The sequence below is a fragment of the Burkholderia sp. M6-3 genome (assembly GCF_050858985.1).
Taxonomy (GTDB): domain Bacteria; phylum Pseudomonadota; class Gammaproteobacteria; order Burkholderiales; family Burkholderiaceae; genus Paraburkholderia; species Paraburkholderia caledonica.
This window is the reverse complement of the sequence record NZ_CP110090.1, coordinates 2,704,694-2,762,364: the sequence shown is the minus strand read 5'-3', so window position 1 is coordinate 2,762,364 and position 57,671 is coordinate 2,704,694. Positions and strand designations below refer to the sequence as shown.

Annotated in this window: 48 protein-coding genes (2 of these 48 running past the window's edge); 26 read left to right on the top strand and 22 right to left on the bottom strand. The window is 63.0% G+C overall.

Features of this window, described 5'->3' with window-relative positions:
- The 5 genes from iolD to OH764_RS11790 all read right to left on the bottom strand — a co-directional run.
- Nucleotides 1-1,521, bottom strand: the 5' portion of a protein-coding gene (iolD, locus tag OH764_RS11810) for a 3D-(3,5/4)-trihydroxycyclohexane-1,2-dione acylhydrolase (decyclizing) (RefSeq protein ID WP_498846926.1). Its footprint begins 468 nt before the window's first position; 1,521 of the gene's 1,989 nt are visible here — the first part of the coding sequence; its start codon is at nucleotides 1,519-1,521; its stop codon lies off the left edge, out of view.
- Nucleotides 1,518-3,566, bottom strand: coding sequence for a 5-dehydro-2-deoxygluconokinase (locus OH764_RS11805; RefSeq protein ID WP_498846925.1), 2,049 nt, complete (start codon nucleotides 3,564-3,566; stop codon nucleotides 1,518-1,520). The genes iolD and OH764_RS11805 overlap by 4 nt, the downstream gene beginning before the upstream one ends.
- 63 nt (nucleotides 3,567-3,629) lie before the next feature.
- Nucleotides 3,630-4,469 carry a sugar ABC transporter ATP-binding protein gene (locus OH764_RS11800; RefSeq protein ID WP_498846924.1) on the bottom strand — a complete coding sequence of 280 codons (840 nt, stop codon included), beginning with the start codon at nucleotides 4,467-4,469 and terminating at the stop codon, nucleotides 3,630-3,632.
- Nucleotides 4,470-4,482: 13 nt separating this feature from the next.
- Complete coding sequence (locus OH764_RS11795; RefSeq protein WP_498846923.1) at nucleotides 4,483-5,655, bottom strand: ABC transporter permease; 1,173 nt, start codon at nucleotides 5,653-5,655, stop codon at nucleotides 4,483-4,485.
- Between the two features lie 142 nt (nucleotides 5,656-5,797).
- On the bottom strand, nucleotides 5,798-6,844 hold the full coding sequence (locus OH764_RS11790; RefSeq protein WP_498846922.1) for a sugar ABC transporter substrate-binding protein: 1,047 nt from the start codon (nucleotides 6,842-6,844) through the stop codon (nucleotides 5,798-5,800).
- A 277-nt stretch (nucleotides 6,845-7,121) separates the two neighbouring features.
- Here OH764_RS11790 and OH764_RS11785 point away from each other — a divergent pair, with 277 nt between their 5' ends.
- The 4 genes from OH764_RS11785 (at nucleotide 7,122) to OH764_RS11770 (ending at nucleotide 10,418) form a co-directional block, all read left to right on the top strand.
- Complete coding sequence (locus tag OH764_RS11785) at nucleotides 7,122-8,003, top strand: MurR/RpiR family transcriptional regulator (RefSeq protein ID WP_020069488.1); 882 nt, start codon at nucleotides 7,122-7,124, stop codon at nucleotides 8,001-8,003.
- A complete protein-coding gene (gene iolG / locus OH764_RS11780) occupies nucleotides 7,996-9,015 on the top strand; it encodes an inositol 2-dehydrogenase (protein WP_498846921.1) in 1,020 nt (339 codons plus the stop codon). The genes OH764_RS11785 and iolG overlap by 8 nt, the downstream gene beginning before the upstream one ends.
- Nucleotides 9,012-10,058, top strand: a complete 1,047-nt coding sequence (locus OH764_RS11775; protein WP_498846920.1) for a Gfo/Idh/MocA family oxidoreductase — start codon at nucleotides 9,012-9,014, stop codon at nucleotides 10,056-10,058. The genes iolG and OH764_RS11775 overlap by 4 nt, the downstream gene beginning before the upstream one ends.
- Before the next feature lie 132 nt (nucleotides 10,059-10,190).
- Nucleotides 10,191-10,418, top strand: a complete 228-nt coding sequence (locus OH764_RS11770; RefSeq protein ID WP_027776570.1) for a sulfurtransferase TusA family protein — start codon at nucleotides 10,191-10,193, stop codon at nucleotides 10,416-10,418.
- Between the two features lie 118 nt (nucleotides 10,419-10,536).
- Here OH764_RS11770 and galU read toward each other — a convergent pair whose 3' ends face one another.
- Entirely contained in the window at nucleotides 10,537-11,418 is an 882-nt protein-coding gene (gene galU / locus OH764_RS11765) for a UTP--glucose-1-phosphate uridylyltransferase (protein WP_498846919.1), read from the bottom strand.
- A 70-nt stretch (nucleotides 11,419-11,488) separates the two neighbouring features.
- Nucleotides 11,489-14,368 (bottom strand): valine--tRNA ligase, encoded by a 2,880-nt coding sequence (locus OH764_RS11760; RefSeq protein WP_498846918.1) that lies wholly within the window; start codon nucleotides 14,366-14,368, stop codon nucleotides 11,489-11,491.
- 27 nt (nucleotides 14,369-14,395) lie between these two features.
- On the opposite strand from OH764_RS11760, the gene OH764_RS11755 reads away from it, so the two are divergent.
- From OH764_RS11755 to OH764_RS11715, 9 genes are all read left to right on the top strand, one after another.
- A complete protein-coding gene (locus OH764_RS11755; RefSeq protein ID WP_498846917.1) occupies nucleotides 14,396-14,611 on the top strand; it encodes a hypothetical protein in 216 nt (71 codons plus the stop codon).
- Nucleotides 14,612-14,961: 350 nt separating this feature from the next.
- Nucleotides 14,962-16,902: a type VI secretion system baseplate subunit TssF gene (gene tssF, locus OH764_RS11750; protein ID WP_498846916.1), complete on the top strand. Its 1,941-nt coding sequence runs from the start codon at nucleotides 14,962-14,964 to the stop codon at nucleotides 16,900-16,902.
- A gap of 11 nt (nucleotides 16,903-16,913) precedes the next feature.
- Nucleotides 16,914-19,589: a type VI secretion system Vgr family protein gene (locus OH764_RS11745; RefSeq protein WP_498846915.1), complete on the top strand. Its 2,676-nt coding sequence runs from the start codon at nucleotides 16,914-16,916 to the stop codon at nucleotides 19,587-19,589.
- A 30-nt stretch (nucleotides 19,590-19,619) separates the two neighbouring features.
- A complete protein-coding gene (locus OH764_RS11740) occupies nucleotides 19,620-20,795 on the top strand; it encodes a DUF2515 family protein (protein WP_498846914.1) in 1,176 nt (391 codons plus the stop codon).
- Entirely contained in the window at nucleotides 20,792-21,706 is a 915-nt protein-coding gene (locus OH764_RS11735) for a hypothetical protein (protein ID WP_498846913.1), read from the top strand. Before OH764_RS11740 ends, OH764_RS11735 begins: the two co-directional genes overlap by 4 nt.
- 31 nt (nucleotides 21,707-21,737) lie before the next feature.
- Nucleotides 21,738-21,998 carry a PAAR domain-containing protein gene (locus OH764_RS11730; RefSeq protein WP_498846912.1) on the top strand — a complete coding sequence of 87 codons (261 nt, stop codon included), beginning with the start codon at nucleotides 21,738-21,740 and terminating at the stop codon, nucleotides 21,996-21,998.
- Nucleotides 21,999-22,335: 337 nt separating this feature from the next.
- Nucleotides 22,336-23,418: a type VI secretion system baseplate subunit TssG gene (gene tssG / locus OH764_RS11725; RefSeq protein ID WP_498846911.1), complete on the top strand. Its 1,083-nt coding sequence runs from the start codon at nucleotides 22,336-22,338 to the stop codon at nucleotides 23,416-23,418.
- Between the two features lie 329 nt (nucleotides 23,419-23,747).
- On the top strand, nucleotides 23,748-26,111 hold the full coding sequence (locus OH764_RS11720) for a UvrD-helicase domain-containing protein (protein ID WP_020069494.1): 2,364 nt from the start codon (nucleotides 23,748-23,750) through the stop codon (nucleotides 26,109-26,111).
- Entirely contained in the window at nucleotides 26,108-26,917 is an 810-nt protein-coding gene (locus tag OH764_RS11715) for a 5'-methylthioadenosine/S-adenosylhomocysteine nucleosidase (RefSeq protein WP_498846910.1), read from the top strand. Before OH764_RS11720 ends, OH764_RS11715 begins: the two co-directional genes overlap by 4 nt.
- Nucleotides 26,918-26,945: 28 nt before the next feature.
- On the opposite strand, the gene OH764_RS11710 is transcribed toward OH764_RS11715, so the two are convergent.
- The gene (locus OH764_RS11710; RefSeq protein ID WP_498846909.1) at nucleotides 26,946-28,853 is read right to left on the bottom strand and encodes a propionate--CoA ligase; all 1,908 of its coding nucleotides are present in this window, start codon (nucleotides 28,851-28,853) and stop codon (nucleotides 26,946-26,948) included.
- A 200-nt stretch (nucleotides 28,854-29,053) separates the two neighbouring features.
- A complete protein-coding gene (locus OH764_RS11705; RefSeq protein ID WP_498846908.1) occupies nucleotides 29,054-30,331 on the bottom strand; it encodes an MFS transporter in 1,278 nt (425 codons plus the stop codon).
- A gap of 511 nt (nucleotides 30,332-30,842) precedes the next feature.
- On the opposite strand from OH764_RS11705, the gene OH764_RS11700 reads away from it, so the two are divergent.
- Nucleotides 30,843-32,525, top strand: a complete 1,683-nt coding sequence (locus OH764_RS11700) for a methyl-accepting chemotaxis protein (protein ID WP_498846907.1) — start codon at nucleotides 30,843-30,845, stop codon at nucleotides 32,523-32,525.
- Between the two features lie 65 nt (nucleotides 32,526-32,590).
- Here the strand turns inward: OH764_RS11700 and OH764_RS11695 are convergent, their stop codons facing one another.
- The 4 genes from OH764_RS11695 to OH764_RS11680 are packed head-to-tail and all read right to left on the bottom strand — an operon-like array spanning nucleotide 32,591 to nucleotide 37,541.
- Nucleotides 32,591-33,451, bottom strand: a complete 861-nt coding sequence (locus tag OH764_RS11695) for an efflux RND transporter periplasmic adaptor subunit (RefSeq protein ID WP_288828315.1) — start codon at nucleotides 33,449-33,451, stop codon at nucleotides 32,591-32,593.
- Nucleotides 33,452-33,464: 13 nt separating this feature from the next.
- The gene (locus OH764_RS11690) at nucleotides 33,465-33,665 is read right to left on the bottom strand and encodes a DUF1656 domain-containing protein (protein WP_020069500.1); all 201 of its coding nucleotides are present in this window, start codon (nucleotides 33,663-33,665) and stop codon (nucleotides 33,465-33,467) included.
- Complete coding sequence (locus OH764_RS11685; RefSeq protein ID WP_498846906.1) at nucleotides 33,655-35,865, bottom strand: FUSC family protein; 2,211 nt, start codon at nucleotides 35,863-35,865, stop codon at nucleotides 33,655-33,657. Before OH764_RS11685 ends, OH764_RS11690 begins: the two co-directional genes overlap by 11 nt.
- 11 nt (nucleotides 35,866-35,876) lie before the next feature.
- Nucleotides 35,877-37,541, bottom strand: coding sequence for an outer membrane factor lipoprotein domain-containing protein (locus tag OH764_RS11680; RefSeq protein ID WP_498846905.1), 1,665 nt, complete (start codon nucleotides 37,539-37,541; stop codon nucleotides 35,877-35,879).
- 155 nt (nucleotides 37,542-37,696) lie between these two features.
- On the opposite strand from OH764_RS11680, the gene OH764_RS11675 reads away from it, so the two are divergent.
- Together OH764_RS11675 and OH764_RS11670 are read left to right on the top strand one after the other, a co-directional pair.
- Nucleotides 37,697-38,635 carry a LysR family transcriptional regulator gene (locus OH764_RS11675; protein ID WP_498846904.1) on the top strand — a complete coding sequence of 313 codons (939 nt, stop codon included), beginning with the start codon at nucleotides 37,697-37,699 and terminating at the stop codon, nucleotides 38,633-38,635.
- A 217-nt stretch (nucleotides 38,636-38,852) separates the two neighbouring features.
- Nucleotides 38,853-39,011, top strand: a complete 159-nt coding sequence (locus tag OH764_RS11670; protein WP_020069504.1) for a hypothetical protein — start codon at nucleotides 38,853-38,855, stop codon at nucleotides 39,009-39,011.
- A 68-nt stretch (nucleotides 39,012-39,079) separates the two neighbouring features.
- Here the strand turns inward: OH764_RS11670 and OH764_RS11665 are convergent, their stop codons facing one another.
- From OH764_RS11665 to wrbA, 4 genes are all read right to left on the bottom strand, one after another.
- Entirely contained in the window at nucleotides 39,080-39,898 is an 819-nt protein-coding gene (locus OH764_RS11665) for a metallophosphoesterase family protein (protein WP_498846903.1), read from the bottom strand.
- Between the two features lie 67 nt (nucleotides 39,899-39,965).
- The gene (locus tag OH764_RS11660) at nucleotides 39,966-41,390 is read right to left on the bottom strand and encodes an FAD-binding oxidoreductase (RefSeq protein ID WP_498846902.1); all 1,425 of its coding nucleotides are present in this window, start codon (nucleotides 41,388-41,390) and stop codon (nucleotides 39,966-39,968) included.
- Nucleotides 41,391-41,463: 73 nt separating this feature from the next.
- A complete protein-coding gene (locus OH764_RS11655) occupies nucleotides 41,464-41,871 on the bottom strand; it encodes a DUF2069 domain-containing protein (RefSeq protein WP_498846901.1) in 408 nt (135 codons plus the stop codon).
- Nucleotides 41,868-42,470, bottom strand: coding sequence for an NADPH-dependent FMN reductase family protein (wrbA, locus tag OH764_RS11650; RefSeq protein ID WP_498846900.1), 603 nt, complete (start codon nucleotides 42,468-42,470; stop codon nucleotides 41,868-41,870). The genes OH764_RS11655 and wrbA overlap by 4 nt, the downstream gene beginning before the upstream one ends.
- A 164-nt stretch (nucleotides 42,471-42,634) precedes the next feature.
- On the opposite strand from wrbA, the gene OH764_RS11645 reads away from it, so the two are divergent.
- A complete protein-coding gene (locus OH764_RS11645; RefSeq protein ID WP_498846899.1) occupies nucleotides 42,635-43,948 on the top strand; it encodes a YihY family inner membrane protein in 1,314 nt (437 codons plus the stop codon).
- A gap of 37 nt (nucleotides 43,949-43,985) precedes the next feature.
- On the opposite strand, the gene OH764_RS11640 is transcribed toward OH764_RS11645, so the two are convergent.
- The 3 genes from OH764_RS11640 to OH764_RS11630 all read right to left on the bottom strand — a co-directional run bounded on the left by OH764_RS11640 (nucleotide 43,986) and on the right by OH764_RS11630 (nucleotide 46,754).
- Nucleotides 43,986-44,306, bottom strand: a complete 321-nt coding sequence (locus OH764_RS11640) for an Mpo1-like protein (RefSeq protein WP_027776586.1) — start codon at nucleotides 44,304-44,306, stop codon at nucleotides 43,986-43,988.
- Between the two features lie 238 nt (nucleotides 44,307-44,544).
- Complete coding sequence (locus tag OH764_RS11635; RefSeq protein WP_498846898.1) at nucleotides 44,545-45,378, bottom strand: alpha/beta fold hydrolase; 834 nt, start codon at nucleotides 45,376-45,378, stop codon at nucleotides 44,545-44,547.
- The gene (locus tag OH764_RS11630; RefSeq protein WP_498846897.1) at nucleotides 45,375-46,754 is read right to left on the bottom strand and encodes an O-acetylhomoserine aminocarboxypropyltransferase; all 1,380 of its coding nucleotides are present in this window, start codon (nucleotides 46,752-46,754) and stop codon (nucleotides 45,375-45,377) included. The genes OH764_RS11635 and OH764_RS11630 overlap by 4 nt, the downstream gene beginning before the upstream one ends.
- On the opposite strand from OH764_RS11630, the gene OH764_RS11625 reads away from it, so the two are divergent.
- From OH764_RS11625 to OH764_RS11605, 5 genes are all read left to right on the top strand, one after another.
- Nucleotides 46,753-46,902 carry a hypothetical protein gene (locus OH764_RS11625; protein WP_498846896.1) on the top strand — a complete coding sequence of 50 codons (150 nt, stop codon included), beginning with the start codon at nucleotides 46,753-46,755 and terminating at the stop codon, nucleotides 46,900-46,902. The genes OH764_RS11630 and OH764_RS11625 overlap by 2 nt on opposite strands.
- A 93-nt stretch (nucleotides 46,903-46,995) precedes the next feature.
- Nucleotides 46,996-47,454, top strand: a complete 459-nt coding sequence (locus tag OH764_RS11620; protein ID WP_020069514.1) for a CBS domain-containing protein — start codon at nucleotides 46,996-46,998, stop codon at nucleotides 47,452-47,454.
- Between the two features lie 227 nt (nucleotides 47,455-47,681).
- Nucleotides 47,682-49,661: an acyl-[ACP]--phospholipid O-acyltransferase gene (locus OH764_RS11615; protein WP_498846895.1), complete on the top strand. Its 1,980-nt coding sequence runs from the start codon at nucleotides 47,682-47,684 to the stop codon at nucleotides 49,659-49,661.
- A gap of 102 nt (nucleotides 49,662-49,763) precedes the next feature.
- Nucleotides 49,764-50,864, top strand: coding sequence for a chorismate synthase (aroC, locus tag OH764_RS11610; protein WP_498846894.1), 1,101 nt, complete (start codon nucleotides 49,764-49,766; stop codon nucleotides 50,862-50,864).
- A 50-nt stretch (nucleotides 50,865-50,914) separates the two neighbouring features.
- The gene (locus OH764_RS11605) at nucleotides 50,915-52,390 is read left to right on the top strand and encodes a tetratricopeptide repeat protein (RefSeq protein WP_498846893.1); all 1,476 of its coding nucleotides are present in this window, start codon (nucleotides 50,915-50,917) and stop codon (nucleotides 52,388-52,390) included.
- Between the two features lie 94 nt (nucleotides 52,391-52,484).
- On the opposite strand, the gene OH764_RS11600 is transcribed toward OH764_RS11605, so the two are convergent.
- The gene (locus OH764_RS11600) at nucleotides 52,485-54,158 is read right to left on the bottom strand and encodes an electron transfer flavoprotein-ubiquinone oxidoreductase (RefSeq protein WP_498846892.1); all 1,674 of its coding nucleotides are present in this window, start codon (nucleotides 54,156-54,158) and stop codon (nucleotides 52,485-52,487) included.
- A gap of 187 nt (nucleotides 54,159-54,345) precedes the next feature.
- On the opposite strand from OH764_RS11600, the gene OH764_RS11595 reads away from it, so the two are divergent.
- Together OH764_RS11595 and OH764_RS11590 are read left to right on the top strand one after the other, a co-directional pair.
- Nucleotides 54,346-55,122 carry an SDR family oxidoreductase gene (locus OH764_RS11595; RefSeq protein ID WP_006052429.1) on the top strand — a complete coding sequence of 259 codons (777 nt, stop codon included), beginning with the start codon at nucleotides 54,346-54,348 and terminating at the stop codon, nucleotides 55,120-55,122.
- A gap of 229 nt (nucleotides 55,123-55,351) precedes the next feature.
- Nucleotides 55,352-55,795: an acyl-CoA thioesterase gene (locus OH764_RS11590; protein WP_020069519.1), complete on the top strand. Its 444-nt coding sequence runs from the start codon at nucleotides 55,352-55,354 to the stop codon at nucleotides 55,793-55,795.
- Between the two features lie 122 nt (nucleotides 55,796-55,917).
- Here the strand turns inward: OH764_RS11590 and OH764_RS11585 are convergent, their stop codons facing one another.
- Entirely contained in the window at nucleotides 55,918-56,463 is a 546-nt protein-coding gene (locus tag OH764_RS11585; RefSeq protein ID WP_020069520.1) for a LuxR C-terminal-related transcriptional regulator, read from the bottom strand.
- A gap of 239 nt (nucleotides 56,464-56,702) precedes the next feature.
- Between OH764_RS11585 and OH764_RS11580 the strand changes: the two genes are divergently transcribed.
- Both OH764_RS11580 and OH764_RS11575 read left to right on the top strand, forming a co-directional pair.
- Nucleotides 56,703-57,407, top strand: a complete 705-nt coding sequence (locus OH764_RS11580; RefSeq protein WP_498846891.1) for a CoA transferase subunit A — start codon at nucleotides 56,703-56,705, stop codon at nucleotides 57,405-57,407.
- Between the two features lie 2 nt (nucleotides 57,408-57,409).
- Nucleotides 57,410-57,671, top strand: partial view of a CoA transferase subunit B gene (locus OH764_RS11575; RefSeq protein ID WP_020069522.1) — the 5' end (the start) only. The gene runs 380 nt beyond the window's last position; only the first 262 of its 642 coding nucleotides appear in the window; its start codon is at nucleotides 57,410-57,412; its stop codon lies off the right edge, out of view.

Sequence of the window (57,671 nt, the reverse complement as noted above, 5' to 3'; positions counted from 1 at the left end):
CGTGGCGATCTCGCTGTTCATCATCAGATAGCTGCCGTCGCCTACCATCACGATCACTTCACGCTCGGGCCGCGCAAGCTTCACGCCGAGTCCGCCGGCGATTTCGTAGCCCATGCACGAGTAGCCGTATTCGACGTGATAGGCGCCTGGCGTTCCGGCGCGCCACAGCTTGTGCAATTCGCCGGGCAAGGTGCCGGCCGCGCACACGACGATGTCGTTCACCGGTGAATTCGTGCTTGAACGTTGCACGGCGCCGATCACATCGCCTTCATAAGGGAGCACGGACTCTCGTTGCGGCGCGTGCGTGAGCGTATGCACCGTATCGCGCCAACTCGCGGCCAGTTCGTGCGCGCGCGAGGTCCACGCGCGCTCAGCCTGCCAGTCCTGCAGACGTTCGGCGAGTGCGCCGAGTGCGAGACGCGCGTCCGCCTCGACGACTTGCGCGCGATGCTTGAGGGCGTCGAACGCATTTGCATTGATGCCGATCACGTCGGCTTGCGTGAACAGCGTATTCGAGCCGGTTGTGAAGTCCTGCAAGCGCGTGCCGAGTGCGAGCACGCAGTCTGCATCTCGGGCGAGCACGTTGGCCGCGGGCGAGCCGGTCACGCCCAGCGAGCCGACGTTCAATGGATCGTCCCACGCTAGCGAGCTTTTGCCGGCTTGCGTCTCCGCGACGGGAATGCCGTGCGCGGCGGCAAAACGTTGCAACGCATCGGTCGCACGGCCGTAGAGCACGCCGCCGCCCGCAACGATCAGCGGACGCTTCGCGCGCTGCAAACGCGCGATAGCAGCGTCGATTTCGTCGACACGCGGTGCGGGTGCATAGAACGTGACGATGCGCGGCGCAAAGAAGTCGGCAGGGAAGTCCCACGCCTGCGCCTGCACGTCTTGCGGCAACGCAAGCGTGACCGGCCCGCACGACGCGGCGTCGGTGAGCACGCGCAGTGCGCGGGGCAGTGCACTCAGCAGTTGCGCGGGATGCATGATGCGATCGAAGTAGCGCGACACGGGTTTGAACGCGTCGTTCGCGGAGACGCCGCCATCGTGGGAATCTTCAACTTGTTGCAGGACCGGATCGGGCGCTCGCGACAAGAAGATGTCGCCCGGCAACAGCAGCACCGGCAAACGGTTCACGTGCGCGAGGGCGGCGGCCGTCAGCAGATTCGTAGCGCCTGGTCCGATCGACGTGGTGACCGCCATCATGCGTCGGCGAAAGTGCGCCTTTGCATAAGCGATCGCGCTGTGCGCCATCGCCTGTTCGTTGTGGGCGCGCAGCGTCGGCAGCTCGTTGCGATGCTGATAAAGCGCTTCGCCCATGCCGGCGACGTTACCGTGTCCGAAGATCGCGAACACGCCGCCGAAAAGCGGCTCTGTTCCCAAGCCGTCTTCAGTGGCGACGCGTTGTGCGGCGAGATAGCGCACGAGCGCTTGTGCGGTGGTCAGGCGGATGGTCGTATCTGAGACTATGGCGCCCGCCGATGCCGCTTCGTCGTGTCCATGATGTAACTCGCGCTGATTCATGCCGCCTGCTCCTGATGAACACGATTGCTAGCGCCTCGTTCGGCGGCGGCGGTGTCGCGCGCCGCGCGCCACGATGCGATTAGCGTTTCGAACGTACGGCGCACGCGTGCGATCAATTCGTCGTCGCCGATGTCGCCTGCCAGCCACGCATGACTCGGCTCGTGGAAGATCGTGCGGCCCACTGTGAAACCGCGACACGTCGACGAGCGCGCAGCCGCTCGAAAGCCCTCGTTCAACTGCTCGACGCCCGCCGACAAACCGAGCAGCACGACGCCCCGGCAATAGGGATCGCGTTCGGCGATCAGCGCGTCGATGTTGCGCCATTGCGCGGCGTCCATCGGTTCGAGCTTCCACCACTCGGGATAGATGCCGATGTTATAGAGCCGCTTCAACGCGCGATACACGATATCCGGACCCTGCGGCAGGTTCGCGTGCTTCGGCGGAATCACTTCGAGCAGTAACTCGTGGCCGCTTGCCTGCGTCGCGTCGTATAGCGCGCGCAATTGTGCTTCCTGTTCGAGGCGCTGTTCGACGGGTTCATCGGGGTGGAACTGCACGAGGCACTTCGCGACGTGTTCCTGCGGCCACGACACAAGCGTCGTGCCGACCGAGCGGCCATGGTCGAACACGAGCGGCACCGAGCCGGGCAGCTCGACCGGGCGGCCGATCCACCAGCCGCGGCCCGTTGCCGCGTTCAGCGCGTCCTGGCCATAGCGGCCGTCGATCAGCACACCGATGCGGCCTTGCAGGCCCAATGCGCTTTCGGTCTGCGCGACCGCGTCGACGAACAGGCCCTTGAGCTGGGCGATGCGCGCTTCGCTTGCGCCGCTCTGCTGCGCGAGTTCAAAGAACTGATTCCGATGATCGAACGCGAAGCCGAGCACTTCGTCCCACTGCTTGCGCGCAGGTGTCACGCGATGCAGGCGCGCCAATGTCGCGTCGCGGTCGGGGCGGCGCATACGTTCAGGGTCGGCCTTCGCCTCGCGCAGAAAGTAGTCGAGTTCAGCGGGCGTCGGCATGGCCGGCGCGCACGCGTGGCGCGAGACGACGAGTGCGCCGCTTGCATTGGCGGCACGCGCGCAGGCGTCGAGCGGTTGATCGCGCAACCATCCGGAGAGAAAACCGGACGCGAATGCGTCGCCGGCACCGAGCACGTTCAGCACTTCGACTTCCACGCCGCCGTGCACTGGCGCGTCGTCGAGCGAGGCGGGCACTTCGCCGTCGATGATCTGGCAGCCCATCGGCCCGCGCTTGAGCACGAGCGTGGCCGGGGTGACCGCGCGTACCATTGCCAGTGCGTCGACGAGATCGCTTTTGCCGCCTGCAATGCGAAATTCCTCCTCGGTGCCGATCACGAGATCGAACAACGGCAGGATGCGCTGCAAATGCGCAGTGACGCCTTCGCTTGCAACAAAGCGCGTTTCGCCGTCCGCCTTACCCGTGAGGCCCCACAACACGGGACGATAGTCGATGTCGAGAACGGTGCGAACCTGGTTGCGCCGCGCATAATCGAGCGCGCGGCGGCTCGTGCGGTTCACCTGTTCGGTCGAGAAGTGCGTGCCGGTGATCAGCAGCGCTTTCGACGACGCGATAAATGCCTCGTCGAAATCCGCTTCGTCAACGGCCATGTCCGCGCAATTCTCGCGATAGAAGATCAGTGGAAACGTATCGCGATCTTTGAGGCCAAGCAGCACGAGCGCGGTCAGGCGTTCGGGATCCACGCGCACGTGGCTTACATCGCAGCCTTCCTTCGTCAACGTCTCGGTGAGAAAGCGGCCCATGTGATCGTTGCCCACGCGTGCGAGCATTGCCGACGCAAGTCCGAGCCTCGCGCAGCCGAATGCAATGTTCGCCGACGACCCGCCGAGATACTTTGCGAAGCTCGACACGTCTTCGAGCCGTGCGCCGACCTGCTGCGCGTACAGATCGACAGCGAGCCGGCCAAGACACACGATGTCGCGGCTGCGGCCCGCCGCGAAGCGGCTGCCGGCGGTTCCGCCCGGCTGCTGCGCCGGCGTGCCGCTGAATGTACTGGATTGAGCCATGAATATCCCTGAATGACGGAGCGCGGCGAGCGGTGCCACGGCAGCAGCCGCCGCGCGAATGAATCAGATCGTTGCGCCTTCGAGTTCGCCTATCATCTTTTGCATCTCGGCACCGCCCGCCATCATGTCGAGCACTTCGTCCTTGCTGATCGTCTCTTTTGTGAACGTGCCGAGTGATTTGCCGCGATTGAGCAACGTGAACGAATCGCCGATCGGATACGCGTGATGCACGTTGTGCGTGATGAAGATCACCGAGATGCCCTTCGCGCGCGCCTTGTGGATCAGCTTCAGCACATTGAAGCTCTGCTTGACGCCGAGCGCGGCGGTCGGCTCGTCGAGGATCAGCACACGTGCGCCGAAATGGATGGCGCGCGCAATCGCAAGGCACTGTTTTTCACCGCCTGACATCGTGCCGATCGGCTGATGCGGATCGCGCACGTTGATGCCCATTTCTGCGAGTTTGTCGCGGGCTGTCGTCGCGCTCGTTTCGAGGTCCATCACGTTCAGGAACCCGAACAGTTTCTTTTGCGGCTCTCGTCCCATGAAGAAATTACGTGCGACGGAGAGCAGCGGCACCAGCGCAAGATCCTGGTAGACGGTCGCAATGCCGAGATCCAGCGCGTCTTTCGGCGACTCGAACAACACCGGCTTGCCGTCGACGAGATACTGGCCCGACGACGGTTGATGTACGCCCGCCAGAGTCTTGATCAGCGTCGACTTGCCCGCGCCGTTGTCGCCGAGCAGGCAGTGAACTTCTCCACGTTTCAGGCGTAGAGTCACACCGCTTAGCGCGATTACTTTTCCAAAGTACTTGTTGACGTTCTCAAGAGCGAGGATCACGTCGTCGTGCGGCGCGGCGCTCGGAAGATCCATTTCGCTCGTCACATGGTTCGTGTCGGACATGTGCGTCTCCTCGTTACGATTGCGCGACGCGACGGCGCACATAGTGATTGAACAGCACGGCGATGAGCAGCATCACGCCGAGGAACACGCGGAACCAGTCGGAACTCACATTCGTATAGGTGATGCCGATTTGCACCACGCCGAAAATCAGCGCGCCGAAACACGCGCCGATCACCGAGCCATAGCCGCCCGTCAACAATGTCCCGCCGATCACGGCCGCGATGATCGCCTCGAACTCCTTCTGCAAACCGCGGTCGGCCGCAGCCGAGCCGATGTCGCACACTTGCAGCACGGCGAACAGGCACGAGCAGAACGCGGTCAGCACGAAGAGCAGGATTTTCACGCGACGCACCGGAATGCCGACGTTTTTTGCCGCGTTGGCGTCGCCGCCCACTGCGAGAATCCAGTTGCCCGCTCGCGTTTTCGCGAGGACGAATGCGCAAATCGCGGCGAGACCGAACCACCACAGAATGACTTTCGGAATGCCCGGCACGAGCGCGTGACCGTTGTCGAGCAGGGTGCCGATGCCGTGATGCGCAAGCATCGTGAAGAGACCCTGGAGCGCAACGCCGTGAAAGAGCGTGTTGGCGAGCCAGTCTTGTTGTGCAAGATCGCCTACGCCGGAGACGATGGTGCGGTCGGCGAACATGATCGACAGCGCAAGGGTGAGGCCGCGCAGAATAAAAAGAAACGCGAGTGTGACGATGAACGACGGCAGGCGCGTGCGCATCACGAGATAGCCGTTGAGCGCCCCCAGCAGCATCGAGCCGACGAATGCAAAGAGAATCGCAAGCGATATCGGCCAGTGAAAATACACGGTGGGGATCGCGACCATCATGCCGGCAAAGCCGATCATCGAGCCGATCGACAGATCGAACTCACCGGCGATCATCAACAGACACGCGCCGACGGAAAGAATCCCGAGATAAGCGGACACCTGTGACCAGTTCATCACGCCGTCGAGATTGAACATGCCCGAGCCGCCGGCAGTCAACGCGAAGACTAGAAACACCAGCACCGCGCCGGAGATCGCGGCGAACTCGGGGCGGTTCAGCAAATGACCGAACCATGATTCCTTGCGCACGCGCTCGTCGCGTCCCTCCGTTTCGGGGCGCGACGCAGCGTTATGCGAAGCGGCGCTATTCGAGTCGACGTGCGGTGGAAAGTGCTTGCCGGCTACACCCATGATGTCTCCTTGGAGCCGGCTGTGTGTCCGGGCAAGCGGGAATGCGTTGCGGGAACGACAGCCGGTGAAATGCGCGCTGGCAGCGAAGCTGCCCGGCGGGAGCGTTGCCCGCCGCGCGCGCGTGACTAGCTAGAGAAAAGAATCAGCGGTACTGCCCTGCGTATTTGATGACCTTGTCGAGGTTTTCTTTCGTGATGAAGCCAGGTCCGGAGCGAATGTTCTTCGGACCATACGAAGGCGCCAGACCGTAAGTGGCAAGTCGTGCCTTGAACTTGGGATTCGCTTCGAGAATCTGGCGAATCTTCGCGGGGTCGGTGGTGTGCTCTTTCTTCACGATGGCCAGCACGGCGACCGGAATGTAGCCCTGCAGATACGGCTGCTGATCGATCGCGAACTGGATCGTGCCGTTCTGGATTGCCTTCGCGATGTCGTCGGAAAAGTCAAACGTGCAGAAGTAGATCTTGCCGTTCAGACCCATTTGCTGCACTGCTTTGAGCGTGGCCGAAGCCGGCGTCGGTCCGAGCGTGAGAATGGCGCCGGTGTTCGGATGGTTGCGCAAATAGGCGCTGACTTTCGATTGAATCTCGGTCGGGTCCTGGCCGGAATCGATCGTGGACGACTTGTAGTCGACGCCAAGCGCCTCGGCAAAGCCACGGCAACGGTCGAACGAAACGGTGTTGGTCGCGAGGTGATTCACGCACAGGAACGACTTCACGCCGGCTGTTTTCGCCTTTTCGCCTGCCGCCTTGCCGGCGACGTATTCCGGCTGGCCGATATGCATGATCGCGCCGAGTTGCGCGCTTTGTTCCTCGGTGCCCGAGTTGATCGTGACGAGCGGGATCTTCTTGGCGGTGACTTTGTTGATGGAGCTTTTCAGCACGTCGTAATCGGCGATGGTGACGATCACACCGTCGTAGTTGCGCGCTGCGGCCTGTTCGACGAGACGCGCCATATCGGCGATGTCACCGTTCGGCGGATTGCGATAGTCGGTCTCGACGTTGAAGTCCTCGTCGGCCTGCTTGATGGCGTTTTTGATCGTGTTCCACCACGAATCGGAGTCCGGCGCGTGGCTGATCAGCACGAAATGAGCGTCAGCCGCGCGGGCGGCCGAGGCCGCTCCGAATCCCGTCGCCAACGTCAAAGCCGTCACCAGAATCCTGAGCGTAGCCTTGCCCTTGCAAAGTCTCATGTCTCCACCTTTCTCGGTCTGTCGTTATTGAAGGAGCGTGTGGCGCACGGTACGCAACGCGGCACCGGAGGTGTCGCACGATCGCCGAAGCACCATCGCTCACGACCAAGATTAGGTCATCTTCGAATGGCTTGCAATGGAAATTTCACCGTAGATAAAAATGGAAAATACGTTCCATTTATGCGGTGTGCTGCCTATAATCGGCAACGTCAGCAGCCTCTGCGGCGCCGGTCCGAAAGCGCCTGCCGCAGTGCAGTAAAGCCCCGAAGAGAGAACCATGGCGGAAGAGAGCACCGAAGAATTGCCGAGCGTCGAAGAATTGATGCAGCGCATCGCCGATAACTACGAGGCGCTGCCGCGTCAGTTGAAGAATGTCGCGACGTATATCGAGCAACATCGTTCGAGCGTGATGGTGGATCGTACGAGCGACATCGCCGCGAGTTGCGGCGTGCATCCGTCGGCGGTCGTGCGATTTGCACAGCGCTTCGGTTTCTCCGGCTTCTCCGATTTGCAGGCGGTGTTTCGTCAGGCGTATACCGGCCAGGGTGCGTCGTCGCCGAGTTATCAGCAACGCATTCGCAAGCTCATTGACGAGAAGCCCGGTGCGTTGTCCGGCGGCGCGGTCGCGCGCGAGTTCATCGCGGCTTCGCGCGGCGGTCTCGAAGAACTCGAAGCGGGGCTCGACGACAAGCAGTTCGACGCCGCCGTGAAGATGCTGCAACAGGCGGACAACATCTATGTGATCGGCGTGCGGCGCTCGTTTCCGGTGGCGAGCTACATCGTCTATGCGTTGCAGCACACGCCCAAGCGCGTGCACCTCGTATCGGGTTTCGGCGGCATGTACCGCGAGCAGATTCGCAGCGTGAAAAAGGGCGACGTGGTGATCGCGATCAGCTTCGCGCCTTATGCGAAAGAAACGCAGTATTGCCTGCGGGTCGCGCATCATCATCAGGCGAAGACGCTGGTTATTACGGACAGCCAACTATCTCCGCTCGCACGTTACGCGAGTACTCAACTGTATGTGAAAGAGGGCAGCGCGTTCGCGTTCCGCTCGCTGACCAGCACGATCTGCCTGTGCCAGGCGCTTTTCATCGCGCTTGCGTACAAGCTCGAATTGAACGTAGAAGAATCGAAAGACACTGGAGGATACGATGACTGACGCAGCAAAACCGATCGACGTCGCAGTGTTCGGCGCGGGCCGTATCGGCAAGATTCACGCGGCCAATCTCGCGCGGCAACCGGGCGTGCGGCTGAAATATGTGGTCGATGTGAATAGCGAAGCGGCCGCGGCGCTGGCTGCCGCGCACGGCGCCAAAGTGGCCGATATCGACGGTGCAATGGGCGACGCCTCCGTTGGCGCCACGGTGATCTGTTCGAGCACCGACACGCATGCCGATCTGATCCTGAAGTCGGCCGCTCAGAAAAAACACGTGTTCTGCGAGAAGCCGGTCGACCTGACGCTGGAGCGTGCGCGCGCTTGTGCTGAGGCCGTTGAGCGCGCGGGCGTGGTGTGCATGATCGGCTTTCAGCGCCGCTTCGATCCGACGTTCTCCGCGTTGAAGGCGCGCCTCGATGCGGGCGAGATCGGCACGCCGGAAATGCTGGTGGTGACGAGCCGCGATCCAGGCGCGCCGCCGGTGGACTACATCCGCCATTCGGGCGGCATCTTCAAGGACATGCTGATTCACGACTTCGACATTTTCCGCTGGATTCTCGGCGACGAAGCGGACACCTTGCACGCCACCGGCAGTTGTCTGAGCGACCCGGCAATCGCGGAGGCGGGCGACATTGATTCGACCGCGGTGACGATCCGCACGAAGCGCGGACGCCTGTGCCAGATCAACACCGCGCGCCGCGCCGCCTACGGCTACGACCAGCGCTTTGAAGTGCTCGGCAGCGCGGGCATGCTGCAGGCGGGCAACGTGCGGCCCACGGAAGTCACGGCTTACTCCAAAACGCAGGTGTCGAGCGACGTGCCCGAAGCGTTTTTCCTCGAACGTTATCGGGCCGCTTATGCGCTCGAAATTGCGCATTTCTTCGAGGCGGTCACGCAAGGCAAGCCGGTGCGCACCACGGTGGCCGACGGTTTGAAAGCGCTGGAACTCGCCGAGGCCGCCACGCGCTCCTGGCGCGAGGGGCGTGCGGTGAAGCTCGGCGAGGCCGCGCAATGAGTGCGGCGGCATCAACGCGTCGGCTGCGTCTCGGCGTGGTCGGCCTCGGGCGGCTCGGCAAACGTCACGCTGAGAACCTTGCGTATCGCGTGCCGGGCGCAGAGCTGGTTGCTGCTTGCAGCCCGCTCGAAGAAGAGCGGGCGTGGGCGCGCGACGCTTTGCCGGCGCCGCGCCTGTACGATGACTACGCGCGGCTGCTGGACGACAAAGACGTGGACGCCGTGTGGCTCGTCACGCCGTCGTCGCTGCACGCGCAGCAGATCGTCGACGCTTTGCGCGCCGGCAAGCACGTGTTCTGCGAAAAGCCTTTGTCGCTGGATCTGGCGGAGTGCGAGCGCGTGTTGCAAGAGGCTGCGAAGTACCCGCATCTGCAGGCGACGATTGGCTTCATGCGGCGTTTCGATCCGAGCTACAAGGACGCCTTCGACAAAATCGAGGCGGGCGCGATCGGGCGGCCGTTTCTCGTGCGTTCGCAAACCACCGACAAGAACGACACCGACGGCTTCTTCGTGCGCTTCGCGGCAACTTCGGGCGGCATTTTTCTCGACTGCACCGTGCACGACATCGACGTCGCGCGCTGGCTGCTTGGAAAGCCGCGCGCGAAGCGCGTGTTCGCGGCGGGCGCCGTCGCGCTGCACGAAGGCCTGCGTGAATTCGGCGATGTGGATAACGGCGTCGCGATCTGCGAATTCGAGGACGGCAAGCTCGCCATGTTCTATGCGTCGCGGACCCAGGCACACGGCAACGACACGCACAGCGAGGTGATCGGCACGGCAGGCGGGCTGACCATTGGCCAGAATCCGCGCGCTAATCGCGTCGAGATATACGACGCGACGGGCATTCGTAACGAGTGCACGCCGAGCTTCTTCGATCGCTTCGAAGAAGCGTTTTTGCATGAGGCGCGCGCGTTTGTCGCGTCGGTGCAGGGCGGGGCGGGATCGACCGTGCAAGCGGGCGCAACGCTCGCCGACGCGCTGGAAGCGACCCGCATCGGCAATGCGTTGCGGCAGTCGCTGCAAAGCGGGCAGGCTGTGACGCTGTAGCGTCGATATGGCTGGTTGGGCGGCGAGGTGCGCGGTGCCTGCGCCGGCAAGGCGGCGAAGGCTGCGGTAGAATTTGACCCTCTGTCCGGCGTCGCGAACGACGCCTTGTCCCGAAGGTCATCGTCGATGCAAATTCAGATTCATAAGGAAGTCGATGCGCGCGGGCTGATGTGCCCGCTGCCCATTTTGCGTGCCAAGAAGGCGCTCGCCGATATGGAAAGCGGTCAGATTCTCAAGGTGCTCGCCACCGACCCCGGTTCGCAGCGCGATTTCGCCGCGTTCGCGAAGCAGACCGGCAATGAGATCGTCGAGAGTTCGGCGCACGACAAAGTCTTTACGTTTCTGATGAAGCGCCGCTGAAGCGCACACATTCAGACGCACGCTCCAAAACAAAAGGCGCTGTGCCCGCGAAAGCGGGGCACAGCGCCTTTTTGACTTTCGGGAGATGCCTCGCGATTCAAGGCATCTCGCGGAGGCTTTAGCCTTCCAGAACCGGCGAACGGGTACGCAGATATTCTTCGAAATCCGCGGCCACTTCGGGGTGGCGCAGCGCGAACTCGACCGTTGCCTTCAGATAACCAAGCTTGCTGCCGCAGTCGAAACGCGTGCCGTGGTACTTGTACGCGAGAACCTGTTCGTCGGCGAGCAACGACTGGATTGCGTCCGTAAGCTGCAATTCGCCGCCGGCGCCCGGCTTGATCGAGCGGATGTGATCGAAAATACGCGGCTTGAGCACGTAGCGGCCCACCACGCCGAGATTCGACGGTGCGACGCTCGGTTCCGGCTTTTCGACGATGCCGGACATCTTGATGATCGAGTCTTCCCATTCCTTGCCGTCGACGATACCGTACGACTTGGTTTCCTGCGCCGGGATCTCTTCGACGCCGATCACCGAGCTGTGATAGTGGTCGAACACCTCGATCATTTGCGTCATGACGGGCGGCGTGCCGTACAGCAAGTCGTCAGCCAGAATCACGGCAAACGGGTTGTCGCCCACCAGCTTCTCCGCGCACAGCACGGCGTGGCCGAGTCCGAGCGCTTCGGGCTGACGCACGTAGAAGCAGTCCACATGGCTCGGCTTGATGCTGCGCACGAGTTCGAGGAGCTTGTCCTTGCCGCGCGCTTCCAGTTCGGCTTCGATTTCATACGATTTATCGAAGTGATCTTCAATCGCCCGTTTGCTGCGGCCCGTGACGAAGATCATTTCGGTGATGCCGGCCGCCATGGCTTCTTCCACCGCGTACTGAATCAGCGGCTTGTCGACGATCGGCAGCATTTCCTTCGGGCTTGCCTTCGTGGCAGGGAGGAACCGGGTGCCAAGACCTGCTACCGGAAATACTGCCTTTGTAACTTTTAGCATGTGATTACCCTGAGTCCTCTGGTTTAGCTATCTGTCCGTGCCCGCCGCGCGGGCGGGCGTGGAGCGTCGATCAGGCCGGCAAGCGCGCGAGCTGCGCTTTCAGCTTGCCGACAGTCGCTTCGAATTCCGCCAGCCTTTTCTGCTCCTGCTCGACGACTGCGGGCGGCGCCTTGGCGACAAAACTTTCGTTCTGCAGTTTAGCGTTGCACTTGACGACTTCTGTGCTCAACCGCGCAATCTCTTTCGACAAACGCTCGCGCTCGACCGCGACGTCGATTTCCACCTTCAGCACGAGCTTGTCACTGCCTACAATAGCAATTGGCGCGCCATCTGCTTGCGCGTCGAGCGCGGCTTCGTCGGCAATGATCTGCACTTCCGACAAACGGGCCAATGCCTGGGCGTACGGAGCGAAGGTGCGCAGACGCTCCGCGTTGCCGGTAGCAAGCAACGGCACCTTGACCGCCGGCGAGAGATTCATTTCGCCGCGCAGATTCCGGCACGCATCGATCACTGCTTTCAGGTCGGCCGCCCATTGCTCCGCGTCTTCGTCGAGCTTCGACATCTCGGCAACGGGGTATGGCTGCACCATGATGGACGCTTCGCCCTCGGCCTTGCCCGCGGGATAACGTCCGGCCAACGGCGCAACTTTTTGCCACAACGCCTCGGTGATGAACGGAATCGCCGGGTGCGCGAGGCGCAACACCGTCTCGAGCACGCGCAGCAGGGTGCGCCGTGTGGCGCGCTGCTGGTTCGGCTGACCCGTCTGGATCTGAACCTTGGCGAGTTCGAGATACCAGTCACAGTATTCGTCCCAAACGAACTTGTATAGGGCGTTGGCCACATTGTCGAAGCGATAGTCGGCGAAACCCCTGGCGATCTCGGTTTCCACGCGTTGCAGGCGGGACACGATCCAGCGATCCGCCGACGAGAAGTTCAGGTGGCCGTCCGGGCCGCACTCGCCGCACTGTTCCGGCTTGCCGAAACCGCAATCGTGGCCTTCGCAGTTCATCAGCACGAAGCGGGTGGCGTTCCACAGCTTGTTGCAGAAATTGCGGTAGCCCTCGCAGCGTGCGAGATCGAAGTTGACGTTGCGCCCCAGCGTGGCCATCGACGCCATCGTGAAGCGCAGCGCGTCGGTGCCGAACGCGGGAATGCCGTCGGGAAATTCCTTGCGGGTTTTCTTTTCGATCGACGCGGCCTGCTTCGGGTTCATGAGGCCGGTGGTCCGTTTGGCGACGAGGGCGTCAAGGCCGATGCCGTCGACGATATCGATCGGATCGAGCGTATTGCCCTTGCTCTTCGACATTTTCTGACCTTCGGCGTCGCGCACGAGACCGTGCACGTAGACCGTGTCGAACGGCACCTTGCCCGTGAAGTGCGTGGTCATCATGACCATGCGCGCGACCCAGAAGAAGATGATGTCGAAGCCCGTAACCAGCACCGAGGATGGCAGGAAGTGCTTCAGTTCCTGCGTTTCGTTCGGCCAACCGAGCGACGAGAACGGCACGAGCGCGGACGAAAACCACGTGTCGAGCACGTCTTCGTCGCGTTTGAGCGGGCCCGTGTAGCCGGCTTCTGCCGCTTTTGCGTGCGCTCCTTCCTCGGTCTTCGCGACGAAAATCTCGCCATTTTCGCCGTACCACGCAGGAATCTGATGACCCCACCAGAGCTGGCGCGAGATACACCAGTCCTGGATGTTCTCGAGCCACTGGTAGTAGGTGGTGGTCCAGTTTTCCGGCACGAAGCGGATTTCGCCGTTGCGAACCACGTCGAGCGCGGTTTCGGCGATCGATTTGCCCGGATTGAACGTGCCTTCAGGCGCCGGTTTGCTCATCGCGACGAACCACTGGTCGGTCAGCATCGGCTCGATCACGACGCCGGTGCGGTCGCCGCGCGGCACCATCAGCTTGTGCGGCTTGACCGATTCGAGCGCGCCGAGCGCTTCGAGGTCGGCGACGACCTGCTTGCGGGCTTCGAAACGGTCGAGGCCACGGTATTTTTCCGGCGCGTTGCCGTTGATCTTCGCGTCGAGCGTGAGGATCTCGATTTGCGGCAGCTTGTGGCGCAGGCCGACCTGATAGTCGTTGAAGTCGTGCGCGGGCGTGACCTTGACGACGCCCGTGCCGAACTCGCGGTCGACGTAGTCGTCGGCGATGATCGGCACTTCGCGGCCCGACAGCGGCAGCGTGACGGTCTTGCCGATCAGATGCGCGTAGCGCTCGTCTTCCGGATGGACCATCACGGCGGTGTCGCCGAGCATGGTTTCGGGCCGCGTGGTCGCGACCGTCAGATGGCCGGAGCCGTCGGTGAGCGGATACTGAATGTGCCACAGGTGGCCGTTTTCTTCTTCGCTGACTACTTCGAGATCGGAAACGGCGGTGAGCAGCACCGGGTCCCAGTTGACGAGGCGTTTGCCGCGATAAATCAGGCCCTGTTCATAAAGGCGCACGAACACGTCGCGCACGGCGGCCGACATTTTGTCGTCCATCGTGAAGTATTCGCGCGACCAGTCGATCGACGCGCCGAGGCGGCGCACCTGGTTCGTGATGGTCGAGCCGGATTCCTGCTTCCATTCCCAGACGCGTTCGACGAATTTCTCGCGGCCGAGGTCGTGGCGCGACACGCCTTGCGCGTCCAGTTGCCGTTCGACGACGATCTGCGTGGCGATACCCGCGTGGTCGGTGCCCGGCACCCACAGCGTGTTGTCACCGAGCATGCGGTGATAGCGGGCGAGGCCGTCCATGATGGTCTGGTTGAACGCGTGGCCCATGTGAAGGGTGCCGGTGACGTTCGGCGGCGGCAACTGGATCGAGAAGTCTTTCCTGTTCCCGTCGAAAGAGGGCGTCGCGTAGGCGCGCTTTTCCCATTCGGGGCCCCAGTGGGCTTCGATGGTGTGCGGCTCGAAGCTTTTGGCAAGGGTAGAGGAGGTGTCGCTCGGGGTGTCGCTCATGGGTCGATCGGCTGGTAAATGCGGAGAATGTTCGATTATAAAGGGCGCCGGGGCGCGGCTCTGGTTTTGGTGTTTCTCTGCTGCCGGAGGCTCGAAGGCGAGCGCCTGGCGACGGTGGCCCGAGGTGAGGTGCCGACGCTGCGCAACGTGTACGACAACACGCTGACTGGCTTCGGGCCGCGCTTGCGGCCTAACGGCTCCGTGTCGTTCGTGTACCGCTGGAGCGCACCTGGAGGCCAGTAGAAAAGAAGCATCGGACGCCGGCCGGGGATAACCGTCGAGGAAGCATGGGCGGCCGCAAAGGCGTTCATGGGCGTGCCGATCACCGCTTGCTCCGCGGGCAGATTGAAGAGGCCGATTCCCACCGCAACAATCAACTGCGGCGCAATCAGACGAATCCAATTTTCTAAATTTCATTGCGCGCGCGCAAACCGTGACAGTTCTTGACGATCCTAGGGGCCGGATCGTGGGACCATCGCGCGGCTGTATTCCGCAGACAAAATGGTCTCTCGCACCGGGCTGGAGTTTGGTCACGCGGATGTGACCCCGCATCGACGGGATTGAGGACCGGACTGCCAGACGAAACGAATGCCATGACGAAGCCGCATCAACCGCTCGCAGACCCCGAACTGCTCGACTACTACACCGGTGAACTGCTCTATGCAGGCAGCCGTGCGCAGGAATTCGCCGCAGGGCACCTGAAGATCGCGGCGCGGCTGGGCATGCAGGCGGGCGGGATCGACGACCCCTCTGTCGAGCGCCTGGTCCAGGCCTCCGCGCTCGTGAACGCCCGCGCGCAGATGCGCATCGACCGTGCGCCGGATCCGTTCACGCTGCGCCTGCTCGAGAGCGTGCATCCCAACTACGTCACGCCGTTGCCGTCGATGGCGCTCGTGCAGTTCTACCCTGGCGAAGGTGCCGGACAGGGCGGCGAGGCACAGACGCTGCCGCGTGGCACGCCCCTTTTCTCGCGTGCGCAGGAAGGTCAGTCGGCGGTGGAATTGCGCACCGCCTTCGATGTGACCGTCCAGCCACTGACGATTGCCGCCGTCACTGCGGGCGGTATTCCGCCCGATATTCCCAACCTTTACCGCCATGTGTCCGGAGGTGCCCAGGTGCGCGGCTCGCTGCGCCTGCGCATCCGGACAACCCACGGCGGCCCCATCCGCGCGCTGTCCGGTCTGGACCGCCTGCCTGTTTATCTATGTGGCGCGGAGCGGATTGCCTCGCAGCTCTTTGATCTGATCCACACGGCGACTGTGGCGAGCATTACGGGCGTGCCGGGGAAGTTTGCGACGGGCGAGCTGCACAGCGTGTTCCAGGACGGCATGCGCAATGGCCGTATCGAGCATGCGGTTGAGTATGAGGGGCTGGAGCCGCAGCGGAGTCTCCTGCCGCCCGTCCATGAGGGCATGCACGGCCATAACCTGCTGTACGAGTACATGGCTTTTCCGCAACGGTTCTGGTTCTTCACACTCGCGGGCCTGGCCGGTGGGCTGTCGCGCATCGACGAACCCGAAGCCGAGCTCGTGCTGCTGCTCTCCCGCGAGCCGGGAGAACTGGCGCAGCATGTCGATGCCTCGCAGTTTGCGCTGCACTGTGTGCCTGTCGTCAACCTGTATCCGGCCGCGTCCGAGCGGCTGAAGGTGGCCCCCCAGGACAGCGAGCACCGGCTCGTGCCCGAGGTGACCGCGCCCGACGATCATCTGCTTCACTCGGTCAATCACATCATCGGCCAGGTGGACGATGACGCGACATCGCAGGCAATTCCCTTTGTGCCTCAGGACGTGGCACTCCCAAGCGACGAGCGTCGCGATGTGCGCCGCTTTACCGTGCGGCGTGAGCTGGAACTGCCGGCGGACAACGTGCGCCGCTACGCCACCCACCAGCCGTTTGTGCGCACCCATACGTGGCTATCGCTGCTGCGGCACGACCATCAGCCGGACGATTCGGGGGTGCGCTACCTGTCACTCGATGCATGGCTGACCAATGGCGACCTTCCTTGCACACTGCCGCGCAATGGCCGCGATGACCTGATCGTGCACGGTGCGAAATCAGTCGCCAGTGTGGGCTTCGTGCGGCCACCCACCATGCCCGGGCCACCGCTGGCGCGTGGCGAGGCGGCATGGAAGTTTCTGCGGCAGTTGAACCTCGAATACGGCGTGTTCGATGACGAATACGACGAGCCGTGGCCCGGCGAGGGGCTGCGCATGATGCTGGAGCCGTACCTCGCTGCAGGGGCACCGCAAATGCGCCACCAGCTCGACGGCCTCATCGCTGCGCAGGCTGTTCCGGTGAACGACTGGCACCGGATCGCGGGTGACATGCAGTTCATGCGCGGCATCGGTATCACGCTGGAGTTTGACGAGGCGGCGTTCGAAGGCTGGTCGGCCTTCACGTTCGCCCTTGTGCTGGAGCGCTACGTGGCCCGCCACGTTTCCAGACATTCCTTCACGCGCACTACGTTCAGGACGAAGCAGCGTGGCGCGGTTTTCACCTGGCCCGCGCGTGACGGTACACGCGAGGTTTTCTAGGAGGTGCATTTATGTTATGGAATACCCAGGCCCGCACGCTTGAGGTGAGCTGCGAGGCGTTTCCGACCTACCGGGGCGAGCCGGTGTTCGTGGCCATGCGCCTGGCGGGCACGGAAAAACTCGGCCGTCTCTACGACTATGAGGTCGATGTCTCGACCATCGAGGCGGACGGCCTGTACATCAGCGAATTACACAAGCTGGTTGATGTCAACAAGCTGGTGGGCAAGCGCATGACGGTGCGCATCGCCATCGGAGGCAACGGCACCTGGCAGAACGGCCTGACACTGGACAGCGGCGTGAACTTCGGGGCCGACATCCGCGAGATCACGGGCGTGATCACCGAGGCAAGCTGCCTTGGAGCGGAAGCGCCGCGCCGCATGTTCTATCGCTTTCGCCTGCGGCCCGCGCTCTGGCTCACCAGCCTGAACCGCGAAAACCGCGCGTTCATGGACAAGGATGTCGTCGAGATCACGCGTGAGGTCCTGAAGAAGTATCCCATCGAGGTGCGCTACCGTCTCAGCGGCCCCGGTGGTCGAAATAGCTATTACCCGAAAAGGGACTACACCCGACAGTGGTTTGAATCTGACTGGAATTTTCTGGACAGACTATGGCAAGAATTCGGGGTGACATTTTTCCAGCAAGGCGACACCCTGGTGCTGTTCGACAACGCGAGCTGGAAGAAGCATGGCCCCGCGTACCGAACCATCCGGTATCTCGACCGGGGCGGCCAGCGCATTGACGAGGAGCATGTTCATACCCGGAAGCTCTCGCGGGCGCTGACCACCGGCCAGACGACGGTCACCGACTACGACTATATGCAGGGCGAGTCGCACCGCACGTACACGGTCAAGATGCATCGGGACGCCTCGCACGACAACGCCGAGGAGTACATCCAGGCCGACTATGCGCAGCCGCTGCAGGGGGCGACGGGTGTCAATGGCCAGCGCAACGACGAGCAGTATGAGGCTCGATTCCTGGCGCGGGTGCGCGTCGATGCGCACCGCTGCAAATCGATGCGCATCAAGGGGGAAGGCAACCTGCGCGGCCTGATGACGGGTTACTCGTTCTTCCTTGAAGGCTATCCGTACCAGTCGGCGAACGCCGAGTACGTGGTGACCGGCACGACAATCGAGATCGTGAACAACGATACGGTCACCCAGGGTGGCGGCCTGAAACGCCAGTACACGTGCAAGACGAAGTTCACGGCGCAGGACGCCAACGAGGTGTACCGCACGCCGCTGAAGGCGAAGAAGCCACGCGCGTTTGCGGAGACCGCCATCGTGTGCGGCTACGACAACTCGGTTGTGACCACGGACCCGCTCGCGCGGCTGCGCCTGTGGTTCACCTGGGTCCGCAAGGGCCAGCGCGACGGGCAGGCCACGTGCTGGGTGCCGCTCGCGCAGCCGTGGCAGGGCACGCGCCGTGGTGCGATCTGGATTCCGCGTGTGGACGACCACGTCCATGTGGGCTATTACAACTCGGACCCGGACCGCCCATTCATCCTGGCAAGCCATACGACGAACGATAACAAGACGCCGTGGGACCTGCCCGCGAACGAGGCGCTGTCGGGCTGGCGCAGCCAGGACATTGGCAGGAAAACCGGGTCTGCCTCGAACAGCGTTGTGACCGACGACACGCCCGGCAGGCTTCAGGTGCAGGTGACGAGTGACCATGCCAACTCGCGCTTCGTGGCGGGCTTCAACACACGCATTGATGGCAACAAGGGGCGCACGGAGGCGCGTGGGGAAGGCATCGAGGTGGCCACCGATGCACACGCGGTGATGCGGGCGAACAAGGGCACGCTGATCACGACAGAGTCGCGCTCAGGTGCAACCGGGCCCGCGCTGGATCGGGGGGAAACAGTCCAGCGCCTGGCCCAGGCAGCGGAGCAGCACGACGTGCTGGCCGCCGCAGCAGTTCAGGCGGGAGCGCAACAGTCGCAGGACCGGCACGAACTTGGCCAGCCGCTGAAGCAGCAGGCAACGGAAATTGGTCACACGGGAGACAACGGTCTCGGCGGGCCATCGAAGCCGCATCTCGTTCTGGCCTCCGCTGCCGATGTTGCAGCAACCGCGACCGCCAATACCCATCTGCATAGCGGCAAACATACCGCCCTGACGAGCGGCGAGCATACGAGCGTCAGCACGGGCGGCAACCTGTTCGCTTCGGCACGCAAGGCGATAAGGCTGTTTGCCTATCAACTCGGCATCCGCATCATCGCCTATGCCGAGGACATTAATATTTCCTCGCTGAAGAAGAACCTCAATCTGCTGGCGAAACTCGACATCACCCAGAGTGCCAACCGCATCACGATCAAGGCAACCGAAGAGGTGATGCTGCACGGTGGCGACAGCTATATCAGCCTGAGGAGCGGCAAGATTACCGTCGGCGGCAGTGTCTATGAGGTCAACGCCCAGGCGAAAAACCTGCCCCCGAAACCGATGGGGGTGAATGCGAATGGACTGCCCGATGTCCAGGCGAACGACCAGCTTTTTCGCGTGCTCTCGCCGACGGGCCAGCCGCTTCCCGGTGTGGACTACCAGATGATCGCCCAGTCAGCCGGTCATATCTTCAGGACAGACGAACTGGGACGCTCACCGGCACTGAACACCGTAGAGCAGGAAGGCGCAGCGTTCCAGTTGCACTGGGATGAATTTTCCGTCGCTCGGGGCGAGGTCAATGCGTAATTACGACATGGATCAGGGAACGAGAAAATTTTGGCAGAAAATCTGAAAGCGACCGGCACGACGAATCCCCGGCCCAATACGTGCGTCGACGCGAAGTGTAGTTGTGATGTTATCTGGTCGCTCGCGCAGCAGTTTGCGATGCGCCACCTCGTAACGCATGCGCCGGTCCACCAGCACATGCCCGACTACCGCGAGGGCGATCCGCATGTTTCGGGCACACAGGTTGAAAAGGGAGCGCCGGCGTTTGTCAGTGATCCTGAGGTACGCGCAAGACGCATCGCCGCAGCCTATGCGCGAGTGTTCCTTGAAGACTTCCATCTGGGTGACAAGAGCAAGATCGGCCGCTTCTATTGGCTTGGCTTGGGCGCGTTCGCGTCCAAGCAGGTTGCGGCCACGCTCGCGCTCTGGCGGGTGAAATATGGCGCACGGTGGTCCGATTTACGCGCAGGCCTGGGCCGTGGCAATCTCTGGCTCTTCAACGATGTTCTGCCATGGTTCTATGGCTATGCCGCTGGAGCCGACACCTTCGATATGTGTGCGCAGTCCCGCGACAGCAGGAATTTTGTTGATCAGGTTGCGACCAACTTCTCCCGGCAAAAGAGCCATGCGGAATCAATCGACAAGGTTCCGTACGAGATTGATGGCGACACAGGGAACAAGAAGGCAAAGCTCGGTTATCTCAAGTGTACGCCGCTGGTTCGGGACGGGTTTCGAAATGTATCAAAATGGGAAAGTGCGCCAGAAGGAAAGCGAGCAGACATCGCGTTCAACCATCTCCTTGCCATCGCGCAGCACGAACAAGGTGAAGTCCTCCAGCGCCTGATCTACGATGATCCGTCTTTCCAGTGGTGGCTCAACGGCCAGAGAGCGGCACTGGCGACTTCCGACGATACAGCAATCAATGCTTCGGTAGACAGAATGCAATATGGCCTCTCGGACGGTTCCGATATTGCGCTGTCGCCCGTTGTTCGAGCCTTGGTGCCGGGTCTTCAACTGGTACTTACTGACGAGGACACCACAAACAACGTGGTATTCCGATCCGACGCGCCCGACCGGCTGGTGCTGCAGGATTACCAGAAGCGGATGGGCTGGATTAACGATGCTGCAACGAAGTATCACCGACTGATGCAAGGCGACTACCGGCAAACGATGCTCGACTACCTCTCAAACATCCGCAACTGGGGCGATATGCCGGACAACTCATGAGGACAATCCTTGCTGCAGTGCTTGCTATCGGGGCATTTTTGTTTGCCGTTCTGATGGTTGCGCATCACTGGAGTCCCCCTCCATCCTTTTCTAACGGTCACGAGATGTCCCAATTACCTACGCTTATCCGGCTTGGCAACCCACAAAGCTCTGACCTCAATGGTCCCGGCTCATCCGTCGACAATCATCCCACAGGCGCGAAGTTTTACCAGCGTGACTGGCAAAGAGGCGACCTTGGCACGGTGCAGTTCGTGAATGGGAATCACAGTTTCGTGATCGATAACGTCCTGTCGATGATCGGCTTCGCGGCCGAAAACGTACCGGAGGGAATCTACGAGTGGAGCATTAATTTTGGCGTGAGTCCCGAGCAGGCTGATACGCACGAAGCGGCGCGTGATCGGGTCATGAAGTTGCTCGCTCAGCTTCGCTCCCTTGGATGGAAGCGCTATATCGACTCATCTGATCCGCGTCTCTCTGGAAAACAGGCTTGGATTTATGCCGCGTCAGATGCGGTAGATTGGGAATACTCTCTCGATTCAGCTTATATACCTAGCCTGGATGAGTGGATTAAGGCCAAGGGGAGATATCCCAAGTGGATCTTCTATGGCGCTGGGTCATATCTGAAAGTTACCTTTATGGAAAACAATATGGGTGGCTTCGTTGGCAAGAGCACGTACCTGCTAACCGTAGATGTAAAGAGCGAATATGCCTTCTATGGTCTAGGGTATTTCCCGGGCAATGCAGAGAAAATCCACAACTGGAAGGCACTATTGCCCGCAGAACTGGAGAAGTACCACGCCATGAGGCTCAAGACGGAAGCGGCACTGAGGGCACAAGGCTACGCCATCGACACGACTTACCAGGACCCGCCCATTAAGGCGCTGCAGTCGTCCAGTGCATCCGTAAACTGAGGGGGAGGTCGTGGCGATGGAACGAGCGGACATGAATGGCAAGAAGCAGATCGTAGTGGGCGACACGACAAGCCACGGCGGTAAGGTTGTTTCGGGCAGCCCGTCTTCGACCTGGGGGCCTTCGGAAATTCCTATCGCGCGTAAGGGTGACAAGGTGACCTGCCCGAAGTGCGCACCTCATATGTTCGAGATTGCCGAGGGCTACGATGGAAGCCTTGATTTCGGCTCGCCTATCGCAGTAGAGGGGCACAAGACCACATGCGGCGCAACGTTGATCCCTAGCGAGCAATGACGCAGCGGGAAGCGAAATTGCATCCTGTACCTCGGCGTCCCCGCGCTGCAAGACAATCACGCCACGCGCGGGTGCAGCTTGATTTCAAGCATCGAATGATCCACCTGGTGACTCATCCATGCCTGGAGGAGTGCTGATGTCAGGTGTCCGGCTTGCGCGGACGAAGGGTCTGCGCTTGAGCATCGGGGACATGCGCGCGATGCCGCTATGCGACGGACCGGATATCCTGGTCAATCCGTTCGCCAGCACCTCCGGGCTGCGGTGCCCGGCTGGCGGCCCGGCGCCTGCCAGTCATCTGCTGCATTAGCCGTGCGCTTCACTCTCATGAGATGACCTGATGAAGTCTGAACAACCGGATACGGCTTCGGCCGTACCGCCGCTTTCTCAAGCGCTGATCGCGCACGTGGAAGCCGAGCCGTGGCGTTACGGGTTTATTGCGCTCATGCGCCGGATCAATGCGAACCCGGCCATCGATCCGGTCGGCACGGCTGCACTGACTACCACCGAGACATTCAGGCTCGGCCAGAAGCCGAGCCTGGTCTTCGCGCCACGCGAAATTGCGGATGCCACGCTCAAGGACGGCAGGCTTCGCATCCGGCTCTTTGGTCTCGGCATGCTCGGCCCCAACGGTCCGCTACCTATCCACGTCACGGAGATTGCACGCGAGCGTGAGGAAAGCCGTCGCGATCCAACACTCTGCAACTTCCTCGACATCTTCCATCACCGCTCTCTCTCGCTGATGTTTCGCGCATGGAAGTGGTCGCAGTCGGCGGCGAGCCTCGACCGGGCCGACGACGATCACTTTTCCCTTTACGTGGCCTCGCTGCTGGGGGATGGGGGGCGGCGCGAGCGGCGCTTTCCGCTGGCCTCCCATGCACGCCTGTCGGCCGCGCCACACCTGATACGCCAGTCGCGCAATCCTGACGGCCTGCGTGCCACGCTGGCGCACTACTTTGGCGTGCCGGTGGAGATAAAGGAGTTTGGACTGCACTGGATGGCCATTGGGCCGGGTCGCGAGAGCCGTCTGGGTGGAGAGCGGATGTCGTCCTGCATGGCGATGGGCGCGACCCTCGGGCAGGTGGTCCCTGACCGCAGGCACCGTTTCTGTCTCGTGCTTGGGCCGCTCGATTCGGAACAGTATCAGCGCTTTACACCGCGGGGCGCCGACTTGCTCAAGCTCATCGAGTTCGTTTGGACCTTTGTCGGCCGCGAGTATTCCTGGGAGCTTGAGCTGTTGCTCAAGCCGGAAAGCGCGACACCCTCGGTCATGGGCGGCTCTCAGCAGCTCGGCTGGTCGAGCTGGCTGGGCCAGTCACCTCAGTGGAAGCCCATCGCCGGGATGCGCTTCGAGCCGGAAAACTACGTGCGCCAGCTGCGGCAGAAAGTGAAAGCCCGGGCCTCAGGCGACATGCCCGCGTAGCGCTCGACCGTTCTTTGAGTTCAACATCGCTGACCTCCTGTCGGGTACCCCAATTAGCCAGCCGGACTGGTGCGTGTCATCGCTCTTCGGCTCGACTCGCGGGATGCCCGTATCCAGGACGGACATCTGGTGCCCGAACTGGATGTCGAAGACGAAGAAGGGGAAACGCGAACGCTGTGATGTGGAAGGCCGAAAAGGGACCAAAAGAAAGAGCTGCTGCAAGCAAAGGAAACCGCCGCCGCCGGCAGCACGAACCCACCGAGGGCGCAAAAAATCCCTTCCCCCTCGCGGGCATATAATGACGAACACCCCGCCGTCCCTCCGAAAAAATGCCCGATCTGCTAGCCAATCTCAACCCCGAACAACACGCCGCCGTCACGCTCCCCAACGAGCCCGCGCTCATTCTCGCCGGCGCGGGCAGCGGCAAAACCCGCGTGCTCATCACGCGCATTGCGTGGCTCATCCAGCACGGGCTTGCGTCGCCCGCCACCATTCTGGCCGTGACCTTCACCAACAAGGCAGCGCGCGAAATGATGTCGCGCCTGTCGGCGCTTTTGCCGATCGACACACGCGGTATGTGGATCGGCACCTTTCACGGCCTGTGCAACCGCATGCTGCGCGCGCATCATCGCGATGCCGGCTTGCCCGCCACCTTCCAGATTCTCGATACCGCCGACCAGTTGTCCGCGATCAAGCGTCTGATGAAGGGCCTGAACATCGACGACGAAAAATACCCGGCAAAGAACCTCCAGTACTTCATCAACAACGCGAAGGAACAAGGACTGCGCCCGAAAGACGTCGACGCCACCGACAATTTCAACCGCAAATTCGTCGAACTGTACGAAGCGTATGACCAGCAGTGTCAGCGCGAAGGCGTCGTCGACTTCCCGGAACTGCTGCTGCGCTGCTATGAACTGCTCGCGCACAATCCGCCGCTGCGTGCGCATTATCAGGCGCGCTTCAAGCACATTCTCGTCGACGAGTTTCAGGACACGAACAAGCTGCAATACGCGTGGCTGAAGCTGCTCGCGGGTCAGACCAATTCGATCTTCGCGGTCGGCGACGACGACCAGTCGATCTACGCGTTTCGCGGCGCCAACGTCGGCAATATGCGTGATTTCGAACACGAATTCAATGTCCGGCATCTGATCAAGCTGGAGCAGAACTACCGCTCGCACGGTCATATTCTCGACGCGGCCAATCAGTTGATCGCGAACAATTCGCGGCGTCTCGGCAAGAATCTGCGCACCGACGCCGGTCATGGTGAACCGGTCCGTGTTTATGAATCCGCGACGGATTCGCAGGAAGCCGGCTGGATTGTCGAGGAAATCAAGGCGCTGATCAGCACCGGCACGTCGCGCAGCGAAATCGCGATTCTCTACCGCAGCAATGCGCAGTCGCGCACGATCGAGCACACGCTCGTCAATGCGGGCATCGCGTATCGCGTGTATGGCGGCCTGCGCTTTTTCGAGCGCCAGGAAGTCAAGCACGCGCTCGCGTACCTGCGTCTGATCGACAATCCGAACGACGACACAGCGTTCGCGCGCGTCGTCAATTTCCCCACGCGCGGCATCGGCGCACGCTCGATCGAACAACTCGCGGACGCGGCGCGACTGTATAACTGCTCGATGGCCGCGGCGATCCCGTATGTCGCCGGCAAGGCGGGCTCCAGTCTTGCGAGCTTCGCGAACCTGATCGGCAAGATGCGCGCGGAAACGCAGCAGATGAGCTTGCCGGAAACCGTCGAGTACGTTGTCCGTGCAAGCGGCCTCGCGGACTTCTATCAGAACGAGCGCGAAGGTCAGGACCGGCTCGAGAACTTGCAGGAACTCGTCAACGCGGCCGCCGCGTTCGTCAGCGAAGAGGGCTACGGCATGGACACGCCCGCGCGCTCCATTCCGCTGCGTCCGGGCGCCACCGCCGCGCCCGAACTGGCAGTCGCGACCGACGACCCGAACACCGTAGTGCTCGACGCGCCCGGCATCGCCGATCCCGCGCAAAACCCGGACACGATGACGCCGCTCGCCGGCTTTCTGTCGCACGCGTCGCTCGAAGCGGGCGACAACCAGGCGCAAGCCGGCCAGGAAGCCGTGCAACTCATGACGGTGCACGCGGCCAAGGGCCTCGAATTCACGGCCGTGTTCATTACGGGTCTCGAAGAGGGGCTCTTTCCGCACGAGAACAGCGCAATGGAGTCGGACGGACTGGAGGAAGAGCGCCGTCTGATGTATGTCGCCATCACGCGCGCGAAGGAGCGCCTGTACTTGTCTTTCGCGCAAAGCCGGATGCTGCACGGCCAGACGCGCTACAACATTCGCTCGCGTTTCTTCGACGAATTGCCGCAGGAAACGCTCAAGTGGCTGACGCCGAAAGTCGAGGCGGGCGCGCGCTGGGGCGGCCGCTCGGACAATGCCGGTTATGGACGAGACTGGTTCGCCCGGCCCGACCGCCAGCAGGGGTACGGCGGCGGGGCGTCCACGGCAGCCGCGCCGTTGCCGGCGTTCGCTAACGAGCAACGTGCGGCGGAGGCGGGCTTCCGCGTCGGCCAGCAGGTGTTTCACACCAAGTTCGGCGAAGGCACGATCACCGCGCTGGAAGGCGGCGGGGCCGACGCGAAGGCGCAAGTCAAGTTCAAGCGCCACGGCGAGAAGTGGCTCGCGCTCGCGGTCGCCAAACTGCAGGCGGTCGAATGAGCGCCGCAAGTCAGGGCCGTGACGCAGCGCTGGCCGCGTCGTCGTCGAAGAGACCGCTCGGCATACTCGCGGCCTTGCCCCAAGAACTCGGCGACCTGATCGAGGCGATGCGCGCGGAATCCGGCGTGCGCACCGTCACGCACGGCCGGCGCGACTATCACGTCGGCACCGTCCATGGCGCGCCGTGCGTCGTGACGCTCGCGCGCGTCGGCAAGGTCGCGGCGGCGGCAACGGTCAGCGCATTGATCCATGCATTCGACGTCGATGCTGTCGTATTCACCGGCGTCGCCGGCGGAGTCGGCGCGGAGGTGCGAGTTGGCGACATCGTCGTTGCCAATGCGTTGTTGCAACACGATCTGGACGCGTCGCCGCTCTTTCCGCGTTTCGAAGTGCCGTTGCTAGAAATGTCGCGCTTTACCGCCGATGCCACGTTGGCCGCGCAACTCGCCGCCGCGTGTGAGCGTTTTGTCGCGGAAGAAGGCGCTGCGTCGGCGGCGCGTTTCGGCACGATGCGGCCGCGCGTGCATCGCGGGCTGATTATCAGCGGCGATCAGTTCGTGGCGAGCGCGGCGGGCGTCAAGGCTTTGCGCGAGGCCTTGCCGGACGCGCTCGCCGTCGAGATGGAAGGCGCCGCGATCGCGCAGGTCTGTCACGAATACGGCGTGCCGTGCGCGGTCGTGCGCACTATCTCGGATACCGCTGACGATCACGCGCCGGCGTCGTTTGTGTCGTTTCTCACCGAGATCGCGGGCGCTTATTCAAACGCGATCCTCACGCGCTTTCTGCTAGCGCGCAGCGCGGGTTGAGGCGAAGCGGGCCGACGGAAACCCGGCCTTACTCGTTGCGCGCCGACTCGCTCAGCCCCTCGCGCACCTGCTGCAACGCGGCCGGATCTTCGATAGTCGGGAGTTCGCCCGGCTCGCGCCCTTCTGCGAGTGCGGCGATAGCCCGGCGCAACAACTTGCCTGAGCGCGTCTTCGGCAGCATCGAAACGATCACCACGCGCGACGGCCGTGCAATCGCGCCGAGTTGGCGGTCGACCGTCGCCGCGAGTTCCGCCTCCAGCTTCGTGCGCGCATCGACATCCGCGTGAGCCTGAGCGTCGCGCAGCACGACGAAAGCCATCGCCGCCTGACCCTTCAACGGGTCGGCGACGCCGACCACCGCGACTTCCGCGACCGCCGCGTGACTCGACAACGCTTCCTCGATCTCGCGCGTGCCGAGCCGGTGCCCCGCGACGTTGATCACGTCGTCGGTGCGGCCGAGGATCGTCACGTAACCGTCTTCGTCCTGAATGCCCCAGTCGAAGGTCGAATAAACCTGCTGGTCCGGAAAGCTCGACCAGTACGTGCTGATAAAGCGCTTGTCGTCCCCCCAGACCGTCGACATGCAGCCCGGCGGCAACGGGTAATTCAGCGTCAGCACGCCTTTTTCGCCGGGCGGGCACGGCTCGCCCGTCAGCTCATTGCGCAGGGTCAAATTGAATCCGGCCGACGGTACACCCGGCGAGCCGAGCTTCGTCGGCAGCGCTTCGACGCCGCGCGGAATCGCTAGCATCGGCCAGCCGGTTTCCGTTTGCCAGTAGTTGTCGATCACCGGCTTGCCGAGCGCGCCGGCAATCCATGAAGCGGTCGGTTCGTCGAGCGGCTCGCCGGCAAGGAACAGCGTGCGCAGGCTCGACAGGTCGGCGCTTTCAAGCAGCGCCGGGTCCTGTTTCTTCAGCACGCGCAACGCGGTCGGCGCGGTGAACATTAGATTGATCTTGTGCTGTTCGACGAGGCGCCACCAGATGCCGCCGTCCGGGCGGATCGGCGTGCCTTCGTACATCACCGTGGTCAGCCCCGCGATCAGCGGCGCGTAGACGATATAGCTGTGGCCGACCACCCAGCCGACATCCGACGCGGTGAACATCGTGTCGCCAGCCTTTCCTTCGAAGATGTATTCCATCGACGCCGCCAGCGCCACCGCGTAGCCGCCCACATCGCGTTGCACGCCTTTGGGCTTGCCGGTCGTACCTGACGTGTACAGCACATACGAAGGCTCGTTCGATTCCAGCCATTCGCAGGGCACGTGCGCGTCGAAGAACTGCTCGCGCAGCGGTTCGTAATCGACCAGATAAGTTGCGTTGAGCCGCTCCGGCGCGAGCTGGCGGTCGATCAGCAGCACGCGCGCCGTCTTGTGCGTTGCGCGCGCAATTGCTTCGTCGACGAGCGGCGTGTAGTCGATCACCTTGCCGCCGCGCGCGCCGGCGTCGGCGGTCACGATCAGCACCGGCTTGGCGTCGTCGATGCGCGCGGCCAGGTTGGGCGCGGCGAACCCGCCGAACACGACCGAGTGGATCGCGCCGAGCCGCGCGCAGGCGAGCATGGCGAAGAGCGCTTCGGGGATCATCGGCAGATAGAGCAGCACGACGTCGCCGCGCTTCACGCCAAGCGAGCGCATGACTGCGGCCATCCGGTTGATTTCGGCGTACAACTCGGCGTACGTGTAGCGCCGCTCGATGCCGGTTTCCGTCGACACATACACCAGTGCATTTTGCTGCGCGCGGTCGACAAGGTGCCGGTCTACCGCGTTATGACAGAGGTTCGTGCGCCCGCCGACGAACCACCGCGCGAACGGCGGATTCGAGCGGTCGAGCACGGTGTCGAACGGCGTTTCCCAATGAATGCGCCGCGCCTCGTCGCGCCAGAATGCCTCGGGGTTCTCGATCGAACGGCGGTGGAAGTCGCGGTAGCGGGTCATCTGCGGCGATCCTTCGGATGCTGGGTGGCGAACAGGTGGAGAGGCCGTGCGCTGCGGCCATGTTGGGCGGCGCCGAAGCGAGGCGTGTGGCACAAGCATAGAGTACGCGCGGCTCGCCGGACAACGGGGGTTCACCATGAGCGGCGCGCGCAAAAGAAAAAGGCGCCGCAGCGCCTTTTTTCATCCGTCGACAGCAGGCTTTACGCCTTCGCGCGCTTGCCTTCCACGTCCGGCAGAAACACCGTCAGCACGCCGATCAACGGCAGGAACGAGCAAACTTTGTACACGTACCCAATGCTGGTGGCATCGGCCAGTTCACCCAGCACCGCCGCGCCGATACCACCCATGCCGAACGCGAAGCCGAAGAAGAGCCCGGCGACCATGCCGACCTTGCCGGGTATGAGCTCCTGCGCGTACACGAGAATCGCGGAGAACGCCGAGGCCAGCACGACACCGATAATCACCGTCAGCACGCCGGTCCAGAACAGATTTGCGTAGGGCAGCAGCAGCGTGAACGGCGCGACGCCGAGAATCGACACCCAGATTACATATTTGCGGCCGATCCGGTCGCCGATCGGACCGCCGATCACCGTGCCCGCGGCGACTGCGGCGAGGAACACGAACAGATGAATCTGCGCGGCCTGCACCGGCAAATGGAAGCGGTCGATCAGATAGAACGTGAAATAGCTGTTGATGCTCGCGAGGTAGAAATACTTCGAGAAGACCAGCAGGATCAGCACGCCCATTGCGAACATCACCTGGTTGCGCGACAGCGTCGCATGACCGGTCTGTCTGCGCGCCTTCTTGACCGACGGATGCTGCTTGTACCAGCGCCCGATCTGCGTCAGCACGACGATCGCGACGAGCGCCGCCACCGAAAACCACGCGATGCTGCGCTGGCCGTGCGGAATCACGATCAGCGCGGCAAGCAGCGGTCCGAGCGACGAACCCGCATTGCCGCCCACCTGGAAGAGCGATTGCGCAAGTCCGTGACGGCCGCCCGACGCCATGCGCGCGACCCGCGACGACTCAGGATGAAACACCGACGAGCCGCAGCCGACGAGCGCCGCCGCCACCAGCAATACGCCGAAATTGGGCGCCATCGACATGAGCAGCAGGCCGGCCAGCGTGAAGCCCATGCCGACGGGCAGCGAGTACGGCTTCGGATGCTTGTCGGTATAGATGCCGACGAGCGGTTGCAGCAGCGACGCGGTGATCTGATAGGTCAGCGTGATCAGACCGATCTGACCGAACGACAGCGAGAAGTTGTCCTTCAGCATCGGGTAGATGGCGAGAATCAACGACTGGATCATGTCGTTGAGCAGGTGCGAAAAACTGATCGCGCCGAGCACGGAATAAACCGTGCGCTGCACGGTCGCGGCCGGCTGCGCGGTCGAGCCCGTCGAGTTGGGAGTGGCGGTGGCGCCGGTTACGGCTGACGCGCCGGCAAGTGCGCGTTTATCGAGGCTGGTTTCCATACGCTTGGACAGAGGAAGAGAAAGGGGCAATTCCTGGCTGGCGATAGATCGCGATCGTCGTACTACTACGCCGCGCTTTGTCTGGGTTCGTCGTTTCGGCATTTCGACGGGGCGTCGCGGGCGGCCAGCTATTTGTCGCAGTTTAATGTGGCTCGACTGAATTGTAAGGACAAGTTTTGTCGAGAATGAGACATCAGGCTCGGCGTTCTTGGCGCTCCGACGCGCAGCGATGGGGCGTTCCACGCACCGTCGCAGTGCCCGGTCGCAAGCGGCCGGCACGCCGGTAAGCGTCTGGCAAGCGTGCCGATAAAAGCGCTACGGGGATTTTTGGCCATGTATAAACGGGCGCGGACGCGCGCTCACAAAGCTGCGCGTCGAGGACCGGGCGATCACGATCGGCTTTTTACGAACCGCACTAAAGATCGCGGACGTCGATGCCGTAGACCCGGAGAGATAAGAAGCAATGCCGGAACAGACCTTTGCGGCAGTTCTAAACGTGGGGACGGGGAATATGAAAGCAGTTTCGTTGGGCAGCCGGACAGGCGCGGGCTTTGTTCCGGATGGAAAAGCGGCGGCGTCGCCGTCGCGCGGAAAGGGTGGAAACGGCGGCCGCTCGCGGGCGGTGAGCCTGAAGGGGCTGTCGGTCAAGACGATGTTGCGCCTCGCGTTCGCCGTGCTGCTGATCGGCACGCTGGCGATCGGCGTATTTTCCCTCACCCAGATCAGCCGCCTGAATGCGTCGGCCCAATCCATTTACGATCAAGGCCACGTTGCGAGCCGCGCTGCGGAAGAAGCCCGCGGCCACATGTTGCGCGCGAGCCGCGCGCAAAAAATGCTGTTGACGGCGACAACTGCTAAAGAACGCGACGAACTGGGCGCCGACATCGACAAGGGCTTGAACGGCCTTTCCACCGAGCTGGGCACGCTGCAACAGTACGTCGACAAATCCGACGCGAAGGCCGTCGAGCATCAGAAGAAATTTTCCGCCGCTGTGACGGTGTGGAGCGCGCATCTGCGCGACTTCGTGACGCTGGTGAAGGCGCAGCCGCTCGACCTGTCGCAGATGAACTGGCAGGTCGGCACGCAGGACGTGTCGCTGCTGGTCGAAACCGGCAAGCTCGAAAAACTCGTCGACGAAATGGTCACGGAGCGCGGCACGGCCGCGAAGGCGACGATCGACGCCTCCCGTTTCATTTACCAGTCGTCGTTCGTCATGCTCGCCGTCATGACGATCGGGCTGATCGTGCTGGCCGCCGGCATCAGCGAGTGGGTCGTGCGGCGTCTCGCGCGCCAGCTCGGCGGCGAGCCGGCATACGCGAAGGAGATCGCGAGCCGGATCGCGGCGGGCGATCTGTCGAACCACATCACGCTGGGACGCAAGGACAAGTCGAGCGTGCTGTACGCGCTCTCCGACATGCAAAGCGGTCTCGCGACGACCGTATCGGACATTGCATCGAGCGCGGACGCGATTGCGACCGCTTCGGGCGAAATTTCGATGGGCAACCTCGACTTGTCGCAGCGCACCGAGCAGCAGGCGATGGCGCTCGAGCGTACCGCGACCAGCATGGAGCAGCTGACGTCGACGGTCCGGCAAAACGCCGACAACGCGAAGCAGGCGAGCACGCTTGCGAATAACGCGTCGGAAATCGCGGAGAAAGGTGGCGAAGTGGTGAGCCGCGTCGTCGCGACGATGAACGAGATCAACGACAGCGCGCGTAGCATCGGCGACATCATCGGCGTAATCGAAGGGATCGCGTTTCAGACGAATATTCTGGCGCTGAATGCGGCAGTGGAGGCAGCGCGAGCCGGCGAGGAAGGCCGCGGGTTTTCGGTGGTCGCAGCCGAAGTGCGCAACCTGGCGCAGAGGAGCGCCGCTGCGGCGAAGGAGATCAAAGAGCTGATCAGCACGTCGGTCGAGCGCGTGAGCAACGGTTCGACGCTTGCCCAGGACGCGGGGCAAACCATGGACGAAGTCGTCAAGGCGGTGAAGCGCGTGACCGACATCATGGGCGAGATTTCGGCGGCTTCTTCCGAGCAGAGCGCAGGTATCGAGGAAATCAATCTCGCCGTCGCGCAGATGGATTCGGGCACGCAGCAAAACGCGGCGCTCGTCGAACAGGCCACTGCCGCAGCACGATCGCTCGACGATCAGGCTCACGGCCTGAAGCAGATGGTGGGCAAGTTCAGGTTGTGAGGCCCAGGACAGGTTAAGCGGATCGATGCGACAGCGCGCCCGGCACGAACCGGGCGCTGCGCCGCTCAACTCTGCTTGACCACCACCGTGCAAGTAATGCCCGCCGCGAGCACCACACCGTCAGGCACCGAATCGATCCTCACGCGCACCGGCACGCGCTGCGCGAGCCTGACCCAGTTGAATGTCGGGTTCACATCGGCGAGCAATTCGCGGCTTTGCGGATTGTCCCGGTCGTAAATGCCGCGCGAGATGCTCTCCACATGGCCCTCGAGCGTGCCGCCGCTCATCAGCCGGACCTCAGCCTTGTCGCCGATATGCACGTGCGGCAGCTTGGTTTCCTCGAAGTAGCCATAGACCCAGAACGAGTGACTGTCGACAATGGCGAGCTTCGCCGCGCCGGCTGTCGCATAGTCGCCGCGAAACACGTTCAGATTCGTCACGTAGCCGTCGACCGGCGACACAACCCGTGTGCGCGCCAGATTGAGCTTCGCGGCATCTAGCGCGGCGAGCGCCTGCTGATAGGCAGCCTCGGCGGCCGACGCCGTATGCGTCGCGTTTTCCTGGTTTTCTTTCGACACCACGAGCGAATCCATATCCGCGCGGCGTTTTGCGTCGTCGCGCCTCATCTGCAATTCCGCCTTGCGCGCGGCCACTGCGGCCTGTGCCTGTTCGACGGCGATCTCATAGTGCGACGGATCGATCTGCATGAGCAGATCGCCTTTTCTCACCATTTGATTGTCCTTCACCGGCAGATCGACGACGGCGCCTGAAACGTCCGGCGCGACGTTCACGATCTCGGCGCGCACGCGTCCGTCGCGCGTCCACGGTTCGTCCATGTAGTGAACCCACAGCACGCGTCCCAGCAGGACCGCGACGATAAAGATTATGGCTGTCGCGACGAAGCCAACAAGATTTCGAATGGTCATGTTTCGACTCTGATCAACGGTAAACGGCGAGGCCCAGCACGCCGCACACACACACGAGCAGGCTGGCCCGGAATAAGGACGGGTGCCACACGACGCGATACACGCCCGTGTAGGCGATGACGCGATCCAGCACCCAGGTGAGCACGGCGCCCGCAATGAACAGCAGAACGATCGTCGGCACGTAGGCGTCGAAAACAGCAATGTCACGCGGCATGCGGAACTCCTTCTGACGTGTCGGCTCGTGCGCTCATCAACGGTTCGAGCGGAGATTGCGGATCGAGCAACGCGGTACGAATGAAATGCAACTGACTCAGAATGCGCTGCAACTGATGACGCTCTTCGCGCGGCGGCCCGAACTCGGCAAGCAGCAACTGGACGGCGCGGATCGCGTTTGCGGTGGCGGCGAGTGCGCGCTCGAACCGCTCCGCACGCGGCCGCTCGAACAGAGCGCTCAGCGCATCGCACACTGCATGCAGCGAGACCCGCCACGGCATCGTCTTCGCATAGCGCGGGTTGGCGGGCAGCATGGCCACTTCGCGTCGCAGGTCGATGACCGCGTTGCCCACTTCGAGCACCGAGAAGAGCCAGCGCAACGTGTCGCGTCTCGCCGACGCGTCGTCCTGTGCGAGCGCGTTGATCTGGAACATCAGATCGCGCGCGCCGCTCTCGAAGCGTGAGCGCACGCGACCGAGGCGTGCGCGGCTCGCCACCGCGACCTGGCGCCGCAAGTCCACGAGCAGCCGGTTGCGCAGCCACGGCGTGGACGGCGGCAGCAGCACGGCGAACGCGACCGACGACACCAGCATCGACAGCACGAGCGCCATCGCATCGTTGATAAAGGCGCTCGGGTCGTAATGCATCACGTTGTCCGGACCGGCGAGAAAGCAGAAGAAGATGCAGTAGCCGACGCCGTAGCCGGCGAGCGCGGGCCGCGTGGTCATGAAAACGCCGAACAGAAGGAACGGCGCGAGCGCCGCGCACAGCAGCGGAAATCCGTCGATTCGCGGAAACACGCCGTACACCGCCAGCATGCCCATCACCGAGGCGACGAGCGTGCCCCCCGCCATCTGGAACACGGTGCGTTTCGGATTCGGGGACGACGAAGCCAGCGCGCAAACGGTCGCTGCATTCAGCGTCAACGTCAAGCCGCTCGGCCACGCGGTGGCTATCCAGAACGCGCCGAGCACCATCATCACGAGAGCCGCGCGCAGGCCCGCGACGCCTGCGGCGATCGCGTTCGTCTTGGGCTGGTAACGCTCGACCCAGCGCTCGCGCTCATGTGTGTCGACGGCAAGCGACGCGTAAGTGGCGGCATATGCGTGCAGATCGTCGATAAAGCGGTACAGGAGTTCCGCGCCCGTGTCGAAATCGAGCAGCGGCGCATTGGGATGCGCTTCGAGCGCGGCGCGGGTCGCGCGCACGCGGCGCGGCAATTCGGCCTTGTACGCGTCGAGTTGCGCGGCGGCGTGAGCAGCGTCGGCCGCGCTCAACACGGGTTCGCCGGACTTCGCGAGCAACGGTGCGATTTCCTTGAAATACGGCTCGAGCGCGTCGATGGCGATGACGGCGCCGTGCGTGCCGGCGTCGCGCAGTCGGTTCATCAACTGATGCAGCGCGTGAAAGCGCGTCGATGCGGTCATGAACTCGCTGTTCAGCCGCGCGAGACGGCCGCCGCGCATCCGCGAATCCGGTCCTTCGAACACGGCGACACTGCGCGCCGCCTCGAACCCGACGATGTCCGCGACGAAGCGCGCGTTGGTCGCTTCGATCTGCGCGCGGTCATTGCGGCCGGCGAGCGACGCGGACACGTATTCGACGAACGCGGAAAAACGCGCTCGCACCGTGCCGCGCATCTGCAAGCCGGTGAACTGCGGGAAGACGAGGCCGCTCACCGCGCCCGCGCAGACGATGCCCAGAACGACTTCGGCGACGCGCGTGAGCGCGCTCAGAAATGCGCCGTCGGGATGTTGCGAAGCGGGGATGCCGATCAGCGCGGCCGTGTATCCGGCGAGCACGAATCCGTAGGACCTGAAGTTGCGGTTACGCGCGGCGCCCGCTGTGCAGATGCCGACCCAGATCGCCGTCGTGACGATGAACATCTCCGGCTGTTGCGCGAACAGTCCGAGCAACGCAAGCGTCACGACGAGGCCAACGAGCGTGCCGCAAATCCGATAGAAGCTTTTCGCGAACACCATGCCGCTTTGAGGCTGCATCACGATGAAGACGGTGGTCATCGCGGTGCGCGGTTGGGGCAGATCGAGTTTCATTGCGATACCGAGCGCGAGGAAGCACGCGGCGAGCGCCTTGAACAGATAGATCCACGTGAGGCCGTCGGTGCGCGCCCAGTCGGCGGCGGCCGAGTACCACGCGGCAAACGACGAAGCCCGCGGAGCGGATGAAGAGGAGGCTGACATCGCGGGCTTCCTTATTCGGTAGCCGACGCGGCGTTGCCGGTGTCTGCATGGCTGGCCGCCGCCGCGCGCTTCTGCGTAATGCTCGCTGCGGGGTCTGCGCTGCGCTCGCCTGCCGTGCTTGTCGCGGCTGGCGCAACCGCCGCTTTCGCGGCAGTCGCGTTCGACGGTTGCACGGCAGCTTTGCCCTTGCCCTTACCGTGCTCCGGCAGGGTCTGGTCCGCTTGCGGACCGTTGGCCGGATCGTCGAGCCCGCCGCCCAGAGCCGTGACCAGCGATGCATGCACGCCGAGCCGCTCGGCCTGAATCCTGGCCACACCTTCCTGAGCGCGAAGCAACTGATTCTGCGCGATCAGCACGTTGAGGTAATCGGTCAAACCGCGTCGATAACCCTCACGCGAGAGGTCGTAGTTTTTGCGCGCAGCGGCGACCGAACGGTCGGCGTCTTGCGCCTGGGTCGCGAGCGAACGCATGCGGATGACTTGGTCTGAGATGTCCTTCAGCGCGCCGACGATCGACTGGTTGTAGCGCCCCACCGCCTCGTCGTAATCGGCCGACGCTGCGCCGAGCTGCGAGCGCAGCCGGCCGCCGTCGAAAATCGGCAGCGACAGCGCCGGTCCGGCGCTCCAGCTGTGCGAAGGACTCTTCAGGAACTGGAACAGCGGCCCCATTGCCGCATAGCCTCCGATCGACGCGAGCAGGTCGATATCCGGATAGAACTCGGCTTTCGCGACGTCGATGCCGCGCGCCTGTGCCGCGACTGTCCAGCGCGCGGCGACCACGTCCGGCCGATGCCCGATCAATTCCGCGGGCAGGGCGCTCGGCAAGCCGGCAGGCGCGCTGAGCGACAGCACCGGCCGCTGGATCGAGTCGCCCGCGCCGGGACCCTTGCCGGCCAGCGCGGCGAGTTGATTGCGGCTCAACGCGATGTTTTCTTCGATCGAGTCGATCTGGCGTTCGTATTCCGGCAGCGGCGTTTCGGCCTGGCTTACTTCGAGCTGCGTGCCGATGCCGCCTTTCAGGCGCCGGCGGGCCAGGTCGGCGATTTGCTGCTCTTGCTGCAAGGTAGCGCGAGCGATGTCGAGGAGCGCGTAATTCAGCGACATCTCGATGTAAGTGCGCACCACGTTGGCCTGGAGTTCGAGTTGGGCGGCGCGGGCATCGGCGGCGCTGGCGTGCGCGGCGTCGAGAGCGCGCTCGGCAGCGTTCTTGTCCTTGCCCCACAGATCGAGGTGATAGGACAGCGCGAGCGTGCCGGTGTTGTTCCATGACTGCTCGCCCGCGAGCGGCCCGGGACCGTAGTACAGGTTGTCGGCCCACTTCTGGCGCTGGATCGACAGATGGCCGTTCACTTGCGGCGACATTGCCGAGCGCGCGACGCCCGCCATCGACATGGCTTGTCGCACGCGTGCCTGAGCGGCGGCGAGACTCGGATTGTTCGCCTGTGCGGCCTCGATCCATGCGTCGAGTTGGGGGTCGTTGTAGGCGCGCCACCAGTCGGCGGCAGGCCATTGCGCATCGGCGTTCGCCGCGCGAATGGCGTTGCCGGCGTCGAGGGACGCCGCGTCTGTGCGGCTCGCTTGGGGGGCGATGCCTCCGGTATTTGCGCAGCCGGCGATTGTTAATAGGATCGTAAGAACCGCGGCTGCGGTGATCCTTGTTGGTACCGGAGACTGCACGATTTCCTCCAAAAGTCGCTATAGAAGCAAGTTGCCAATTATATTTTTGGATCGATTGGGGAATAACCGGTAAAAATGCAAGGCATTCTTACGGACGTTGAGATAATCGCTCTTGCAAACCATGTAACAATCGCTGCGGATTCTCAAGGAAAGGTATGGATACGCTTCAAAACATGCGCGTATTTGTCCGCGTCGTCGAAGCGGGCAGTTTCACGGGTGCCGCGCAGCACCTGAATACGACGACTGCATATGCGTCGCGCGCGGTGTCCGATCTGGAAGCGCATCTGCGCACGCGCCTGTTGAACCGCACCACGCGCCGCATTGCGTTGACCGAGGCCGGCGAGCGTTATCTGCAGCGCTGCGAGCAGATTCTTGCGTATGTCGATCAGGCTGAGGCCGAGGCGAGCGACGCGCACGCGCGTCCGTCCGGCAAGCTGAAAGTCCACGCAATGACGAGCTTCGGCCAGCACTACGTCGTGCCGGCCGTGGGCCGCTATCAGGAACGGTATCCGGAAGTGCATATCGAGCTGACGCTCGCGCAGCGCATGCCGGATCTGCTCGACGAAGGCTTCGACGTGTCGCTTACGCTCGCGACCGGCTTGCCCGATTCGGGACTGGTGTCACAGCGGCTCGGCAGCGCGTTCAGCATTACGTGCGCGTCGCCGGCCTATCTGGAGAAGCACGGGGTGCCGCAAACTCCCGGCGACCTCGCGCGCCACACGTGCCTGCAGATGGTCACGCCGGTGTTTCCGCCCGACAAGTGGACCTTCGACGGCCCGAACGGCGAGGAAACCGTTACGCTCGGCCCGGCCACTTTCCAGGTGAACGTGGCGGAGGCAATGGCTGTCGCGGTGGCGAGCGGCATGGGCGTCGGGCTGATTCCGATCTACTCGGCAATCAGCGGTTTGCGGAACGGCTCGCTGGTGTGGTTGCTGCCGGAGTACACATCGCAGGAAATGAATCTCTATGCGCTGTATCCGTCGCGCCAATATCTGGACGCCAAGATCCGAACATGGATCGAGCATCTGCGCGAGGAGCTTCCGGCGACGCTTGCGGTCGATCAGGAGGAGTTGCGGCAGTTTGCGCGGACGTGACGTCGGCGCCGCATTGGCGCCCCATCTGCGCCGGCAGCGCTCGCTGCGTCCGCGGCACTCAGATAACGCCCTGTTACATGGACGCCGCGCCGCAACATTTCCTTACTTCTGGGCGGAAATCGATTTGATACCGTGTCGATGACGCTGCTGCTCGAGCCGGCACGTTCATTTCGCCGCCACGATTCGGCAATCGCAATCACTGAAGGACGAGGGTTCCATGGATACGCACCTGATGATCGGCGTGGCCGTCATGTTTGGACTAATCGGCATTGCCGCATCTCGCGATCTGCTGCGCCGCCTGCGCGAACAGCAGCCGCAACTTGTACCCATCAAGATCGAGCGTCCGGAAACGCGCAAGCAGCGAGGCGGGCGGTAATCGTTCAAGCGTGCGTTCGGGCGTGCGGCCATGGTCGCGCGAGCTGAACCGCGGCCTCTGACGCCGGGCTATATCTCGACGACCTTGTCCCACGCAAATTGTGGATTTTCCCACTGCCCGGTGCGCCGGTCGAAATAGCCTCTCGGATTGCAAACCACGCGCGTGCCGTTGACCGTGTAGTCGAACGGCGTGTGCGTGTGCCCGTGAATCCATAGTGCGACCGGCGTACGGACGAGCTCCGGCAAATGGTTGACGAATCCGGCGGACACGCGGTCTTGAGCGTAGCGCTCGGCAAGACTCAACCGATGCGGCGCGTGATGCGTGACCACGATCGTCTGGCCGGCAAATGGTTTTGCGAGTTCGTGCTCGAGCCATGCGCGCGCCTGGCGATGCAGCGCGAGCGAGTCGCCGGGCGTGAAGTCGCGCGCTGAGTCCTCGGCATATTCCTGCGAATTTTGCGGCCAGTTCATCTGGATCAGTCCGCGAAAGTCGAGCATGGCGCGCCGCGACGCCTCTATCGATTCTTCAAGCGCTGCGCTGTCTGCGCCGAACAGCGCAAAATCCGTCCACAACGTCGTGCCCAGCACGCGCCAGCGGCCCTGCGGATCGACGAGCGCGGCGTTGTTCAGCACGTGCACGTTGTCGACCTGCGCGGCGGCATCGTGAAGTGCGCTTTCCAACGCTCCGAACTCGCCGTCGTAGTACTCGTGATTGCCGGGCACGTAGACCACGGGCACCGCGCCGTCGAAAGCCTGTGCGGCCCAGCGCGGCCCAGCCGCATGATTATGGATGTCTCCGGCCAGCACGACGAGATCCGCCTGCGCGTGCGGAATCAGTTCAGGCTCGTCGTTCTCCAGATGCAGGTCGGACAGCACGCGAATTTTCACGGATAGGGCTCCTGCGAGTGACCCGCATCGACATGCGCGGGCCAGGCTTCGGCGTGAAGTTTCAGCTTTAGTTCGAGCGTAGCACCTTGCCCGGGTTCATCAGGTTCAGCGGATCAAGCGCGCGTTTGACTGCTCGCATCAATTGGACCTCGACGTCCGGCTTGTAGTGCATCGCCTCGTCGATTTTCAGCTGACCGAGCCCGTGTTCCGCGCTGATGCTGCCGCGATGCCGATGCACGCTGTCATACACCACGCGATTGATCGGGCTCTGGTACTGATCGAGGAACGCCTTCGCGTCGACACCCTCCGGCGCCTGCACGTTGTAGTGCAGGTTGCCGTCGCCGAGATGGCCGAATGTCACCATGCGGGCGCCCGGCGCTGCCTGCTCGATCGCCGCGTCGGTTTCTTCGATGAAGTGACCGATGCGCGAAATCGGCACGGCAATGTCGTGCTTGATGTTCAGCCCTTCCTCGGCCTGCGCGAGCGGAATATGTTCGCGCAAATTCCAGAACGCGCGCGATTGCGCGAGACTCTCCGCGACCACCGCGTCTTGCACCATGCCGTCTTCGAGCGCCTGTTCCATCAGACGCTCGAACAGTGCACGCGCGTGCTCCTCGCTTTCGCTGTCCGACAATTCCAGCAGCACGATTTGCGCGTGCGGTTCCGCGAACGGATAGCGCATCTGCTCAAAGTGCCGGCCAACGAGCCGCAGGCAGAAATCCGACATGAGTTCGAAACCGGTCAGAAGCGGCCCGGCGACGCTTTGTGTGAGCGACAGGAAGTCGAGTGCGGCATGCGGCGACGCAAGCGCGGCGAGTGCCGTTACACGTGCGGCAGGCCGTGGATGCAGCTTCAACACGGCTGCGGTGATGATGCCGAGTGTGCCCTCCGCGCCGATGAACAGATCGCGCAGATCGTAGCCGGTGTTGTCCTTGCGCAGTCCGCGCAGGCCGTCCCACAACTCGCCTTGCGGCGTGACCACTTCGAGGCCGAGGCACAACTCGCGCGTGTTGCCGTAGCGCAGAACGCCGGTGCCGCCCGCGTTGGTCGCAAGATTGCCGCCGATTGTGCAACTGCCCTCGGCGGCGAGGCTCAACGGGAAGAGACGTCCGGCTTCTTCCGCGCGCTTTTGCACTTCCGCGAGGATCACGCCCGCTTCGACGGTAATCGTGTTGTTGTGCGGGTCGATGTCGCGGACGCGGTTCAGACGCCGCAAGCTGACGACCGCCTGCGCACCGCTCGAATCGGGCGTGGCGCCGCCGGCGAGACCCGTGTTGCCCCCTTGCGGCACTACTGCGATCCCGTGTTCGACGGCCAGTTTGACGAGCGCGGCGACTTCATCGGGCGTGGCCGGGCAGAGCACTGCGCAGGCCGCGCCGGTGTAGCGGCGACGCCAGTCGGTGAGGTAGGGCGCCATGTCGTGTGCGTCGGTCAACACATGGGCGGCGCCGATGGCGTCGCGGCAGGCAGTGAGGAAGGCGGTTTGGGTCATGTCGGTCGATCAGCGGGGTTGGACTGCGTGATGTGGCGCGTGACGTTCATATGTCCGCGGAGGCGCGTGAAATTCATGTGTCCGCGCGTGCAGGATGTTCGCGGCGCAGCTTAGCGGCGCGCTTTGCCGCCCGTTTGAATGGCGCAATATAGGCCAGCGTGCAGACAAAAAAGACCAGGGTTAGCACGGCTTCCAGCCAGCCGAGCCGCGCGCTCAAGCCACGGTCGCTCCAGCCGCGCACGACGCCTTCGGCAAAGTACAGCAGGATCAACATCGACGCCCATTGCAGCGTGTAGAGCCGCTGGCGCCACACGCCTGGCAGCGCCAGCAGCAGCGGCAACGCCTTGAGCACCAGTGCTGAGCCGCCTGGACGCAGCGGTGCCAGCCACCATTCCCATGCGATCGACAACGCGATCAGTGCAACGAGGGCGGCGGTTGCGCCTGACGCGGCGCCGCGTCTTTGCGGCGTTAATTCATTCACGGCCGTTCGCTCATGGATGCCGCCGTGCGCGCAACGCGTGAACCGAGCGCAATGGCGAGAGTTTTCTCGTCCGCGGAAATGCCTTGTCCGGCACTGCCCGCTCGTGCGAAGTGCGATGCGCCGTATGGCGTGCCGCCGGTTTGCGTCGTGCTCAGTGCGCTCTCCGTGTACGGGATGCCGACGATCAGCATGCCGTGGTGGAGCAGTGGCAGCATCATGGATAACAGCGTGGACTCCTGGCCGCCGTGCAGACTGCCGGTTGACGTGAACACGCAGGCCGGCTTGCCGGAGAGTGCGCCGGAAAGCCACTGCGGCGTCGTGCCGTCGAGAAAGTACTTCAGCGAAGCGGCCATATTGCCGAAGCGGGTCGGCGAGCCGAGCGCGAGGCCCGCGCATTCCTCGAGGTCGCGCAGTTCGACGTACGGTGGTCCTTCAGCGGGAATGTCGGGTTGGGTCGCTTCGCAGACGGTCGAGACTGCCGGCACCGTCCGAATGCGCGCCTGCATGCCGGGGACGCTGTCGACGCCGTGCGCGATCGCCAGCGCGAGTTCGCGCGTGGCGCCGTGACGGCTGTAATAGAGCACGAGAATGTCTTTCATAGGCCTCATCGGTGAACGAGTATTATAGGGCTTGGGTCCGCTCTACAGGCCGTTCCCAGCGATTCACAGCCATTGGTGGCCATTCGGCCAGGCTCGCGCCAGGAACTCCGTACAGTTCTGCAATGCGGTCCTGAAACACGGTTCGACGAAGCAAGGAGGCAGGTTTGTTGTCCAGGGTGCGTTTCGATCTCGACACGCTCAAGCGGCTCGCGCAGTTCGCCGCGAAGCGCAGCAGCGAGGACCGTATTCCGCAGGTGGCCGGCAGTCTCACCTTCACGACCATGCTTGCGCTGGTGCCGCTCGCCACCGTCGCGTTTGCGCTCTTCACCGCGTTTCCGCTCTTCAGTTCGTTCCAGGAGTCGCTGCAGTTCTTCCTCGCGGATCACCTGATGCCCGCGCAGCTGAACAGCCAGATTTTCAAGTATCTGAACCAGTTCGCCGCGAAGGCGAAAGGCTTGACCACCATCGGCATGGTGCTGCTGTTTCTCACGGCGGTCATGACCATGATGACGATCGAATCCGCGTTCAATGTGATCTGGCGTGTGCGCAAGGCGCGGCCTATCGCGCAGCGTATCCTCGTGTACTGGGCGATCATCACGCTCGGTCCGATTCTGATTGGCGTGAGCCTCTCCATCTCGTCGTATCTGTTCACACAGTCAATGACCTTCAGCGCCGCCCAGCGCATCACGCCGGTTATCGAGTGGGCGCTCGCGGGTGCGGCATTGCCGTTGACGGCGCTCGCGTTCACGATTCTCTACGTGTATTTGCCGAATTGCCGCGTGGAATGGCGCGATGCGGTGATCGGCGGCGTCACCGCGGCAATCGCCTTCGAGCTCGCCAAGCGCGGCTTTGGCTATTACGTGCGCCGCATTCCCACTTACACCGCGGTCTACGGCGCGTTCGCGGCAGTGCCGCTCTTTCTGCTGTGGATGTACCTGTGCTGGTTCATCACGCTGGCGGGTGCGATGATCGCCTCGGCATTGCCTGCAATCCGGATCGGCCAGTTTCATCGCCCGACTTTCGAGGGCAGCAATCTCTTTGATTCTCTCGAACTGCTTGCACGGCTTTGCGAAGCGCGCGACGCCGGCAAGCGCGGGTACACGGTGCCGGAGCTTTCGCGAATGCTCCGCCGCGATATGGACACCACCATCAATCTGCTGCAACGGCTCGAACAGATTGGATGGATCGCGCAACTGGAGGAAGACGGCTTGCGCCCGCACTTCCTGCTACTGGCGAATCCGGCCCAGATCACCGTCCAGCAAGTCTATGACCTCTTTGTGATGGATCGCGCAGAACTCGAGTATCAGCTTCAGCTTGCTTCTACTCGGGTGGACGGCGCCACGCTGCTCGCCGCGCTCGAGAACGACAAACTCAAAGTGACGCTCGCGACGCTGCTCGCGGCCCGTGCCGCGGCACGCGAGTCGGAAGCCGAAGAGAACGAGCGCGGCGCGTCCTCCATGCCGCATCAGGCGGCGTAGGCTCCCCGCGATGCGGCGGAGCGATCTTGCGCCTGGTCTACAACGAGATCTTGCCTACGCAGATGTCCTTGAACATCACCCAGTCGCCCATCAGGCTATAAAGCGGATGACGAAAGGTTGCCGGCCGGTTCTTCTCGAAGAAAAAATGTCCGACCCAGGCGAATCCGTATCCGCAGATCACGGCGGCCGGCAGCCATAGCCAGTCGCCGGTGGCAAGCGCCATGGCGAGACAGCCGATGACCCCGAGCGATCCCACGAAATGCAGCCGCCGCGAGACCTGGTTGCGATGCTCGCTCAGGTAGTACGGATAGAACTCCGCGAAGTTCGCGAAGTGGTCGGTGTGCGCGGTATGAGCCATAACGCCTCCGGATTGCCATGCGTTGCAAGTGCACGCCCGCCGCTGCGAACGCTCTTTCCTGAGCGCGCCTGCATGCCCGCGGCGCCTCGACGAGGACACGCTCGAACCATTGTGCGGCTATCGTGTGGCTCGCGCAACCTGGCCGTTCGGACGATGGCGCCGGCGTTCCGCAGCCGCTATCTTGAGAACTCGTCACGGCTTGCAAAACGGGAGCGACCGGCTCGAAATTGCGCAGCGGCTAGCCCGCGTCGCGTGGCGGCGTACGAGCGAAGCTGAACAACGCGTCGAGCGTCGCGTCTGGCTGCTCGGTCATCAGTGCGTGACCGGCGTCGAGCGTCACCGTATCTACTGGTGCGCCAGCTTGCAGAAGCGCATCGGCCAACGCCTTGGCGGCTCGCGGTGGCGTCATCGCATCGCGCCGGCCGACGACGAGGCGCGTAGCGCAGCGAATCTGCGCGGCTCGCGCGAGGCCGTCGGTGTACGTATTGCACGCGGTGAAGTCGGTGTGAAAGAGATTCGCTTCACCCTTTGCGGAAACACGCTCCATCAACCGCTGGTTCATGCCGTGCAGCCAGAAGCCGGGTCCGGGGCACGAAGGCTTCGCGGCGAGCGTCGAGTGCGACCACTGGTTGACCATGTCGATCGCTTCGGGCTCGCGGTGCAGGGCGGCCTCCAGCAAGGTGTCGGATACCGCCATTGGCAAAGCGGTGGCGAGCAGAGCCAGGTGAGTGGTTCGTTCGGGGTACCGGCCCGCGAAGTCGAGCGCGACGAGCGAGCCCATGCTGTGGCCGGCTACGAATGCGCGCTGCACGCCCGCCGCGTCGAGCAATGCGGCGAGCCAGTCGGCCATCGCCGTGACCGTGCGTAGCGCCGGGCCGGCGCTACGGCAGTGCCCAGGCAGATCCACGGCGAGCACGCCGAAGCCGTGATGCGCGAAGTAACGCGTCTGCAGCGCCCATACGCTATGGTCGTGCTCCGCGCCGTGGATGAAGACGGCGGTCGGCAGACTGGCGTCGAACGGTTTGCCGCCGGTGTAGGCGTAGGCGGCTTTGCCTTGAACGTCGACAATCATGCGGACTCCTTCCCGGGACGTGTAGCCGCGGAACCCGAGCCACGGGGTTCGGTGGAACCAGATTGCCCGTTTCGCGGCGCCGCGGAGCCAGACGCTTTCTGTGCGGCTTTCAGTCCGCGTTTCAGGTCGTCGACGAGGTCGTCGGCGTCCTCGAGGCCGATCGACAACCGGATCGTGCCTTCAGCGATGCCGGCTGCGGCCAGCGCGGCGGCGTCCATGCGAAAGTGAGTCGTGGAAGCAGGATGGATCACCAGCGAGCGCGCGTCGCCCACGTTCGCGAGGTGAGAGAACAGCGATAGTGCTTCGATAAAGCTGCGGCCGGCGGCGCGGTCGCCGCGCAGATTGAAGCTGAATACTGCGCCCGCGCCACGCGGTAGCAGCCGCTTCGCAAGCGCGTGGTCGGAATGCGTCGGCAACTCCGGATACGCGACGGCTTCGACCGCCGCATGACTGGCCAGGAACTCGACCACGCGGCGTGTGTTGGCCACGTGCCGCTCCATCCGCAAGGGCAGCGTTTCAATGCCTTGCAGAAGCTGCCACGCAGCTTGCGGATGCAGGCATGCGCCGAAGTCGCGCAAGCCTTCGCGGCGAGCGCGCAGCAGGAAGGGAGCGGCGGTGCTTTCCTCGCTGAATATCATGCCGTGAAAACCATCGTAAGGCTCGGTGAATTCCGGGAAGCGCCCGGAAGCGTCGAAGTCGAACGTGCCGCCGTCTACCAGCACGCCGCCGATCGTCGTGCCGTGGCCGCCCAGGAACTTGGTGGCCGAGTGATAGACGAAGTCGGCGCCGTGCTCGAAAGGCTTCAGCAGATATGGCGTGGTGAACGTCGAATCGACGAGAAGCGGCACGCGGTGCTCGTGGGCGATCTGCGCGACGGTTGCGATGTCGAGCACGTCGAGGCCCGGATTGCCGAGCGTTTCGCCGAACAGCAGGCGCGTGTTGGGACGCAGAGCCGCGCGCCATGCGTCGATATCGCCGGGTTTGACGAAGGTGGTCTCGATGCCGAAGCGACGCAACGTGTAGTGCAGCAGGTTATGCGAGCCGCCGTATAGCGCGCTCGAGGCCACGATGTGCGAACCCGCGCCCATTAGCGTGACGATCGCCAGATGCAAGGCCGCCTGGCCGCTTGCTGTGCCGATTGCACCCGCGCCGTTTTCAAGCGCGGCAACGCGCTCTTCGAATACGGCCACGGTAGGATTCGAGATGCGCGAGTAGACGTGGCCCGCGCGCTCCATGTTGAAGAGCGCGGCCGCGTGGTCCGAGTCGCGAAACGAGAACGACGTGGTCTGATAGATCGGTGTGGCGCGCGCACCGGTGGCGGGGTCGGGAGCGGCGCCGGCGTGCAGCGCAAGCGTATCGAAACGGTTGGCGGACATGCTGGTCGGCGAGGCCACGGACAGCCTCGCGAAAGGTGAAAGTGGCGGCCATCGTATCACCGGCATGAACCGCTTCAAGCGCGGTTTTCCCGATGCGCCTGCGCGCCGCAAGGCCTTTGCAGGGCGGCGTAAGCCCGCCGCGCCTTGATGGGCGGGCCGCTTTCCTTTTCTGGGCCTTTCCGCTAGGATCGAAAGTCATTGATGCATCACCATGCCTAGCGGGTATTTCGGGAGACAGATCATGCGAGTCAGCGACATTCTTAAAGTCAAAGGCAACACCCTTTTCACGGTCACGCCAGACGCCACGCTGCACGACGCAGTCAACACTATGGCCGAGCACGACATCGGCTCGCTCGTCGTCATGGAGTACGGCGACCTGGTCGGCATGCTGACATTCCGCGAGATTATTCTTACGCTCAGCGAGAACGGCGGAAGCGTGGGCACGTCCACAATCCGCAAGGTCATGGACGATCATCCGCTTACCTGCACGCCTGAAACGGACGTCAACGAAGTGCGCCGCATGATGCTCGAACATCACGTGCGCTACCTGCCGGTCATGGAGAGCCGCACGCTGATGGGCGTGATTTCTTTCTACGACGTCGCGAAGGCGGTGGTCGAGGAACAGGGCTTCGAAAACCGCATGCTGAAGGCGTACATCCGCGACTGGCCGGAAGAGCAGGGGCAGCAGCCGGCGCGTTGATGCGCGGCCGCCCGCTGGCGGAGCCGCTGGTATTGCCGCGTGGGTGGCCGGACAGGGCGCCCGGTGCTTGGGAGGGCCAGCGGTGGGGAACGTCCAGTAAAGACGTAACATCCAGTAAAGGCGTGCGCGAGAGCGCGCGCTTTTTTTGTGCGCGCCGTCATGGTTCTTCATGTGGCCTTTAGCCGCTTTTCCTGGTGCCTGCTACTGAACCTGCTTTAACGAACTTCATGAGTCAAAGCCCGCTGCCCCCAACGCCTCCCACGCCGCCCGCGTCTGCGTCTGCGTCGGCCGGCGCCCACCGTGCCGCGCGCCAGCATGGTCAGCACGAATCGCAGTTCAAGCTGCTGGGCCAGCGCCGCTTTGCGCCGTTTTTCTGGACGCAGTTCTTGGGTGCGATGAACGACAACGTCTTCAAGATCGGTTTCACGTCGCTCGTCACGTTTCAGGCGGCGCGGTTCTCAGGTGTCGACCCGAAGACCGCCGCGTTCGTGATCTCGGCGATCTTCATTTTGCCTTTTGTGTTGCTGTCGGCCACGTCCGGACAGATCGCCGACAAGTACGACAAGGCGATGCTTACGCGTTTCGTGAAGAGCTTTGAGATCGTCGTCATGTTGGTCGGCGGCGCGGGCTTCCTGCTGCACAGTGCGCCGCTGCTGTATCTGTGCACGTTTCTGATGGGCGTCCATTCGACTCTGTTCGGGCCAGTCAAGTATTCATACCTGCCGCAACATCTGTCGAACGAGGAACTGGTCGGCGGCAACGGCATGGTCGAGATGGGCACCTTCGTCGCGATCCTGGTCGGCACGATTGTCGGGGGCGCGGCCGCGGGTTTCGTCGAACATGGCGCGCTGGTTCTGGCTTGTGCCTGCGTCGCAATTGCGCTCGCGGGGCGCGTCGTATCGAGCTTCGTGCCGGTGACCGCCGCGCCGCAGCCGGATTTGCGCATCAACTGGAATCCGGTCAGCGAGACCTGGCGCAACCTCAAGCTCGCGCGCGAAAACCGCACGGTGTTTCTGAGCCTGCTCGGCATATCGTGGCTGTGGTTCGTGGGCGCGACGTTTCTGTCGTCGTTTTTCAGCTTTGCAAAAGACGTGCTGTCGGCCAACCCGGACGTCGTGACGGTGCTGCTCGGCACCTTCTCCGTTGGTATCGGCCTTGGCTCGCTGTTGTGCGAGAAGCTTTCCAAGCGGCGTATCGAGATCGGCCTTGTGCCGCTCGGCTCGATCGGCATGAGCGTGTTCGCCATCGACCTGTTTTTCGCAAGCCACGCGTTGCCCGCCGCCGGTCACCTGCTGAGCGTCGGCGAGTTCCTCGTGCGCGCCGCGCATTGGCGCGTGCTCGCCGATCTGTTTCTACTTGCCATGTTCGGCGGTTTCTACAGCGTGCCGCTTTATGCACTGATCCAGAGCCGCAGCCAGCCGAGCCACCGGGCGCGCATCATCGCCGCGAACAATATTCTCAACTCGCTGTTCATGATCGTCTCGGCGTTGATGGCGGTCGGCCTCACCTCGGCGGGCTTCAGCATTCCGGCCATTTTTCTCGTGACCGCGCTGCTCAATATCGTGGTGGCGACCTACATCTATTCGCTCGTGCCCGAGTTTCTGCTGCGGTTCATCGCATGGTTGCTCGTGCACACGTTCTACCGGATTCGCCTCGTGCACGCGGAACGGATTCCGGAAGAGGGCGCGGCCGTGCTCGTGTGCAATCACGTGAGCTTCGTGGATGCGGTCGTGATCATGGCCGAAAGTCCACGGCCGATCCGCTTTGTAATGGACTACCAGATCTTCAAAAACCCGTTCGCGAGCTGGGTCTTCCGCCATGCAAAGGCGATTCCCATAGCGCCCGCGCATCAGGACCCGCAGGTGCTGGCGCGCGCGTACGAGCGTTGCGCACAGGCACTTGCCGACGGCGAACTGGTGTGCATCTTTCCCGAAGGCAAGCTCACCCGGACGGGCGACATGAATGAGTTCCGTCGCGGTGTCACGGAAATCATCGCGCGCACGCCCGCGCCGGTCGTTCCAATGGCGTTGCGTGGCCTGTGGGGCAGCGTATTTTCCCGTGCCGACGACGCACACTGGCCACGCCCCGTGCAAAAGGGCGTGATGAGCCGGCTGACTCTGGCAGTAGGCGAGCCTATCGACCCGGCGCTGGCCACGCCCGAGTTGCTTCAGAGAATCGTCACAGACTTGCGCGGCGCGCGGAAGTAGCTGCGGTCTTGTCCCGAAGTCATAGGCCGGCGCGCGGCGTCGTCCCGGGCGGCAAGGGGCTGGCATAATAGCGTCTTCCCCGCATTCCTTTGGACGACGCCCATGTCCGGCAACACGCTCGGTACGCTTTTTACTGTCACGACCTTCGGCGAATCGCACGGCCCGGCTATCGGCTGTGTCATCGACGGTTGCCCGCCGGGCATGGCGCTGACCGAAGCCGACATCCAGCTCGAACTCGACCGCCGCAAGCCGGGCACGTCGCGCCACGTCACACAGCGTCAGGAAGAGGACAAGGTCGAGATCCTGTCGGGCGTGTTCGAGGGGACCACCACGGGCGCACCCATTGCGCTGCTGATTCGCAATACGGATCAGCGCAGTAAAGACTACGGCAACATCGTGGACACGTTTCGTCCCGGCCACGCCGACTACACCTACTGGCAAAAGTACGGTATTCGCGACTACCGCGGCGGCGGCCGTTCGTCGGCGCGCTTGACAGCGCCTACGGTAGCAGCCGGTGCCGTTGCAAAGAAATGGTTGCGTGAGAAATTCGGCACTGAAATTCGTGGCTACATGGCCGCGCTTGGCGAGATCGACGTGCCGTTCGTCGACTGGACGCATGTGCGCGAGAACCCGTTCTTCGTGCCGAACGCGGACATCGTGCCGCAGCTCGAAGCGTATATGGACGCGCTGCGCAAAGAGGGCGACTCGATTGGCGCCCGCATCAACGTGGTGGCTTCGGGTGTGCCCGTCGGTCTGGGCGAACCGTTGTTCGACCGGCTGGACGCGGACATTGCTCACGCCATGATGGGTATCAACGCGGTGAAGGGCGTTGAGATCGGCGCGGGGTTCGCGAGCGTCGCGCAGCGCGGCTCAGTGCATGGCGACGAACTCACCCCCGAAGGCTTTGTCGGCAATAACGCGGGTGGTGTGCTTGGCGGTATTTCCACAGGCCAGGACATTACCGTGTCGATTGCCATCAAGCCGACGTCGAGCATTCGTACTCCGCGCCGCTCGATCGACAAAGCGGGGCAACCGGCAATTGTCGAGACGTTCGGGCGGCATGACCCGTGTGTCGGCATTCGCGCCACGCCTATCGCGGAATCCATGCTTGCGCTGGTGCTGATCGACCATGCGTTGCGCCATCGCGCGCAATGTGGCGACGTTTCGGTGAGTACGCCGAAGATCGCAGCAAGCGCGCCGTAAAGGACGCGGTTCGCGCGTTTCAATCGCATTGCGCGAACTGCGCTTTTCGCATGAATCAGCTATCCAGCCAGCCGGCGGACAACATTCTCCCGGCGTTGCGGGCACGCGCCGCGGCGCCGCACGCGGTCGCGCACGACTGTCTCGCGTTCGGCCAGACGCTGCTGCAACACGCGGGCGGCGACAAAGCGCTGCAACGCGAAGCCCTCGGGGCGCTCGTACGCGCGTATCGGGCCGATCCAGCCTGTGAGCCGACGCTCCTCCACACTATCGCGCAGACGGCCTTCATCGTGCGCGATTGGGTGCTTGTCGAGTCCGCCACGGCACTGCTGCTCTCCCAAAACCCCGCCGATGCCAACGCATTGATCTGGCGGTCCGCGGCCGTCCAACATCGTAACGATTTCGCGACTGCCGAGAATTTGCTGCGTGAAGCGGTGCGCCTCGTGCCGGGCAATCCGATCGCGCTTCATAAACTGGCGTTGTGCATCAAGGAGCAGGCGCGTTTTACGGAAGCCGAAGCGCTCCTTCATGAGGTGCTAGCGGTGTCCGCGGATAACGCGCATGCGTTGTTCGATTTGTCCGAACTCCAGATCCGCAGCGGGCGTTTCGCCGAGGGCTGGGCGCTCTACGAGTCGCGCCTTGCGTTCGCCGGCGATCTGAATAACGCGCAGCACGCGCTTGCCGCGATCAGCGCACCGTGGCGGGGAGAGTCGCTGGCGGGCAAGACGCTCGTCGTGTACGGCGAGCAAGGCAACGGCGACTGCTTGTGGGCGGTGCGCTTTCTGCCGCTGCTCGCCGAGCGTGCGCGGCGTGAGGGCGGCCAGGTGATCTTCGGTCACGACGGGCCGTTGCGGCATCTGTTCGAACGGACGCTGCCTGCCGACCTCCGGCATGAAACAAGCCTCGAAACGCGGCCTGATTTTCATTGCGGGTTGATGAGCTTGCCCTTGCGTCTAGGCATTGTCGAGGCGGCCGGTTGGGGCGCGCCTTATCTGAGCGCGGACCCGCAACGTCTGCAACCGTGGCAGCGGTGGGTACAAGCCTGTGTCGACGGCAAGCCCGGTAATCGCAAAGTGGGACTCGTGTGGAATAGAAATCCGGACCATATCCGCGATGCGCGGCGCTCGGTGCCAATCGAGCAACTGGAGCCGTTGCTGAACGTGGCCGGCGTCACCTACTTCGCGCTGTCGCCAGGACGCGGCGAGACGGTCGCGCAATGGCGTGCAATGGGCTTCGACGTCGTCGATCCTACTCAGTACTTTGAAGCCGGGTTCGACGACGTCGCCGCGCTGCTGGCGAATCTCGATCTGGTGGTGACGATCGACAGTGGCCCCGCCCATCTGGCCGGCGCGCTCGGCGTACCGACGTGCTTGATGATCGATCACGTATCGGCGTGGTTCTGGGGAGTGGGGGCGCCGGTTACGCCCTGGTACGACTCGATCGAACTGTTCCGGCAACCGGCGGTGGGCGCCTGGGCACCGGTGGTGGCACAAGTGTGTGCGCGTATCGAAGGAATGGTGCGCGGCTAAACGGTGGCCTTGGCGGATGGCCTTGGGGTGGCCTTCGCTGCTTGCCTTCGCAACGCAGAGGTCGTCTGCCTATGTTGCGAAGGCGAAGCGCCGCTCACATGTTCGGGTAGTTCGGCCCGCCGCCGCCTTCAGGTGTCACCCACACGATGTTCTGCGTCGGGTCCTTGATATCGCAGGTCTTGCAGTGCACGCAGTTCTGCGCGTTGATTACCAGCCGCTCGCTGCCGTCGTCGTTTTTCACGAACTCATACACGGCCGCCGGGCAGTAACGCGACTCCGGACCCGCATACGTCTGCCAGTTCACGTTCACCGGCACCGTGGGATCTTTGAGCGTCAAGTGAGGCGGCTGGTTCTCTTCGTGATTCGTGTTCGATATGAACACCGAAGACAACCGGTCGAAGGTCAGCTTGCCGTCCGGCTTCGGGTATGTGATCGGCGTGCATTGCGACGCGGGCTTGAGCATCTCATGATCGGAATGCTGATGGTGCAGCGTCCACGGCACATTTCCGCCGAGCAGCTTCTGCTCGATGCCGACCATCAACGTGCCGAGGTACAGGCCCTTGCTCATCCACTGCTTGAAGTTGCGGGCCTTGTAGAGCTCCGTGTGTAGCCACGACGTCTTGAACGACTCGGGATAAGCCGTGAGCTCGTCGCTCGTGCGGCCTGCCTGCACGGCTTCAAAGGCGGCATCGGCGGCGAGCATGCCGGTCTTGATCGCCGCATGCGAGCCCTTGATCCGCGATGCGTTCAGGAAGCCCGCGTCGTCGCCGACCAGTGCGCCGCCGGGGAATACCAGCTTCGGCAGCGACATCAGGCCGCCCGCAGTGATTGCACGCGCGCCATACGACACGCGTTTGCCGCCTTCCAGGAAATGACGGATTGCCGGATGCGTCTTGTAGCGCTGGAATTCCTCGAACGGCGAGAGATACGGATTCGTATAGCCGAGCCCGACCACAAAGCCGACCACCACCTGGTTGTTGTCCATGTGATAGAGGAACGAGCCGCCGTACGTGTCCGTCTGCAAAGGCCAGCCGGCCGTGTGCATGACGAGCCCCGGCTTGTGTTTCGACGGATCGATCTCCCACAATTCCTTGATGCCGATGCCGTAGACCTGCGGATCGACGCCGTCGCGCAACCTGAACTTCTCGTTCAGCTGACGCCCGAGATGCCCGCGCGCGCCTTCGCAGAAAAGGGTGTATTTCGCGTGCAGTTCCATGCCGAGCTGGAAGTTTTCAGTCGGCTGGCCGTCCTTGCCGATGCCGAGATTGCCCGTGGCGACGCCTTTTACCGAACCGTCGTCGTTGTAGAGCACCTCCGCAGCCGGAAAACCCGGGAAAATCTCCACGCCGAGCGCTTCGGCCTGTTGGCCCAGCCAACGCGTGACGTTGGCGAGGCTGATCACGTAGTTGCCGTGGTTCTTGAAGTTATCGGGCAGCGCCCAGTTCGGCACGCTCTTCGCGCCGGTTTCCGAGAGGAACAGGAATCGGTCCTCGGTGACTTCGACGTCGAGCGGCGCGCCTTTTTCCTTCCAGTCGGGGATCAGTTCATTCAACGCGCGCGGGTCCATGACCGCGCCCGAGAGGATGTGCGCCCCGATCTCCGAGCCTTTTTCCAGCACGCAGACGCCAAGCTCGACGCCCTTGTCGGCCGCCAGCTGCTTCAGGCGGATCGCCGCGGACAAGCCAGCCGGGCCGCCGCCGACGATCACGACGTCGTATTCCATCGACTCGCGCGGGCCGTACTGCTCAATGAGACTTGCGGGGGTCATTGATGCTCCTCTTACCGTTAGAATGCTTTTTTCGGGATCGTATTGTGGGCGATGGTCTCTTGCACCGCAACCCGATCAGCAGAGATTAGCACGAGCGTTCTATTTATATGCTGCGGTATTGACCCGAGCATGGGTCGGACCGCGACCGACAACCTCATTCGTAACTACAACCGAACAAGGAACGACAATGGGCCGTTCGATCAATCTGGAAGGCAAAGTCGCGCTCATCACGGGCGCCTCGAGCGGGTTGGGAAAGCGCTTTGCTCAGGTGTTGTCGCAGGCGGGCGCCAAAGTCGTACTGGCGAGCCGGCGAACCGAGCGCCTGAAGGAACTGCGCGCCGAAATCGAGGCGTCGGGCGGCGCGGCGCACGTCGTTTCGCTGGATGTGACCGATTATCAGAGCATCAAGTCCGCGGTCGCCCATGCGGAGACCGAGGCGGGCACCATCGACATTCTGGTGAACAACTCGGGCGTGTCGACTACGCAGAAGCTGTCGGAAGTCACGCCCGCCGACTTCGAATATGTGTTCGACACCAACACTCGCGGCGCGTTCTTCGTCGCGCAGGAAGTGGCCAAGCGCATGATCATGCGCGGCAACAATGCGCAGAAACCGTCGTACCGGATCATCAATATTGCGTCGATGGCCGGCTTGCGCGTATTGCCCCAGATCGGCCTTTATTCAATGAGCAAGGCGGCAGTCGTCCACATGACGAAAGCCATGGCGCTCGAATGGGGCAAGCACGGCATCAATGTGAACGCGATCTGCCCGGGCTATATCGACACGGAGATCAATCATCATCACTGGTCGACCGAGCAGGGGCAAAAGCTCGTGTCCATGCTGCCGCGCCATCGCGTCGGCAAGCCTGAGGACCTTGACGGATTGCTGCTGTTGCTGGCGGCGGACGAATCGCAGTTCATCAACGGCTCGGTAATCGCCGCCGACGACGGGTTCGGTCTAGCCTGATCGCCGGCTTATGAGTTGACGCGCAATCACCGGGATTCGGCGCGGTACGCCTGGCATCGTCCCAACGCGCCAGGCGATTAACGCAGTTTCGAAGAAGCTCTTTTACGCGCGCGGGCCTTCTGCCGACGAAACGTCTGCGCTAAGGTGCAGGCATCGGCCGGAATGGCCACGGTTTTACCCGACTCGATCCTTGACCAATCTTTTGAGAAGTAAGAAGAGCAGAAGCACGATGAGCGATTTTCACGCAGTTTTCGAGATGTCGATGCCTATCCGCTGGGGTGACATGGACGCATTCGGCCATGTGAACAACACGGTCTATTTCCGCTACATGGAGCAGGTGCGTATCTCCTGGTTCGAGCAGCTCGGCCTCGCCGGCAGCAATGCGGATGGACAGGGGCCGGTGATCGTGAACGCGTCGATGGAGTTTCTCAAGCAACTGCATTATCCCGGCGACGTGATCGGCCGCATGACCGTGGCGACGCCCGGCCGCAGCAGTTTCGACACGGGCTTCGAACTCGTGCGTGCAGACGATCCCAGCACCGTCTATGCGCGCGGCGCCGCCCGCTGCGTGTGGATCGACTACGCGGCCGGCAAGTCGGTGCCGGTTCCTGATTTGTTGCGCGAGACCATCGAGCGCGCCGCGCTGGTGAAAGCGGCAGAGCCGGCCGCATAAGTTCGCCGTTTATTACTGCATGACCGCGCAGCGCGAGGCCTCAGCCTGAAGGCCTCGCTTTATCGTTTCGCCTCTTACCTCGACTTCGCACAAAGCGGTGTCGCGCGCCGCGGCTGCGGCAGTCAATGCCCGAGCAGACGCTGCAACAGTTCAGTAGCGTTACCCGTATCGTATTTGCGCATCAAGCGGGCGCGATAAACGTCGACGGTGCGTGGGCTGATTTCCAACGCCCGTCCAATCTGTTTGCTGGTTTTGCCCGTCACCAGTTGGGCGGCAATTTCCCGCTCGCGGGGCGTCAACTCGACCGCCACGCGCCGCGTCGCGCTCAGATCCTCGAAAGTCCAGACGCCCGCCGCGTGCGGGTCGGTGCGCCGCTGCGCGCGGCCCGTCACATGACACCAGAACAGTTCGCCGTTGGCGCGCTTCATGATGCGGTCGTCGGCATAGCTGCCTTGGGCGGTCATGATGGGGGGAATCCGTGCGCCTATCCGCTCGAATTCGTCCGCCGACGGATACAGAATCTGGAACGACTGCCCGAGCAGCGCCTCGCGCGGACAGCCGAAGATGGACGCCAGTTCGTCATTGCAGTCTTCGATAATACGCTCACGCGACAGCACGAGCCCGATCGGCGCGAGATGAAAAGCGGTTTGGTAATCCAGTGCGGGCATGGGCTGGCGGCAAGTACTTATGTATTTTTGCGTATTGTGCCGTATGGCGCACGCAGCGTACTCTTTCGGGCACATGAGAACGCGGTGAGGCGTCCGTGGCGGCGTTTGCGCGAAGCGTGAAACAGGCTAGCGCATTGCACCCGCCGGATGACTAGAATGACGTGTCGGGCCGCGCCCGAGCGCGTCACACGAGCCGCAAGAAAACGGTTTCAGGTTTCCATAAAGGAAGGGACATACTGATGAACAAAGTCTATCCAGGCGCCGCCGAGGCGCTGAAAGACATCGTCAAGGACGGTCAGACGTTCGCCGTCGGCGGCTTCGGGTTGTGCGGCATTCCCGAAGCGCTGATCTCTGCGCTGCGCGACACCAAGGTGCAAAACATTACCTGCATCAGCAACAACGCGGGTGTCGACGGGTTTGGCCTCGGTCTGCTGCTCGAAACGCGCCAGATCAAGAAGATGATCTCCTCGTATGTCGGCGAGAACAAGGAGTTCGAGCGCCAGTATCTGGCCGGCGAACTCGAACTCGAATTCACGCCGCAGGGCACGCTTGCCGAGAAACTGCGCGCAGGCGGATCGGGCATCCCGGCGTTCTTCACGAATACCGGCTACGGCACGCTGATCGCCGAAGGCAAGGAAACCCGCCAGTTCGGCGAAAACCACTACGTGCTCGAACATTCGCTGACGGCTGACATCGCGCTCGTGAAGGCATGGAAGGCCGACAAGTCGGGCAACCTGATCTATCGCCGCACGGCTCGCAATTTCAATCCGATGTGCGCGATGGCGGGCAAGATCACCGTCGCGGAAGTCGAGGAAATCGTCGAGGTAGGCGAGCTCGATCCGGACGCGATTCATACGCCTGGCATCTTCGTTCAGCGCATCGTGCTCAATGCGCATCCGGAAAAACGCATCGAACAACGCGTCGTCCGCGCGAAAGGAGACTGATCATGGCATGGACTCGTGACGAAATGGCCGCGCGCGCGGCGAAGGAATTGCAGGACGGTTTTTATGTGAACCTCGGCATCGGCTTGCCGACGCTGGTGGCGAACCACGTGCCGCCGGGTGTCGAAGTATGGCTGCAGTCGGAAAACGGCCTGCTCGGCATTGGCCCGTCGCCGACCGAAGACGAAGTGGACGCCGATCTCATCAACGCGGGCAAGCAGACGGTGACCACGCTGCCGGGCTCGTCGATTTTCTCGTCGGCGGATT

Bases quoted from the DNA above. Each gene is read 5' to 3' on its own strand.
- OH764_RS11805 (WP_498846925.1), bottom strand. From the start codon at position 3,566: ATGGCTCAATCCAGTACATTCAGCGGCACGCCGGCGCAGCAGCCGGGC.
- OH764_RS11800 (WP_498846924.1), bottom strand. From the start codon at position 4,469: ATGTCCGACACGAACCATGTGACGAGCGAAATGGATCTTCCGAGCGCC.
- OH764_RS11795 (WP_498846923.1), bottom strand. From the start codon at position 5,655: ATGGGTGTAGCCGGCAAGCACTTTCCACCGCACGTCGACTCGAATAGC.
- OH764_RS11790 (WP_498846922.1), bottom strand. From the start codon at position 6,844: ATGAGACTTTGCAAGGGCAAGGCTACGCTCAGGATTCTGGTGACGGCT.
- OH764_RS11785 (WP_020069488.1), top strand. From the start codon at position 7,122: ATGGCGGAAGAGAGCACCGAAGAATTGCCGAGCGTCGAAGAATTGATG.
- iolG (WP_498846921.1), top strand. From the start codon at position 7,996: ATGACTGACGCAGCAAAACCGATCGACGTCGCAGTGTTCGGCGCGGGC.
- OH764_RS11775 (WP_498846920.1), top strand. From the start codon at position 9,012: ATGAGTGCGGCGGCATCAACGCGTCGGCTGCGTCTCGGCGTGGTCGGC.
- galU (WP_498846919.1), bottom strand. From the start codon at position 11,418: ATGCTAAAAGTTACAAAGGCAGTATTTCCGGTAGCAGGTCTTGGCACC.
- OH764_RS11760 (WP_498846918.1), bottom strand. From the start codon at position 14,368: ATGAGCGACACCCCGAGCGACACCTCCTCTACCCTTGCCAAAAGCTTC.
- OH764_RS11755 (WP_498846917.1), top strand. From the start codon at position 14,396: ATGTTCGATTATAAAGGGCGCCGGGGCGCGGCTCTGGTTTTGGTGTTT.
- tssF (WP_498846916.1), top strand. From the start codon at position 14,962: ATGACGAAGCCGCATCAACCGCTCGCAGACCCCGAACTGCTCGACTAC.
- OH764_RS11745 (WP_498846915.1), top strand. From the start codon at position 16,914: ATGTTATGGAATACCCAGGCCCGCACGCTTGAGGTGAGCTGCGAGGCG.
- OH764_RS11735 (WP_498846913.1), top strand. From the start codon at position 20,792: ATGAGGACAATCCTTGCTGCAGTGCTTGCTATCGGGGCATTTTTGTTT.
- OH764_RS11730 (WP_498846912.1), top strand. From the start codon at position 21,738: ATGAATGGCAAGAAGCAGATCGTAGTGGGCGACACGACAAGCCACGGC.
- tssG (WP_498846911.1), top strand. From the start codon at position 22,336: ATGAAGTCTGAACAACCGGATACGGCTTCGGCCGTACCGCCGCTTTCT.
- OH764_RS11720 (WP_020069494.1), top strand. From the start codon at position 23,748: ATGCCCGATCTGCTAGCCAATCTCAACCCCGAACAACACGCCGCCGTC.
- OH764_RS11715 (WP_498846910.1), top strand. From the start codon at position 26,108: ATGAGCGCCGCAAGTCAGGGCCGTGACGCAGCGCTGGCCGCGTCGTCG.
- OH764_RS11710 (WP_498846909.1), bottom strand. From the start codon at position 28,853: ATGACCCGCTACCGCGACTTCCACCGCCGTTCGATCGAGAACCCCGAG.
- OH764_RS11705 (WP_498846908.1), bottom strand. From the start codon at position 30,331: ATGGAAACCAGCCTCGATAAACGCGCACTTGCCGGCGCGTCAGCCGTA.
- OH764_RS11700 (WP_498846907.1), top strand. From the start codon at position 30,843: ATGAAAGCAGTTTCGTTGGGCAGCCGGACAGGCGCGGGCTTTGTTCCG.
- OH764_RS11695 (WP_288828315.1), bottom strand. From the start codon at position 33,451: ATGACCATTCGAAATCTTGTTGGCTTCGTCGCGACAGCCATAATCTTT.
- OH764_RS11690 (WP_020069500.1), bottom strand. From the start codon at position 33,665: ATGCCGCGTGACATTGCTGTTTTCGACGCCTACGTGCCGACGATCGTT.
- OH764_RS11685 (WP_498846906.1), bottom strand. From the start codon at position 35,865: ATGTCAGCCTCCTCTTCATCCGCTCCGCGGGCTTCGTCGTTTGCCGCG.
- OH764_RS11675 (WP_498846904.1), top strand. From the start codon at position 37,697: ATGGATACGCTTCAAAACATGCGCGTATTTGTCCGCGTCGTCGAAGCG.
- OH764_RS11670 (WP_020069504.1), top strand. From the start codon at position 38,853: ATGGATACGCACCTGATGATCGGCGTGGCCGTCATGTTTGGACTAATC.
- OH764_RS11660 (WP_498846902.1), bottom strand. From the start codon at position 41,390: ATGACCCAAACCGCCTTCCTCACTGCCTGCCGCGACGCCATCGGCGCC.
- wrbA (WP_498846900.1), bottom strand. From the start codon at position 42,470: ATGAAAGACATTCTCGTGCTCTATTACAGCCGTCACGGCGCCACGCGC.
- OH764_RS11640 (WP_027776586.1), bottom strand. From the start codon at position 44,306: ATGGCTCATACCGCGCACACCGACCACTTCGCGAACTTCGCGGAGTTC.
- OH764_RS11635 (WP_498846898.1), bottom strand. From the start codon at position 45,378: ATGATTGTCGACGTTCAAGGCAAAGCCGCCTACGCCTACACCGGCGGC.
- OH764_RS11625 (WP_498846896.1), top strand. From the start codon at position 46,753: ATGCTGGTCGGCGAGGCCACGGACAGCCTCGCGAAAGGTGAAAGTGGC.
- OH764_RS11630 (WP_498846897.1), bottom strand. From the start codon at position 46,754: ATGTCCGCCAACCGTTTCGATACGCTTGCGCTGCACGCCGGCGCCGCT.
- OH764_RS11620 (WP_020069514.1), top strand. From the start codon at position 46,996: ATGCGAGTCAGCGACATTCTTAAAGTCAAAGGCAACACCCTTTTCACG.
- OH764_RS11615 (WP_498846895.1), top strand. From the start codon at position 47,682: ATGAGTCAAAGCCCGCTGCCCCCAACGCCTCCCACGCCGCCCGCGTCT.
- aroC (WP_498846894.1), top strand. From the start codon at position 49,764: ATGTCCGGCAACACGCTCGGTACGCTTTTTACTGTCACGACCTTCGGC.
- OH764_RS11605 (WP_498846893.1), top strand. From the start codon at position 50,915: ATGAATCAGCTATCCAGCCAGCCGGCGGACAACATTCTCCCGGCGTTG.
- OH764_RS11600 (WP_498846892.1), bottom strand. From the start codon at position 54,158: ATGACCCCCGCAAGTCTCATTGAGCAGTACGGCCCGCGCGAGTCGATG.
- OH764_RS11595 (WP_006052429.1), top strand. From the start codon at position 54,346: ATGGGCCGTTCGATCAATCTGGAAGGCAAAGTCGCGCTCATCACGGGC.
- OH764_RS11590 (WP_020069519.1), top strand. From the start codon at position 55,352: ATGAGCGATTTTCACGCAGTTTTCGAGATGTCGATGCCTATCCGCTGG.
- OH764_RS11585 (WP_020069520.1), bottom strand. From the start codon at position 56,463: ATGCCCGCACTGGATTACCAAACCGCTTTTCATCTCGCGCCGATCGGG.
- OH764_RS11580 (WP_498846891.1), top strand. From the start codon at position 56,703: ATGAACAAAGTCTATCCAGGCGCCGCCGAGGCGCTGAAAGACATCGTC.